This window comes from endosymbiont GvMRE of Glomus versiforme, from assembly GCF_003546845.1.
The window spans coordinates 57,672-115,342 of record NZ_NWVA01000002.1; the positions used below are offsets into that span (position 1 = coordinate 57,672).

A 57,671-nucleotide genomic window follows, 5' to 3' on the forward strand; every position below is an offset into this window, starting at 1 on the left:
TAGAAATCGCGATCAAAGAACTAGCTATTCAATAAAGATAACAAGCTGTCGAAAGGCGTAAGTTTTCTTAATACGACTATTAATGTGATTAACAAAGAGCAGGCTGAAATTAATACTTGATGAGATAAAGTCCACAGCATCGCGAATGGGTGAAAAATTTGTCTAGGGTGTGAAAGATCTGCCAGATTAGACCCTAGTATTGTGTGGGTTCCTGAAACTTTGCGTTGTATTCGTTGCCACAAGGAGAAAATAAAGAATTATGGGAAGTAGCATAAATTATAAAATTACTATCACATAACCGAGCATGCGTGAAGGAGTATAAGTTATGAAATTAAAAAAAGCATTTAAAGTAGCCAATGAAAAAGACCAAAAAGACCAAAAAAATACTTTTTTTACTATTATCCCAGCTACGGAAAAAGCCAAAGACTATATTCTTGAACTTAAAAAAGCGAATGAAGATTTACAAGACATAGTTATTCAACAAGAAAAAGAGATTGAAAATTTAAAAAAAAAACTAAGCAAATACGAAACAATTAAATAAGTGTTTAGCATCATTTTTTAAGTGAAAATAAGGGATTAATAACCTTAAATTGCTTAATAAATTATTAATAATTTAAATCACTTATGAATTACAATAATTCCTTTTTAGAAACTAAACTTAAAGCTTTAGCCCGTCAAACTGGCAATAATGTTGAAACCAAACAACTAATTAAGGATGAAACTAAAAGAGTAGTCATTGAAACTCTCGGTGGTGAAAAGAATTTTATTAATGGAGCCTATCAAGGAGGAGGATTAAGTCCCAAACAACTTTTAAGTTCCTTAGAAGAAATATTTGGTAGCAAAAATTTTAAGAGCGGAAAATATAAATTTAACCAAGAACTAATAGTTGCCACAGCCAAGGAAACCATTTACGAGCTTTTTGGCAAGGGAAACTTCAAGGATGGTAATTATACTGGCGGCTGAAATAAAGAAAACGATTTAAAAGCAATTACAGAAGCATTAACAACTTATAAAACCTGACCAGAAACAGAAAAAGAAACCCAAGACCAAACTAATAAAGCCATAGAAACTAAATTAGGCGGGACAGATAAATTTGAGAATGGCATTTACAAAGCCGAAGAAGTTATTTTACAAATAGCAGAAAAAGGCTTTGAAAACAAAGGAATATTATTGAAAAAACTCCGTAATATTATGGGAGAAAAGGAGTTTTTTGGAGAAGAGCCAAGTGACGAAATTCCTTCGGGTCGTGAAGGAATGCGTCGCGACCCCGAAGCAATTGCTCTACAACAAGCGGAACAACAAGCCCGAATTAAAGCCATTGAAGCTTGAAGGGATTTTTATGAAGACCACGGCATTGTTGACAGTAACGATAAATTGTTCTGGTCCAATACATATGGAAGCAGTGTAAAAACTGCCGAGGGAGTTTACAAAGACGCCATTTTAAAAGCGGCTGAAATGGTTGGAGAAGACAAACCCCTAAACGATTTAGAAAAAAACCGCATTAATAAAGCCACTACTCCGGAAAAAATTAAAGAAGTTTTGGCTGACATTCCCAAAGAACGAAGAGAAAAAGAATGAAATAACTTTTTTGAAAAGCATGATATTCTTAACAACATTGATGAAAAATGAAAAGATAATTGAAGAAAAAGCAGTTTAAGCATTGAAGTAGCCAAATTAATTTACAATAACGGCTGATACAATAACCCTGACGGCTTAATTGGTGATGATAAGAAAATAGAAACTTACACCACTGAAACAGTGGTTAAAAGCCAAGGGTATAAAAAAACTATCAACAAAATAGACCCTTTGAAACATCTAGCAAAAGAAGTTAAAAAAGCTCACGACTTAATCGTGAAAGAAATTGACCTTCAAACTGATTTAAATAACTTTCCCACCGATGATGAAATTAAAAAATCCTATGATGAGTTAGCAGTCCCCGACACTATCAATCATGAAGAATTAAGAGGATTAAGAGACAAAAAAATAGTCGAATTATTTAAGCAATATTTCCAAGAAAAACAGCCCGCAACCAATTTATCAGACCAAGAAATAGAACTGTGAAGAACTACCCCAACTGGCTTACCAAATACCGGCAAAGACCAACGCCAAGCCTTTGATAATGGTTGAATTAACCCCAAAGATATCCAAAACAGCAAAATCAACTATCAAAATATTGCTGATATTGAAGTCTTAAAAGTTAAAAAGCAAGATATCGACCAAGAAATAGCGAAAGTTGACAATCTAGTAAAACAAATTAATTCTTATAAGTATTTAAGAGAATTAGATGCTAATCAGGCAAATATAGATAAACAATTTTCCGAATTAAAAAGAGACTTGTTGCCTCCTAATAAAGATAATGAAGCCAAAATTGCAGAAAAAGAACAAAGGGATAAACTCCACTACTCTCTAACTGATCCCCAAGATGGAGGAATAGAAGAAAACGCTCTTAAAAGATTAGAAAAAAACTTAGAAGATAAATGAACTGTTCCCAATTATGAACCGATCACAGTAGATATGCTGAACAAGCTTATTGCTGCCGACAAAGATGTTCAAAGTCTTGGTCTTTTTAGAGATGGAGCGGGTTATGAAGATTTAGTTAAATCTGGTTGGTTGGATGCACAGAAAGGTTATGAATTACCCAAAAAGTTTACTGATCCAGAAAAAGACCTACATCGAGATCAAAAAGGTGCTTATTTGTTAGAGTTTTTCTACAATAAAGCTCGTGATGGTAATAATCGTGCTTTTGATCCTAATGATTTGGATAAAGAAAATAGTTTTTGCCGAATTGGATTAGGTGCAGGTAAACGCTACAAAAAAGGGAAAACAGTGATGGGCAAAGAAATAACGAAAGGAACTTGGGAAGATGTCAATGATATGCCGATGATTGGTGGAAACAAAGGAATGGCTGGTCACCTTGCGATTGGAACTGGAGTGGGAAAAACCACTAAATTAGTCAACTGTTTAGTAGAGGGAGGAAAGAAACACATCATTCTAGTTTGTCCTACAACTGGTTTAGTAGACAGTGCTTTTAAACATCATACTTCTTGATTACAAAGATGGGGTTGTGTTTATCACGGAGGAGCAAAGGGCAAAACTGCAATGGAATTTTGTCGAGAAGGCACTTTCACTAAAGCCACTGATGAAGAAATAACCCAAAATAAAGCCGAAAAGGTAAGAAAAGAAATTTATGTTAGTCATGGTTCTTACCCAGTTGCTAAAGATGATCTTGCTTATTGATACAATGCCAACACTAAACAAGCGAAGGGGAAGGAAGAAAACAAAAAAGGTCTTTCGGTAATGTATTTTGGAAAGTTGTTAGGATTTGCCGCTCGTAATCTTTTTGTGGAAAGTGGAGGAATAGACAGTTGAAGTGACCAAAACGAAAAACAAAAAGTTAAAGAAAAATTAATCCCCAAAGAAGATACTATTATTGTTTTTGACGAAGCCCACTTTAATGATGCGGGTTATCAAGCCTTACAATTCGAAATGATTAAAGCAGGTTATAACTGTTTAAGAATGTCAGCTACTTTCCCCAAAACTGAATTCTCGGCTACTTCTACTTATCATATGACTAGGATGTTTAGTGGTAAATTGGATCCTAAAATGCCAGCTGGACTAATGAAAATAGATAACACGGAACAAGCTGAAATAATAGAAGAAATGCGGAACCTATCTCCTGGCACGATTAAATTCCAAGATAAAGATGGTTTGCCTATCTTTGTTGAAGTTAATTTAGAAGAAAGAATTAGAGCTGGTAAAACTTGATATTTCAGCAAGAGTTTACAATTAAATCCTGAACAGTTAGATGCCTTAGGAATTAATGTTAAATATGTTAGTTATGGTGAACAATATGATGAAAATTGTGAGGATGTTTCTTTCGGACAACCTTATGGTTCACTAGGAATAACAGATGGTCGAAGAGAAATGGGTTATACTCCCGACATTGATACAGTCGTTTGTTCAGGAGCGACCGAAACTAAGAATTTGGGTGAATACTTTACTTATACTTCTCCAGTTTTGGGATTTACCCCTATTTCTAGTTTAGTTCAGCAAATGGGAAGGTGTGCTAGAATTAAACCAGGTTTGGCTATTACCCTAACCAAAGATTGTATGGAAATGGATATTTCAGATAATGTTTCAGCAGCGATGGTTAAGGCTTGTTTTGATGGCAATATCGAACAAATTAAGAAAAAAGCTTACGAACAAATTTATAGTGTAGATATTCTCCGAGGAGCATTAGCTTATCCATCTTCAAAAACTTTTGGTAAAGCACCTGAAGAATTGTTAATGGGATTAAGAATCACTGATCAACAGCGAGACAAAAAATTGCCGATTGATAAATTGGTATGAAGAACCGAAGGAGATGAAGCTGAAGCAACGGCTGTTCCTAGTTTTGTTAAATTGTTAGCCAAATTGCCTACTTGGTCTGGTCCCACACCCAAACCCGATATAGGATTGTGAGAAAGATACTTAGGAAAAGCTGAAAAAGTATCAATGAAACCAGAAGTAGCTTTAAAAACCCTAAAAGAAATGATCGCTAACTTTATTACTCAAGATGGTTTATTCCCACAAGGATTGGACATGAAAAAACAAGAAAAGATGATTGGGGCAGTATTTGGAGCGAAGTTAGATACAACAAGCGGTAAAGAAGAAGTGGTTCGTGAAACGAGAAAAGTCTTGAATGGACTGGTAAGGATAAAAAAGGATGAATTAGGAAGCAAGGATTATGATGGGGGTAAAAAATGTAGCAAAAACCCTAACACCATCAAGAAATTAGCAGGATTGTATAAATTAACTGATGCTAATATTGATTATAAAAAAATGAAAAACGATGAAGGTGAAGAAGTGTGAACTTTATTGATGACTGCTCAAGTTGGAGCATAAAAACATAGCAAAATTATATGAATAAACAAGAAAGAAAAAAATTAGGAATTGAACTCCAAGAAATAAAAGAAATAACTTATTGCCAAAATTGTAGCAATCCAGTATCGCCAGATAGAAAAATGTTTCAACTGATTACTGAGGAAACTGAAAATAATTGAGTTGAGGTTAAAGTTAAGGAAACTAAACTAGTCTGTCGAGATTGTGCTGCTGAAAATCAAGATCATACTGTTAGTGAAGAGGAACAAAAAAAAAGGATTGAATGAGCTAAAGCACATTTAGAAGAAATTGCTGACTTGCCGAATTTTAGAAACCAAATTGAAGAAGCAGAAAAAGAAAACACACTGGAGGCTTTTAAGAAACTAGAACAAAAATTAGCTCGAGAGTTATTTGAAGATCTAGTCCAATACAAAGGAGGAAATAGTGCCGCAACTGTTTATAGTATTGAATTAAATGAGATACTAAACGGAATAGAAGCTCCAGAAAAGAAATGAAAAAGAATTAGAAACAATACCAAAGATTTTTTAGAGTCTGATAAAGATGTTGTTCATTCAGAAACTTTAAGAAAACTTGCCGAGGAAGCCATTGCCGAAGACACCATGGATGGTTATTATAACCTATTGAAAAGTTTCCGCAAAAGTTATGATGAGCTGGTTCAACTTAAAGGCAATGAGGATAATGCTGATAAATTCCTAGAACAATTAACAAATGTGGTTCACGATAAGAATAAGTGGAAATAGAGTGAATTGATTAATAAAAGTATAATAAATATGGAAACACACTGCGACTATTCTAAATGATTTTATTTGTGTCTTGCTCTTGTCTTTGTTGTTTTAGCAGGATTAGTTATGATATTTAGATACTTTTTAGAAATCAAAAGAGATAGCATAAAATTAGGACAACATGACAAAGAGCAAACTGAACGCATAAAAGTACTAGAAAAGAAAAACGGACATGAAGAGGTGGAATTGTTAAAAGTAGAAGTGAATATTCTTAAAGGAATTATTAATGCTTTTTTTGCTAATCAACAAACCAAGCCAATTATTAATAATCCCGTTCAGAAAACGGCAGATATACCAACCCCGCCACCAATGCCTAATAAAGAAAAAGAATCTAACCGAGAAAAAAAACCAGTAATGCCAAAACAACCAGAGCAAAAAAAACCAGATTGAAGCGAAGTTCACAAATTAATAAGAAAAAGACGAAAAGATTTAGGTGAGGAAGATTAAAAATAGCCAAAAGCGAACCTTTTATTTTTTGCACAAAATAAGTGCTAAAAGAGTGTAAAAATTAGTTGTATGAAAAAGATTGATAATTTAACTCCTAAAATCATCATTCAGCAGAAGGGGAAAATTTCAGCTCTTGAAATTGCTAAATATTTGCTTTCTTTGGATCCAAAAAGAGAATATTTTACTGATGAAAAAATGATAAAAATAGAGGGAAATTCGGTTCCAATCTCCGGCAATCTTCGCTTAAATAAATTATTGCAAATTACCCAAATGCTTTATGCTGCTAAACACGGGCAATACTTATTTTCCGAAAAAATGTTAGCTTTTGAACACGGAGGAATAGTTTATGAAGTTTATCGTCAATTCCACTTTTTAGTTAATCCTAAAAATCAGGTCGCAATCAAATCCCTAACCATTTACTCGAAAGATTTTCTAACCAAAATTTTTAATTATTTTAGAACTTACAGTAATCAGCAATTAGAGAATTTCGTTCATGAAGATCCTGCTTGATTTACTATTTGAAATAAAGAAAATATTAAAGGAAATAATGAAATGCCTCAAAGTAAAGAAATGATTGAATATTATCAAAATTTTGCTTTACACGTAGCTGAAGCTGTAGAACGTAAGAACTAATGAACAAAGAGAGGAAACAACCAAAGCTAAATCAAATTATTTTTGTGGATCTTGATTATCAAGATAAATGAGACACATTAAAACGAGGAAGACCTTATGTGATAACTAAAATAAAAGAAGAGGAGAACTTTTATTTTCTTCGCCTGTTAATAATTACTTCTCAAAGCGAAGAAGAAGCCAAAGAGGAAAACAAAACTTTTATTTCTCAATATGAAATCTTCCTATTACCTGATTGTTTAGAAATCGAACCTTCTTTTGTCAGAATACATCGCTATGTAAACTTAAAAATAGCAAAAAGTAGATTAAGTAAATTTCTTTGTAAAAAATGCTCCCAAGGATGTTTTAGATGATTAAAAGAGAAAAATGAAAACGAATATGATTTTATCGTAAGAAAACATGAAGATTATCGCAACAATAAGTTAAACATCTCTATTTTGCTACCAGTCATCGAAATCGAAATGGATTAGAAAAAACAAGTTAGAAAATTAAGTTTAGAATTCTTTCCGACAAAAGGAAACTTATGTCTGAACTCAAAGACTTATAGAGACTTAAACCATACTTGAACTTATTATAAGGTAGCAAAGTTAAGTTATTTGGTCGGAGGTTGGTATAATTGTCTATAAAGGAAGCAAAATCAATGAATCCATTAAGCAAAGAACAATTAAAAGAATACTATCAAAAAAGAAAAGAAGAACTTAACCAACAAAGAACCGAAAGGAGAAGATTGGCTAGGTTGAGACAAAAAGAACAATCTCAGGTTGAGACACCAATCAAGGAGGTCGGGTTGAGACAATTAACAAAAAACAAGACAACCGAATTAAAAAATATTGGGTTGAGACAGGTTGAGACACAAAAAGAGGTTGAGACATTAAAAACCAGCAAGGAGGTTGAGACAATGTTCCAAGCCAAAAACATCAAAGCGTCTCAACCCGAAATCAAAGAAAAAATTTACGAAACAGAAAATAACCAAGAATACAACCAAGCCTTAGAAAAATTAAAAGAACAATGAGCTAAACAAGAAAAAGGAGAATGTGTAAGTTATAAAGTAGAACCGATAACTTCACTCCACTTTTGTAATGCTTGCGATTATCACCAACACAGAAATGAAACTAAACCTTGATCAAAAGTAAAAGTACCAGTGGAAACACCACAAATAGAAAGCAAACTGTGATCTGACTATTATGATTGTTTAAAGCCTTTTTGCAAGAACTGTCAAGAAAAAGGAATTAAAGAAAATGAATATGCTTTTTGTAGCCAAGAAAAAGCCCCAGTGACAGCCCATACTTTTAATGAAATTTATGCTTGTAATGTTTATCACTGAACAATTAACCAAAGAAACACTAACAAAAAAGTAGTTGTATGCCAAGAAACCCAGTAAAAATAGCTGAATTGCAAAAAAAAATTAATGAACAAAGCCAAGAATTAGCTAAATATAAGCAATTAATAGCAAATATTAACGGACTTATAAAGATTAACAACGGAAAAAATCCACACATTAGCGATTATGACTTAGAAAAAGAATATAAGGAAAAATATAGCGGTCTAACATTAGAGCAAGAAGTCGAGCAACTTGTTAAGAAATTAGATGCTCAAGGATTACAACTGATAATCCCCGAGGGTGGAGAATATAAGGCTATAATTCTACGCGAAACCAATAAATCAACCGAATATTTAGGCAATAATAGGGAACAAGTAAAGGAATTATTAAAAAGAGAGAAAGAAACAAGAAATAAATCTAATAATGTAATAGAAGAAGCCGAGAAAAAGTTAAACCAAGAAAAACCCAAAAGCCATATTGATGAATTAAAGCAAAAAACAAAAAGAGGGAAAATTCAAACCTTCTGATTTAAAAAAAGAAAGAAACATAGATGAAAACACAGATAAATCAAGAGAACAAGAAAAAAATTAAAAAGCCTTTAACTATTTTACCTACTCAACAAATTTTACAACAAGTTTGAGAATATTTAGTTACTAGACCTAATAAAAGAGGAGAAAGCAAACGAGATCAACATGAGAGCCTTTTCCTTTTATGTTGAAAAGCCGGATTAAGAATTAGCGAAGCCATTCATTTTGATTTAAACTTAGAACACCAAACACCTGAATATAAAAATCTTTACTTATTAAGAGGCAAAGGAAACAAAGAGAGATGGGTTTACATTAGTCCGGAAATAGCCAAAGAATTACGGAAAAGAAATTGAAAACCAAATCAGGCTAACCGATTAAGTTTTTTTGACTTTTTAAAGCAATTAAAACAGGAAAGTAAATTGCCAGAACAAATGGAATTAGCACCTCATACTTTAAGAAGATGCTTTGCTACCCACAATGTCATGAGCGGAATGCCTTTACCAGTTTTACAGAAGGTTTTAGGACATAGTAGTTTAGCAGTAACTAGTAAATACGTAAGAGCAGGAACTTTGGAGAATTTGTTGAAATACAAGCCGATTTAGTGCCACTCACGCTTCCGAGCGTGCGTGAAAGAGTGCAAAATTAAGAAAAAAGAAAAGCGAACAAGATCTTCACCTTATCTGACAAAAAGCCTCTTTTTTTCTATAAGTGATATCAATTAACAAAATGAGTACTACTCACACGAGACGAGCATGCGTGAGGAAGTGATAAAGAAAAAATAAAAGGATAGAAAAGAGATAACAGTTTCCAATCCAAAATTCTAATTAATGAATAGCAAGTTTACTTACCAAAAATACAAAAACTACAATTTTGGTAAAAAAAGCAAGCAGATCTACTCCAAAACTAATCATGTCTGTTCAGAACGAACTTATGTCGCCAATTGAAATGAATTAAATAAATTAGCTTGGCAATGTAATATTTGCCGAAAATTTAAGCCCCAAAGCCAAGATAAAACTGATCAAGAAATGCGGAGGTTTTTCCCTAATTTGTTTAAGTAATTAGCCAAGTATTGGACAAGTATAAGAATGATAAAATTTTTCTAAATTAACCCCATAATATACTTATGACAAAAGCTCAAAAATATTTAGACAAAAACTGTCCCAAAGCCAAAAGAAGTGAAATTAAAAGTATCAATTTAAGCAATAAAGACTTAAAAGGTCATTTAGATTTAAGTGATTTTACTAGTTTGATAATTTTAGATTGTTCTCATAACTCTTTAACCAGTATTGAACTGCGTAATTGTGTTAAATTAGAACAATTAGATTGTAGTGATAATCGTTTACGACAATTAGAACTGCGAGGATTAAATTCTTTGCAAGAAGTTAAATGTGATGATAATTATTTACCTCAGCCAAGAGTGGAAGAATTAATACAAAAATGCCACAAGTGACAAGAAGCTTACGAAGATTTAGTGAAAAAAGTAGAAGCAGTAAAAAGAATTACCGGAATTAAGCGTATTTCTGATATTGCTGAATTACAAGAATTAGAAGACATGTTAGAAGGTCAATCAGTCCGGGAAGCATTACAAAACGGGAAAATGAATGAAAGTAGAGTAAACCATTTACGCCAAGAAAATAGTAGTTTGCGAAAAAGAGTAACCGAACTAATAGTAGAAAAGGAAAGTTTAATCGAAAACCAACAATTTACTGAAAGTTCTCTCCCAAGAAGATTAGAGCAAAAAAGAAGTTTTGTTAGAAATCCAATATTAAGTAGAATGGAAGAAACCATAATTGATGATTATCTTAATTTAGATAGTGAAAATGAAGTTTCTTTATCTAACGCTGAAAGTAGCCAACAAGTTCAACAACAAGCCCAAATTTTAGTGTTACCGAAAGGAAAAAATTATTAAATAAAACATGACCAAAGCCCAAGAATACCTAGAAAAACAATATTCACTATTTATTAGAAAGCATATTAAAGAAATAGATATCAGTGCCAGAAATTTAACTGGTAAACTAGATTTAAAAGATTTTGAAAGTTTAGAAACTTTATATTGCTCCTATAACTCTTTAACCAAATTAGAGTCATTGGAAAAGACAAAATTAAAGAATTTATATTGTAATGATAATCGTATTACGGAATTAGATTTAGACTTTTTATTAAGTCTAGACGATTTAGATTGTAGCAATAATTACCTTAATTACCCTGATTTGAACCTAGTTAATAGAAAGTTAGTAAAACAATTACAAAAAGAAAATGAATTGTTAAAAGAGCAAATAAGTCAATTGTTATTAAATAATCCGTCAGGAGAAGTGAAAATCAAATATGACACAGCGAGACGGGAAGTAAAAATTATTCAACCTGAACCTGACGAAAAACAAATTGAGTTAGATTTAATTACTGATTATTTATCAGAAGAGGAATGTGTTTCACCTACTACTCAAACACAATTAACTAGATTAAAAGCTTTAAAAGAATTTAATTATCAAAGCAAAGAAAAAGAGATTAAACAAGCACGGCGTCAGTGCCAAATTTTAGTATTGCCCAAGAAGAATTATTAAAAAAAATACTACAATAACCATGGTGACTTAAATATCAGCAATTATACCACGAAATAACTAATTACCAACCACAGTGTCCTCCTATTAGGGAAATATGAAACAAAAACTAACTTAACAATGTCAGAGTCTAATCAAGAACAAGAAATTATCTTTAAAGAAGCCTTTCTAGTAAGCAATTTTCTCCTTTTATGAAATTTACCTGTCCGGAAAGATAAATTAACTGCTAAACAACAACAAGAAACACAAGAAAGATTATGAAACAAGAATACTTTAGATAGTTTAGTACTAGAAAAACTTGGAGAAGAATCCTGATTTAAATCAGAAAGTGAAAGAAAAGCATTAAAAGTAGAAGACTACCAAAGAATAAAAGAGTTAACCGAGGAAACCAAACAATTCATTAGAGAATTAGAGAAAGGAACTGAATGAGAAGGAACTATGGATAAAGAAGTAGAAAATAACAGAAATAAAACTATTCAACAATGGGTAGAAGAGAATAAATAATAATAACGTTAAAATTGATTGTAATGGAAAGAATAGTAAAAATTAAAGAAATTGTAGAAGAATATGTGATTCAAGATGGTAAAGAATACTTAATTAAGTTAAATTATGCTTCAAAAGAACACATCGCCTTTAATTCTTCTGAAAGAATGCCTCTAGCCGAAAATTTGACCTACGAGGAATTAGATAAGGCTAATCGAAAAAAGAAGCAAGAACTAATTGCTACTTTAGCCACAGAAAAATAACAAAGAATTAACTATGTGTGGCAAAATAAGGGATATAAATGGAAAAATATTTCCCCATGAGCATAATGTGATTTTGATTGAAGTTCCTGAGGCTCCTGATGAAAAAGATTTGAGAGTACTTCAAGAACAATTTCCAAAAGAAAAAGTTGTATGTATTTTAGACGATAAGTTGGCTTTGCCAATCAAATAATTTTCTAAAAAAACAAAAAATCTAATAATGCTACAAGAAATTTTAAAACAAGAACAGGAGGCTAAAGAATTTGCTCAATGAATAATCGCCAATAGTTCCCGAGTAATCAATGAAGAAATTAACCATAGCAAAAGAAGTCCCACTGTTACTGAATTATTAACTGATAAACCGCTCTTTTTTTTATTAGAAGCAATTAAAGTTTTAGATCAGAAATGGTGAATATCCTGACACATTTTTGATGATTTAAAAAACCAAATAAAAACTGATTATCAAAAATTGGATCCCCAAGTTCAAAAGTTATTTCAACTGAAATTAAAAAATTTTAGAATTAAGCAAGCCTTGGATTTAGCCGAGGAACTTAACTAATGAATAACTCTCTTTGTGCTTTAGGAAGAAAAAGCCATAGTTGGAAAACTTTAAGTTGAAATAATTCGTCTAACACTCTTAATTATTATGGAGTAACACAGTGCCAATTTTGCTTTTTAGAAAAAAACGAACCAGTTAAATACCAAGTTAAAGAAGCAATTTTTATTCAAGGACATACTTGCCAATTATGTAATAAAACTACTCCACAAAGTACTTGATTTTATTCTTTAGTAGAACAAAATAGTCAAGAAAAATGAATTGTTTGTGAAGTCTGTTCTAGGAAGTATTAGTAATATCCTTAATAGAGCCATAGCAGAAAACCGGTTCGACCAGAACCCTCCTTGGAGTAAGATGGTGAGAAATGAACTGCCTCTCCCTTTGAAAAAAGGAAAAGATTTGTAAAAAAATCGTTGTATCAGTAGTGTTTGGCGAGTGTTTGACTAGATTTATTTAGAAATTTGTTGTCTTAAAATGTAGTTATATGAGACCAAAATTAAACAAAGAACAATTTTTAGCCAAGATGGCAGAAGGACGTGAAGCACGAAAATATGCCCAAAAGATAATTAAAGAACACGGAGAAAAAACCAATGAATTTACTACCCAAGGGTTGTGGCAAGAAAGTATAGCTAATGATTTAAAAGAAAAAACTTTAACCTTTTTTAGCAGTACTTTAAAATATTTAAGCCAAGACAAAATGGTTAATTTTGCTGACTGATTGCTGGATAGGTTGGAGGACTTCGTGTTAGAGCGATATAATCAATCTGACGAAATCACCAAAGGAGCTTTTAAGAAAAAAGTCGAAGAAGTGCTACCGGATCATAGAATAATTGGAAAATTGAACTAATTTAATGATTGTGAAAAAAAACGATGTTGAATTATTAAATGAAATAGAAGATGCTTTAAGTAGTTATGTAATTGAATTTGAAGCAGACACACAAAAGCACTATGTCTTTGTTGATTTTCAAGGAAGAAAATTTTTTAAGGGTATGAGTTATGAAGAAGGCAACCCCCGAGAGGATAACAAAGTTCTATTATGATTAATTAAGAAAGTTAGGGAGCAAATAATTAGTTACTTAAAAAAAGACCAAAATTTAGATAAATGAATGACTCCGACAAAACTTTAATTTTTAAAGTTGACCAATATCAAGTAATAGAAGAAAACCGAGTTAGAATTATTAAGATTAATTTTTTAGAACCATATAAAATTAACCAAGAATATAGTGGAATTTATTTGCCATTTAATTTAATAGAGCAAAATAATCTGAATTCATCTAGTGATTGACTTACTGATGATAATGTTGCTTTTATTTTAAGAAATCAAAAATATGAAGCCAATGTAACCAAAGATAAGGAAGAAAATATTTATTTAGGCAATATCATTGGAGTAAGAACTGACTTAACCAATATTAACAACTTAAATGAACTAGCCAAAAAACAAAAACAAACTAATTCAAAGGAAATTAAACCATTGCAAGATTTTAGCCAACAAATAGAGGCAGGAACAAGCAAATATACTATTTTGCCTTTAGCTTTGGGTCAATATCCTAATAATCATTGAGGAATGTTAGTGTTAGAAAAAGAAATCCAAGGAACAAAAATTAATAAAGTTTATTGAACTTCGGCGAAGAATAACCTAAGCGAAGAGGTTTTGCAAGTTAAAGCATTAGTTGCTTTTTTGACTTCCGCTGAAATAGCTGATAATATAGACATTGTTACTTTAGATGGTGAGAAGCAAGCCAGAGAAGAAGATAGTGGAATTTATTTGTGTCTTTATATTAAAGAAATATTAGAGTACCAAACTAGAACTAAAAAAGCAATTGGTGAACCACTTTCTTTAACCCGTAATTATGAATTTTATGAAACTCCACCTTCTTCGGAAACCGAGGAAACAAAACCAAAAAAACAAACCAAAACTATAGGGGATTGAAACAAAAGTGGAGAAATCACGAATGAAGAATACTTATATTTATTAACAAGTTCAGATATTTGAATTACTGTTCAGTATACTTTGGAAGAATTAAAAAACAAGTTTAATGAAATAAAAAAAATAAAAAATTCAGAAAGTGAAGGAGAAAAAACACCACCATTATCACCATCACTGCCACCATCGCGACCATCAACACCTATTTTACCACTAAAAGCAGATTGAAACCAAATTCTCCAAGAAATCTACAACTTTTTTAATATTAACTGAACTAGGGATTTAACGGAAATTCAAAACAAAGCCCAGCAAATACTTGACACTTACGGAGACCCCTTAAAAGATTTAGAATTAGCAGGTGCCAACCAAACTGAACTAACTCCCCAAAAGATAGGACAAGACACCACTGCCAAAACAGAATTAAAAACCATTAAAGGATTAGGAGAAAGATTTAGCAAATACACAGTATTAAAAGCAGGTATGGACGGCAATTGCTATTTAAATAGTTTCTCCATTTTGCTATCAGGAGAGGACTATAAATGAGCGGTGCCTTTGCGGGTGAAACTCTGTTTAGAATTAATGACTAATGAAAAATTAAGTTTAGGATTTACCGACCAAGAAAAAGCCACCTGAATTACGGATAAAATGTTAAGAGATAAAGGTGTTGAGGATTATCCTAATGACCCCAATATTGTGTTTCCATTAGCCAAAGATAAGACTTATATGCCGTTAGATGATTTGTCTTATTTTGCTTATTTTCTCCATCGCCCAGTAGTTTTAATTTATCCTGCCCAAGGAGCAGCAGAAAACAACCCTGACGCTATTCAAAGTGGTGGTTTTTTATGAACTAAATATCCCTCAGTAGATTTAGAGGATTTGGATATTAGATTTGAAGAGCCATTTTTTATTTATCGCTTAAAAGATATTCAGCATTATGTTCCTTTGGTGCGACCACAAGACCATGAAGAAGGAATAATCAGTTTTCAATTAAAAGAATATGAGTTTGATGACGGTTCGCCAACTGAAAATCCTCCTTATGATAGCAGAAGCATAGATTTAACAGCCTACGGGGCATTTAACAAAAATGGTTTTTCTCCTAAAATAGATAATAAACTTGACCTCGTTAATGTTTCTATGATAACAGTTTGGTTAGATAAAAATAACGACTGAATAGCCAACAGATACCAAAACCTTAAAGATAAATTTATCCAAGGAGCAAGCAAAATAGGCAGGAATATTCAAATTAGCATTATCAAAGACAACTTTGCTATTAAAAATATAGGTGGTGATATTTGAGAGTTAAGTATTCGTGCAGACGCCTTTGAAGACATAGAAATTGAAAAAACCACTGAACCTAATTTGCTAGCGATAAAATTAACCTTCACCGAACCCTTAACAGTAGAAAACGATGTAGAAGAAAACTTGCTCTTTACTTTGGATACTAACCAAGAATTTAAAGCCGAGGGATTAGGAGCAGATATGTTGCTAACTGGCGACCCTACGCACAAAATTGCTGTTCCCGCCAAAGATGAAGCAGAAGCAAGAGATATTGCTTCAAATTTCACTAAAAAAGGAGACAAAATAATCACTTACACCATTGAAGGAACAGCCGAAGTATTAGAGAGTTATGATTTAATGGGTTCAAATGTAAATACTCTTAAATTAAATAAAGGAGCCACTATAACCCCTTCTCTAAAAGATAAAGCCTTTCCAAAACCAAATGATTTAGAAACTAAAAGAGAATTAATTATTAAAGAAATAAGCAGCAAAATGGATAAGTATGGAAAGCATATTTTATTTATTGACCCTCTTTTTAATAAGTTTGCGGGTGATTATAACGAAGAATATGCTACCGGAAAACCCGGTAAAGGTCATTGAGGAGGAGACCGAGGAGAAACTTGACAAGAATTTATTGGTCAAGCCAAAGACGAAACCGAATTAAAAATGACCGGGGACAGTATTTTTTATGCCTTGGGAGAATTCTTTATTAATTACTTTCTTGGTGATGAAGGATTTGGAGAAACTGACGCGGAAAGATTAAAGACTTATCTAGCAGACCATAAGGAAGACACTAAGGTTAATTCTTTATTTACGAGAAGTAACATTAAACCTAGAATAGATAATTTATTAAAAGCCAAAAAAGATGATATTTGAGAAGTTTTTTTTGAGGCAAGAAAAATAAGTGATAAAAATACGATACTTATTGATGTGGTATACAAAGACATAAATAAGAAGGAATTTTATAAACTTGATGACATTAGTGATACCGATACTTTTAATATTGAAAAGATGCCTTTTGAATTAGAGAATAAATTGGGAGACAAAACCCTAAAAAGAGTATATTTTGACAATTTAAACAGTTCAAAAGAAGAAGAGGTAAGAAATCAAGGCACTCCTCCTAATGATGACTTTAGAGTGTTTTGAAGTATTAAAGGCAGTGCTACTTATGACGAAGGTTTGTCTGCTCTCCATTTTATTAAGCCTGATAACTTAGAATATAAAGTATCTCTTGTTATGGAACCCAAAGAAGTTAACTTTACTGTTTTACAAAGACTAATACTGAAAACTAACTATGTATCTTACCAAGTTCAGCCTTTTGATATGTTTACTGACAAAACAAACTCTTTTAAGGTTAATATAAAAACTATCAGCTTTTTAATCAATAAATATAAGGAGAATGACACCTCTTTGGAAAAATGAATAGATAATTCAGCAAATAAAATGTTTAGTTTTAGATATAAGCAAACCCAAGCAGAATTAGCAGCCTTAAACGATGAAGAATTAGTATTCAGTGATGTCTTAAAAGTAGAAAACCTTGCTACTAATGAGGAGTTCACTCCTGCTAAAACTGTTTAATTATTTTGTCATTTAACAAAAAATTTAATATGAATAATAAAGGAATAATCAATTATATTAAAGCCCGTGAACAATGAAAAGACACTCTTTGGAACAAATCTAGTGCTTTATCTTCCATTTGAGGAGGTTTGTTTAGATTTGGAGTTTTTTTGGCTTACTGAGCCATAGATAAGATTTTCTTAAAAGAAGAAATTGAAGCCATGTATCAACGAAACCCTAATTTTAAGTATGTTTTTTGACTTTCTTTGGCATTTGGAATATGAGGAATAATTGATGCTTTATGAGGTGCTTATAATTACTTTCAAGCCAGTCAACAAGCTGAACAGTTAAAGAAACAAGTTGATAATTTAGAGAAGGAATTATAACAATTAATTAATGTCAGAGGAAAATTCAGACCAGAAAGAACCCGTCGATAATAAGCCTTGATGGCAAAGAAATAAGGATAGTATTGTAATTTGAACTAGCATTGGCTCTTTTGTCTTAACTTTTTTTCAATGTTTAATTATGTTGGTTAAGTACTTTAAGAAGTAGAAGCAAAAAATAATATTTTTTTAAAATATTAAAATGTTTATAATATGAATAACCAAGCAACCAAAACCAATTTAAGTATTGAAGAAATAATTACTAATTTTGAACACCAAAATGAAATAATTATTAAACTCTTAAAAGAATATCAAAACCATTTATTAATGAAAGAAAAAGGCGAAACAATTTCAAATCTTCCTAGTCTAGAAAACATTTTTCAACAAGAAAATCAAGCAGTTGATTATGTCAATAATGTTATCTTACCTAGAATAGAAGCTGGAAAAGTCGAAGGAGCAATCGGAGCATTAGGATTTTGAGACGTAGCAATCATTGATTTTATTAAACAGCAAGCAATCACTTTCATCGGAACTACTTTAAAAGAATTAGTTATTAAAGGTTTAGTTGACTTAGCCAAATGAATAATGGAAAAAGCCGAAACAACAATTATCAATCTTTACAAACACGCTTCCTGAGAAGAAAAAGTACTTTTTAAAAACAAGGTTCAAGAAGTATTTCCAAATTGTGAGTTGTTGAAGAAACTACAATAATAAGCGAGATAAATTAATATAAGTAACCATGACAAGCAACAATTCACAAGATTTAACTAAAATAATCCAAAGCCTTCAAGAAAGTAACTTAAAAAAAGACTATTTAATAGCAGGTGCAGCAATTTTTCAAGGTATTATTTTTCTAATTATAACTTTGATAACTCGTAAACGTTTAAAGCCTAGTTTAGCAGTTCAAAAAATAAGAAAACAAAAAGAAATGGGTAAAGACAAGATAGATTATGAAGCCAGAATGGCTAAAAAGAAATTAGAACTAGAAGCCATAGAAAGAGAAATTAAGCATGAAGGAGAATTAACCGGATTTAGAGCAGGTTTAACCAAAAGAGAAGAAAAAGAAACTGAAACTACTAACTTTTTAAGTGATTTACAAAGTAAAGGAAAAGAACAAATAGACAAAACTATTAAGAATGTTAAAGATGCTGCTAAAGATAAATTAGGTGGGCTGAAAGATAAACTTTTTGGTTCAGAAAAAGAATAAAAAAATTCCTTTAAAATAAGTTATGAAAAAAACCGAAAACCAAAAAAAACCATTAAATTTATCAAAAAATAAAAACCCAGAAGTAGTCCTAGAAGGATTAAGAACTTCCCGCCGCTGTTCCTTACCAACTGATTTTAATCGTCCTGCCTCCCCTTACTTTTCTCCTAGAACTCCCCAATTTGATTCTAATTCTCCCCTCACCCCTAACCATTTAACTTTTAATGCTTTTTCACCCACCCTAGATAATTTTGAAGAAACTGGTGAAATACTAAACAGATTATCAAAAAAAGGCAAAAGTTCCTCCGATAATTTAATGAAAAAACTTTTAGACCAAAAAGAGCGTGAAATTAAACGTTTAGAAGCCCAAAAAGAGCAATGATTAGCAGAAAAACAAGAATGAGAGCAAGAAACAGTTAAACACCAACAATTACAAGCAAATTTAGTTCAAAAGGATAAGAAAATAGCCGAATTAAACGCCGAATTAAAAGAAACGGGCGATGATTTGCTCCAATTAGACAAAAAAAATGATAAATTAAACAACTTTTTAACCCAAGAAAAGTTAAATATTCGCCAATTAGAAGAGCAATTAGCCCGAGAAGTAGACGAAAACCATCGCTTAAAAGCCAGCCAAGAAGAAATTAATAACTCTCTTTTAGCCAAAGTTAAAGAGCTAGCCGAAGTAAAAAAAATCGGTTTAGAAGAACAAGAACGCTGACAAGGAATTATCACTGAACAGCAAGAAAAATACGAACAAGAGAAAGAAGAAAGAGAAAAACAATTTGCTCAAACTGTTAATAATTTACGTAATTTTCAATTAAATACTGATACTTCACCCGCTCTGGGTCGCAGAAAATCCCAACACAAAAAAACTTTTAGCACTAGCAGTTTACCAGTTAGCCAAAATAATTCTCCCCGTGGCTCTTTCTATGAAAAGGAAAAGCCCACTAATCTTTTTATGGAAATTACCAAAGGGAACATTTTCAATAGAGAAATCACCAAATCACCCAGTAATTTAGCAAATGACAGTGATACGGATTATTCCGACAGCTCGGTTCCCGAGAAGAAAAAGAAACGTCATTCAGACTCTCCACTTTTTAATAATTCTCTCCCAAACAAAGACCACACCCAGTCTTTTGAGGATTTATTAAACATAGTAGACAACTTTACTACTGAAACTGTGGAAGAAAAGGAAAACAACCAAGAATTATTAATAAAATTAGAAGAATTAGAAAAAGAGCATGCTAATTTAAAAGAAAATCACCGCAAACTAATAGGCGACCACACTACAAATGAGCGTTTACTCCAAGAATTTAACCACCAATCAATCCTTTGAGAGGAAGAACGCAAAAAATATGAAAAATCATTACAAGAAACTAATCAAGAAAAGTTAACAGAGCAAAATAAACAACAACAGCTTATTGAAGAATTAGCAGAGGTGAAGTATAAATTAGCAGAGGCTAACAGTAAAGCAAAATTGGTTGAGAAAGAATTGAAGGATGAATTAACTCAAAAAGAAGCATCCGAAGAAGATTTAAATGAACTAGAAAGAGCGATTGATAAATCAGATAAAACCATTCAAAGAGGTCAGCAAATTTTTAGTGATTTTAAGGCTCAAATCCTTGATATTAATAATAAAATTATTAAGAAATAGCCTTATAAATATAATATAATGACCGGCGAAAGCGAAAAGATTAACAATTTAACTCAAAAAATAGCTCGGCAAGAAACAACCATTGCCAACTTAATTAAAGACACAGAAGACGCAGTTCAAATCTTAGTTGATTTAAAACAACAATTAGATGACCTTCAAAACGAAAAAGATGATATTCAAAATGAAAGAGATACTTTAAAGACTGATAAAGATAAATTACAAACCGAAAAAAACACTTTACAAGCTGAAAAGGATGCCTTGCAAGATGAAAAGAATACCTTAGAGAATGAAAAAACTACTCTCGATGAAGAAAATGCTAAAATTAATACTGCTATTCAAAAAGCTGATGAACAAGCAGACAAGGTAGAAGCCAGAATATTACAACTTACCCAAAAAATCCAATTGTTTAAAAATTAAGAAAGAAAATGGCAGACTTTTACGAACGAATCAAAGCTTTAGAAAAAAAGATAAAAAAACTAGACGATTTATTGATTATCACTGAACAAGGGATAAACAAACTATGAACAGAAAGGAAATTAGATAAAGACAAAATCAAAAACAAAGAACTGGAACTAGAAGAGTGATACCAAAAACTAGAAAACTGTCAGCAAGAAAAAACCAAAATGGAAAAAGAATTAAAAGCCCAAATATTAGAACTGAAAAAAAATGAGTTCTCCAAGGATAAAGTAGATCATTTGTTAAATGGAGAAAACAAAGAATTAGAGAAATTAGGAGAGCAATTATATGCTGAACGAACTCATTATTACCAAATCCAAAATGGATTAATTGGTAAACTATGTGAGTCATGTGATTGTGGAGAAAAAGACCAAAGAATTAGCAATCTTTTTATCACTATTTGAATTATGCTTGGGCTTTTCTTTGTTTTTCAAATTTGGTTTCTAGGATTTGTTGTTCCTAAATATATCAAAAAACGAAAGGAGATGCTTAAATAGTTATAACAATGACAACCCTCCAAGATTACTTAAACAACAAATATCAAACCACCCAAGAAAAAGAAGCAGTAAAGGAAATTATCCTTTCTGATATTAGCGAATTATTAGAAGGCGGAGAATTAGACTTAAAAGAGTTTACCAATTTAGAAAAAATGGAAGTAGACCAGTCTGCTTTAAACTCTCCTATTACTAAAATAAATAGTTTAACCAACTTAAAAGAATTAATTTTACCCAAAACCCAACCTGACAGCGATGAAGACAAGAAATTATTCACAGATTTAGGTATTGAAGACAAAACCATTCATATTAGCCAGCAAAGAACAGTTAAAGAAATAAAAAGGCTAACCAGTGAATTCTCTAATACCCAAAACAAAAAAATTAATCTTCATTTTGCCACCAATAAGTCTCCCCAAACCAAATTAGATAATAATAAGGAAGGAATAAGCGAAGAAAATAATGGTGAATGGGATATTTATCTCCAATTAGAAAGAAAAGATAAAAAAGGCAACTTTGCTCCTAATTTAGTATTGTGAACTTTTTGCCGAGAACTAACGGCTATTAAGCACGGAAACTATGATAAAGAACCTTTATTTTGACAACATTTTAACCAAGAATTAGAATGAATAAAAGATAATTTAAGCAAATTATACAAAAAGGAGTGAGAGTTATTGCTTAACCCTGCTACTTTTCCCCATGAACTATTAGAAACTAGTTTATTTGCTTGCTATTTTCCTAAACTGGAAGACGGAGTAGAATTAACCACTAGCCAATCCATTATTAAGCCTGAAATAATAGATAATACTTGACCAAAAATCAAACAAGAGATAATTAACCTAACCAGCCAAGAACTAAACAAAGCCACCACTGATGATGAAAAAGAAAGGTTATGAATCAAACTAATGCTGGAATATAATGAAAACAGTAAAGAGTGAACTATTAAGGTTAATTATCATAAACAAAGCCCGATTCAGTCTAAAATAAAAGAATTAACCACCACTACTCTTTTAGAGAATGAGATAGAATTATTAAAACAACAAAAAAGTCAGTTACCTACTCCGGAAAAAATGGCTCAATTAGAGCAAGAAAAAGAGCAATTAGAAAAACAACTGCAAGGAGGAACTAACTTGGTAGAAGAGAACAAAAAACTCAAAGAAGAAATCCAAGCTCTTTATAGAATTATAAAAGAAGCAGACGAAGCCGAACGGCAGAAAAAATTAGTTTTGAGTGAACTCATTCAAACTCCTAAACAAACCAACGAAGCCATTAAAAGATTACTTAAAAAAACTATTCAAGAATGACGTGAATACTTCGAAAGTGAAGACCCTGACATTGCCGAGAAAAAATTCATACTAGGATTAAGTTTCAAAGACCCTGAATTGCGTCGCAAAGGTAAGGAAATTTTAGGCTATATAATTGAGGCTCATGAGAACGGCAATTACCGAGAATTAGTAGAAAGATGACAGAAAGAAGGAAAAAATGGAGGAGAGTATGATGTTGAAATAGACTTTGATGAGAATTTACAAAAAATAAAAGACCTTTTGCAGGTTTTGGAATATCAAAACTCTGTAAAAAATAACTAGAAGAATATGAATAACCCTAAAACTAACCGAATTTTAAGCGAAATTATTAAAGCTAATTTAACTGAAGAACAAATTAAACAAAATCTTGGTAATTTAGTTACTCAACAAGAGCAAACTATCGAACCAATTCTCAAAGTAGAAGATAAGCAAAAAATAGAGGCTTATGACAAATTAGAGACAGCAGGCTTACCGGAAAAAGGCTTACCAACTGATTGAAAAAAACAATTAGGAAGAATAGAGCAACTAGAGATCAACCAAGCCGATTACAATCAAAAAAAAGAAGAACTTAAAGGATGAACAGATACTTTTGTTTCTAACTCTCCCCAAGAAATTGACGAAAAGATTGTCAAATTAGAACAAAGACCAGATATTTTACAAGCCACTTGAGACGATTATAAAGACCGCAAATCAGTGGGAGAATACAACGACCTTGAACAAGAATTAAAGACTTGAAAAGATACTTTTAAGAACCAAACTGCCGAAGAAGTAGAAGAAAAAAGGCTAGAGTTAGTAAAAAAGGAAGAAATATTAAAAGAGTGAGAACAAGAATTTCCTCAATTAACCGCTCTGCAAGTTAAGAAAAACATTGAAAAACTGGAACAAACACTAGATGAATGAATGGGAACTTGAAATCATCGTAAACTTTCAGAAGTAAAAGAAGAATGAGAATTATTAAAAAAGCGACCGGACATTCCAATTACTCAACAACAATGATGAAACGATTATACTCGTCGCCAATCTCTTACTCAAAGCCAAACAGAAAGAGAAGAATTAGAGGAAGAAAAGAAAAAAGTTGCCAAGCTTCAAACGGAAAACAAGAAATTAATTCAGGATATTGATGAAATTGTAGAAAATGGACGTACTATTCGTTATAAGTTAGCTGAACCAGTAGCAAATAAATCACAAGCCAAAGCAGCTATTGAGAATTTATTAGAAAAAGTAGAAAAAGAGTGAGAAGACTATTTGAAAAATGGAATCAGTGACGAAAACCCTCTGTTAAATTCAAGCTGTCGAGATGACAAAAGCAAAGACCAAGCCCGAAAAATTGTAGGATGAGTTAAAGATGCTCGAAAAAGCCATGATTATTTAAAACTATTAGAGGAGTGAAGCCAAGGAAAAAAATACAACAAACAACATGACTACGATGGTAGTTTATTCCTGCTTGATAATTATTTAAAGAAGCATAATGCCTAAAGACCAAAAAACATCATTCTTTGATGAAATGGTTGATTATTCTAAAGCAACCGAAGAAAAAGAAAAATTAAAAAAAGATCGACCTCTAACAGAAATAATCAAAACCCATCTGTCAGAGGAACAAATAAAGCAAAATTTAGGAGACATTCAACCGGAACAAATTGAAGACAAAGTAGAAGAAGTTCTCTCGGCAAAAGATAAACAGAAGCTACAAGACTATGATAAGTTAAAAAAAGATTGAGAAAAGCAATCTGCTCGCTTGGAACAATTAGAAATCAATCAGGTAGATTATAATCAAATCAAGCAAGAATTAGCAGAATGAAAAAGTTTTTTTAGTAACCAAGAACCTGATGAAGTTGAAGACGAAATAAAAAGTTTAACAGAAAAAGCAACTACTCTGCAGTCTCAACATAACCAGATCTGTAAAGAATTAAAAAATTGAGAAAATATTTTTGTCGACCAAAAACCAAAAGAAGTCAAGGAAAAACTAATTCAATTAGAACAAGAATTAACCACGTCTGACCAAGAATACGAGGATAACCGAAAGCAAATACAAAAGTTAACCAAAGAATTAGACGAATGACAAGAGAAAACAGAACAACAAAATCAAGACTATCAACAAACCCAAAAGAAACTAAAACAATGAACTGAAATATGAGGAGAACAAAACCCACAAACTCTTAAAAAAGAGTGAGAGTTATTAAAAAAACGACCAGAAATACCAATTACTGAAAAACAGTGATGAGATGACTATGTCCGCCGAAAAAGTTTAACAGAAAGCGAAGAAACAAAAAAAGAACTAGAAGATTATAAAAATGAACTTCAAAACCAATTGCAACTTACTGATTTAGGTGGTTGAAAAACTGAATTAGCCAAGTTAAAAGGTGAAAATCAAGGTTGAGAAAATAAAATAAGACTAGTTTTGGAATTAGAGCAAGACGAACCCTTACCTAGTGACTGACATAATCAATTAATCCAAAAACAACAAATAACTTCAATTCAAGACTTACTAGGAGAAAAACAAAGAGATTTAAAGAAATGAACTGACCAATTTCCTAATAAAACTCCTCTTGAAGTAGAAAAAGAAAAACAAATTGCCAAAAAACCAGAAAAATTATTAGCCGAGTGAACTAGCCAATTTGAGAATAAAACAGCTAAAGAAGTTGAAAAGGAAATCAAAAATAAAGAAGCTGAAATAACTATTTTGAAAATGCAAATTGAAGAACTAGGAGGAACAGTAGGAGCCAATCCAAGTGAAAAACTAATTGAAAGTAAATTAAAAGAAGTAATTGTAGCAGAAGACTGAAATTTAGGTTATCTGATTCAAGTATTAACAAAGTTTAAAGAATGAAGAGAAATGGGAACTTCAGAGCAAAGAAGAGCAATTATGAGATATTGAGTAGTAATAAATAAGAATTTAGAGTATTTGGAGCAAAGAAGTAAGAAAATTATGAACAAGTTTTAATTTTTTTATTTTGCGTGTATCCGAGCAGATAATAAGTACCCTCACTAAAATTTTAAATAAAATGCAAAGAGTGATCAAGTGCGATAAATGCCAAAAAGACTTTATTCAAAAATGAATTAATCGAAAAAAGCAGTGAAGCCAAATTAATGAAATTTCTTACTGAACTGATGGTAAAAAATGAAAAAGTTATAAATTTTTTTGTCGTTCCTGTTTAAACGACTGATTTGAACTAGAAAGAGAAGAATTTGACAAACTAATAGTTGATGAAAAAAAGAGAAGAATTTATGCTTCTTATCGCGGGCATGGTGCTTTTGATAAAAGTGATGCTTCTAACTAAATAACTACTTTTCACACTTCAATATCATTCAAAAATTATTAAAAACTATAATGTATGAATGAAGTCATAAACAAAGAATTAGTATTGCTAACCATTGAAAGCAATAATGAACAAGTGGGACAATTGCTTATAGCGACTAATAAAGCAAAAGATTTAAAAGAAAGCAAAAGGCAATTATCACTAGTGTTAAGTTTATCAAGTTATTTTAGAAAACTAACTAGCCAAGAAATTGATGCTGATTTATCTTTAATAATTAAGACAATAAGGAAAATTAATTGTGTTTCTCCGGTGAGTTTTATGCCTGCTTTGGCACCTAAGGAAAATTTAGAGGAACATAAGCAAAAATTTATGCTTTTATTTAGTGAAGTTTCCGCAGAGAGATTAGTTGAATTACAAGAAATAGAAAGAAACGCTTATTTAAGAAAATGCTGTAAAAGTTGTCAAAAAGATTTTCAAACAATAAGAGAAAAAGCAAGCCAAGAAGCAACTGATAGATTTTTCTTTTGTAATAATTATGATTGTATTAATTTTGGTTTAGATAAAGGAGAAGGGGAATAATATGAGTGAAAATAACCATAATAGATACTGTCAGAAATGTAATAAGTGGCTAGATAATGAAAGTGATTACACCATAGTGGAAGCTTGTCAAATGTGCGGGAAATTGTGACCAAAAGGGGAGAATAATTGTGATCATGATTGGTCAACTTGAAGCCACAGCGAATATCCTAGAAGCCAAATTAAATGCAATACTTGCCAAGAAATTATTAATCGAGATAATATTAGTGGAAAATGCTCTGAATGCTCTTATCCAAGAGGAAATTATTATAGTTTAAGCAAAGAAGGAATAACAAAAGAAGTTTGTCAAGATTGCTGAAATGAAAACCAAGAGAATTATAAGAAAGAATACGAAACAATTTATAAAACTAGCGGAACATGGGTAGAAGATGATGGAGGTTCTCCTACTTCTTGTGAATCAACAATTAGTTTAAAGAACAAGTGTTCTAGGTGCGAAACTTCATTTATGCTCGATGGAAGCGAAGTAGAAGCATGAAGACACCAACGCCACTGTTGGAAAAAAGATAGATGTCAATGCGTAACCCATGAGGAATTAGGAGAAAATCTTTTAATCAAAGATTGCCCTAATCGATATGGCAACGACTATCTAGATCACCGAGCAAGCGAAGAAGATAAAAGAAAACTTCAAGAAAACGATCCTCAATGAGATTTAAAGAATAATAAACATATTACCAATGATAATAACAGAGAGAGAGAGAGAGAGAGAGAGAGAGAGAGAGAGAGAGAGAGAGAGAGAGAGAGCAAAATTCAGAATCCAGTCCTGAATTGGAACAAATTCGGCAATTCTTTCAAGCTAATAATATAAAACAAGTTGAATTACAAGGGGAAGACTTATTAATAACTTATAACGATGGAAAAAAAGAAACTTATTCTTTAAGTAATAACCAAGAATTAAAACCAATTAAGAACTATTTACAAAGTCAAGGCAAAAAGTCAATTAGTTTAGAAGAATTAACTGAATTAAGTAAAAGTCAGGAAAACAAAAAGAACTATTGACCTTGAATAATCGGTGGCGGAGTTATTTTAGCAGGAATTATTGGTCTAGTGATTTGATTAGTGATGAGGAAAAAGAAAGGTGGAGAGGAGTAGGATGAATAAGAACATTTTGCTAACTCTCCAACTAAACGACTTTAAAAAAGAAGACGAGATAAGCAATTTTTTTAAGGAAAATATGACCTTTATTTTTTCTAATCTACTTCATTCTAAGACAAAATGAAGAGATTATTGATCTAGTCATGATGAAAGATCTAGTGAAATTGATTGCCTAGCTTTCTATAAGCCAAAAAAAGGCGAACAAGGAAGAACAATACTTTTAGAGTATAAGCGTGATGATGAAAAAAATCCAGTGGAGCAATTATTGCGTTACCTTCGTATTTTGAAAGGTGTTCCAGGCAATTTTCAAGCAATAGAGAAAAATTTAATAAACTGCTTAGGAAAAAGAAATTATTTAGAGATTAATAATCAACGACAAAGAGATAAATTTTGAGAAGAAACAATTCTTATTGTCATAGCTCCATCCGAAAAATTTGACAAGCAAAAACCAGATATTATTGGCTCGATTGAAAGCTATAGAGCAACTAAGGGAAAAGAAGAAATTATTTTAGTAGAAATTAGAAAGTATCTAGACAAAGAAAGCAAAAACGAGTTTGCTTTATTATCTTTAGTAAACTGGCATAATTATAGAGCGAATAAAGAAAGATGAAAAAAAATACTAGGCATGAAAGAAGAAAGCATAATTATCCAAATCCCTAAAAAAGAGAAGCAATCAGAAAATAATCAAAAGACACCTACTCGCATACCCGAGCATGCGTGAGAAAGTGAAGAAAAGGAAAATAATGAATCAAGTTTAGAACAGTTTTTAGAAGTAAAAGGGATAGATGAAGAAACGAAAAAGAAAATAAAAGAAATTGACAAATCTATTAGACGAATTTTCGGAAAAGAAAAAAAAGGCAAAATGACCCACGGAGATGCTTATTTTGTTTATTGTGACAATAGTAATAGAAAGCAAGCAAAAGGACAAATTTTAGGCATTAGAAAACCAACTAAAAAAGAATGCAAAATATATCTAGCAGATAACCAACTAACAAAGGAATTTAGAAAAAAGCCTGATGAAAAAGCTCAATTAGCCGAAAATCTTACTCGTATAGTAGACATTCGGAACGAGAAAGAATACAGCAAACTAATCACTATTTTAAATAATTATTTAGAAGCCATAAAGGAAAGTTAGCAACTTAACTTATTTAAAATATCTTTATAATTAATACATGGAAAAAATAGAAAAGTGCGATAGATGTCGTAGGGATTTCGCTCGTAAGTTCGTCGCTCCCCAAAATAAGTGAAGCCAAATTAACGAGGTGAGTTTTTGAACTGATAATCAAGAGAAAACTTGGAAAGGTCACCGCTTGCTTTGTCGTGCTTGCTTAAAAGACTGACGACAAAACTACCCTGATGATTATTTAGAATTAGTTAGTTCGACTAAAAAAGCTCGTTTTCGTTCTTATCTTTATAGTGGTTTGTTTGACAAGAAAGATTTGGTGGAGAAGAGAAAAATCCAACAAAAAGACGCAAAAAATTAGAGCATGTTTAACCTCTTTTTTAGTGCTTTTTAGTTAAATAAAAGTGTTTAAACTTATCTCTCTCTCTCTCTCTCTTGCTAAAAATGTATTTGATATGAATGAAACGGAACAAATAGTTGAAGAAAAAATTCTTACTGAAGAAGAATGAGAAAAAGGTCAAGAATGAGGAGGTGCTGCATGCGATGAATGTGGGCATAAATTCGAAATAGGCGAACTTCATTTTTTACTCTCTGGGCTTAAATCTAGTAATGTGTTTTTTGCCTATTGTGTTTCTTGTTACCAAAAACGACAATGATAAGGAAACATTAACTCAAAGCCCAACTATTCCAACCACCAAAAAAAAACATTCTTTTAAAATAAAAATCTAAATAGAATGAACCAATTTGAAAAAGCAATTAAACCCAGCAAAGAATTGTTAACCGAAATATCTAAAAATGAGTGCTGTGGTAAACCATTAAAAGTAACCAAAACCTGTGAAGAAGAGGATAGTTTTTGTTTAATTTACACTTGTTCGACTTGTAATTATTATCTCCAATCCCTAGAAATGAAAGAATTAGATGGTAAAAAACATCCTTATTTAAAAGCCGAGGTTAGAAAAAACTACAAAATAACAATGAACAAAAAAAGATATGAGAACTGATGAATTAATTCTTATCGAATAAAAAAAGAAGTTGAAAACATCAAGGAGGAAAAATTAGAACTAACCTCGGAAAACTTTCAATTGTTAAAAGCGATTATAGGCAAAGTTAGACAAATAACCACTGAAACTTGGGGAGAAAAAACTAGTTTAAGTGAAAATGTAGAAGCGATATTCCAAAAGAAAATGCGAAAAAGAGAATTAGAACAGCAAAATAAGGCTTCGCATGAAAAAACTAACTGATAATCTAACCATTGAAAAACAACGTGAAATTATTAAAAAGAAGTTCCAAGACTTAAAAGATGAATGATTAACTACCGAACAAAAAAACCGAGTTCATTGCGGAGAATTGGAAGAAAAATGATGAGTAGAACGAAGATGATGGAGCAATGGTTTTACTTTCATTTGAGAAGAAGAAATGAATGGCTTTTCCAGTCTTTACCAAAAACCCAAATTTAGTTCCGAAGATACAATAAAACAAGAAAAAAAGAAAATATGAGGTATGTGAGTTTTTATTCGATTATTTGAAACTCACGAAAAATTAGAAGCACTATTAGAAGCAATCGCTCACGAATTCGCTCATATCAGGCTAATATTTAAGGATTTAGAAAAGTTTAGCGGTTTAGAGTATGGACATGGCGAAAAACATAAGAAAGAAAAAAATCTTCTCTTGGATTATTTGCTATTACAATGCCAATAATTAATGTCAGTAAATATAAGAAAATTTTAGCAAGATTATTTTCCCTTTTTTAAGTAATCATTAATAATTTCATCAATTTTATTTCTTTCAATTTCTATTTTTTCTTCTCATTGTTTTTGTTCTTCTAGTTCAATTTCTATTTCTTTAACAATTTTTTCTTGCTTTGATAAAGGAATGTTTGGAACTTTTATATAATTTCACTTGTCAATTCCAAGTGCTTTGATAGTGGTAATTGTATACTCTCGATTTGCTTGGGCTTGAAAAATGAAACTGTAAAAGTAATAATAATAAAATTGATGGTTGATTTCTTGTTTTGGACTAAGTCTAAGAAAATTTCCGTTTAATATTAAATTTTCTTTATTAATTTCTAAATTATCAGTATTTATCAAGGCTGTTTTTCCAACTGTTCCAATAATTGAAATACACAGTTCACCAGAGATAATCTTATATTTTTTAAGTTTATTATACAGTTCTGCGGACAATCAAGGGATACTGTTCTTATCTATTTCTCAAAAATTTATTTCTTTTGGTCTTAAGTAAAAGTAATCTGTTTCAACATCAGAAAATGTTTCTCCTTTTGGGATTATTCCTCCACCTGACAATTTAAAGATATGGTTAACAAGAGTTCAAATTTTTTTATCTTTTAGTTTTTCTTCGATAATTCATGTTTTTTTATGATGAAAATGAGAGCTTGACCTAATTAAGTTACTTTTAGAAATGTCACAAAAATTCACTTCAAAAAATTTTTCTTTTTTCAAATTTTCAAACTTTTCCAAATTAAAATCAAATTCTCTAGCAAAAGTTTGATTAATTATTTCCTGCGGCTCTTTAATGCTGCTTTTTAAAGTTTTAATTTTCTTTTCAATTGGTTCAATTTCAGCCACAAGTTGGTCTTGAATAAAACTCGGAACATTAGGAGTTTGTATTTTAAGCAAGTCTTTTTGGTTAACTCTCTTATGCGAATTTCCGTTTTTTAACTTGACTAAATTAGACAAAAATTTTTCGGTAGTGAAAAGGTAATAAATAAAATGCGGATTATTATTTGGTGTTATTTCGTATTCTAACAATTCACTGGAGCCGACATATTTATTATGTTCGGTATTCAAAAAAATACCTCCCAGTCAAGGTCGCATTTTAGGAATGATGATGTCTCCCTTAAACAAGATGTTTTTATCTGAACCAATCTCGATGACTTCTTCGCAGTTTATCAAATTATTAAATCTTCTTTCAATATTGTCAATATCCACTAAAATTTCTGGCTCTTTTAATTCTCCTTTTGCTATTTTTTTTGTTTCAACAGGATTTAAAATACTTTTCAGATTAATGCTATTTTTCACTGAAAATATTTTTGCCTCTTGGATATCAAAAAAATATCTATAACCGAAATCTGGTCGGAGAAATTCTTGCTTGCCGATATTTTTAAAGTCGGTTATAAATCATTTCTTTTCCAGTAGCATATTTTTAAAAATTACCTCACTCTAATTTCCTCAAGTGGTCAAGAGCAGTTTCCATAATACCATCTTCATCAGCCAATAAAATTTCGCCTTGGTTATTAGTTCGAAAAAGTTCGTTTGATGTTGTCTTTTCACCTCTTTTAGTTCTCTTATAGCCAATGTTTTCTACCTCGGCTAGAAACATTTGGTAGTTTACCTTTTTAGCAACTTCACTAAATACTCATCAAGTATTTACAAAACCAAAAGTATCTTTGGTGTCGTTATCGTATTTGTTAAGTTCAACAAGCTCTTTTTGGTATTTTTTAATAAACTCTCCAACTGAAAGTTTTTTATCATCTTCTTCTATACAATCTTTAAGCATCCTAACCAAAATGTTCTTTTCTTTTATAGGATTTAATTCTCTAATTGAAGAAAATTGTTTTTTGTTTTTGCCGTGAATGTAAACCATTAGCAGGTTTTCACACTTTGTTTTAAGATCGCTTCATTCTTTGGAGTATTTGCTTCAAAACTTGTCCCATTCTTGTATTTTTTCTTTGGATTTTTTTTGAGCAAATAAAAGACTGGTTTTAGTAGAAGTAAAAGGTTGGAAAGTTAATTGTGGCAAACTAATGATTGCTTTTATATCAAAATATTTGTAAATAAATAATCTTATGTGTTTATTTTCGGCAGTATCAAAAACACTTTCAGGCAAAACTACACCAAGGCGACCATTAGGCTTTAATAATTGATATCATCTTTCAATAAATAAGTTCTCTGAATTTTTTTTATTTCCAAAAATAAATTCTTCTTTTAAGTGTTCTTTTGTTTCGTTAGACAAACTTATGCTAAAAGGAGGATTGCTGACAACTACATCAAAAGACCCATTTATTTCCTTGTTAAAATAGGTTTTTTCTTGTTTATGTCTTTTTAAAAGATTAGCTTCTTCCTTGCCATAATAACTAAAAGGCAAAAGTCCATCTTTAACAAAAATATTAGCCGAGCCATCTCCGTGTAAAATCATGTTTACTTTGGTAGCAGTTCCTAAATTAAAATTAATTTCTATACCATAAATAAATTCCTTTGCCCACTTGTTTTCTTTGTTGTCAGGAAACCATTCTGAATGCTTATTTTTTATATCTTCAGCATCTGAAAGTTTATCTTTAAATTTTACTTTTAGATTTTTAGTGATAAATTTCATGTATTCGATAAGGAAAGTTCCACTGCCAGCAGCAGGGTCTATTAAATAAGGAAGTTGTTGTTTATCGTTTACTTTCTTAATTGCTAATTTGTCTAGTTGTAATCCTCAAAGCAAGAACTTAACTATGTTTGTATGGGTAAAAAATTGTCCTTTGGTTTGTTTAAATCTTTCCCTAACTATTTCTTCAAAAAAATCACCTAGTATGTCTTTGCCTTCAGAATTTTTTCTCCATGAAAAAAAAGAGAATCTTTCCAATTCCGAGACAGCATATTTAAGTTTGGCAAGAGAAAATTTATTTTCATCTACTACAAAACTCTTTTTAAGTTTCTTTTGGTCAGTGATATTTAGTCTTTGTTTTAATGCTCTTTTGTATAGATTATTAATTCTCTCAAAAAGTTGTTCATTGTTTTCGTCTCTCTCTCTCTCTCTCTCTCTCTCTCTCTCTCTCGAATTGTCGCTTTTGAAAGAAAAAGTCTGAAACTCGTATGGTTCTCCACTTTCTCTTTCGCCTTCATCTTGAATTTTGGCTAAAATTATGTTTACTAGTGAAGAAAAAATATCGTTGTCATCTGTTCCGCCTCCACCCCAAAGAACATTATGAAGATTTTTCCTTACTTCATTTAACTGGCTGGGAATGATTCTTTTCTCTAAATCTTTTTCGCCACCTTTAACATATGGTTCTTTTTGAGCTTCTCCATATGCCTTGGGTAGTTTATTAGCAAAGCTTCTTGTTTCTTTTCACGAATCAAATGAAGCAAATTTTTCATAATCAATCAATATACACTCGTCTTTTATTGTATCTTCAATTGTTTCAATAGAATACAAAACTAGGTATTTAACTTTCTTACCTTGACCTTTTTCTTGTGAAGCAAGACTAAAAAGTTGGTTTTTAATGGTTTCTTCTTTATCTTTTCCGTATTCTTCTGGACTTTTTAATTCCATATACAAAAAAACATCTCCATTGTCGCGTTTAACGATTATGTCTATTCTTGGTTTGGCTGTTTTTGGTGTTCCTACATGATATTTCTTTTCTATCTCGATATTTTCTAGCTTATAGCCTAGTTCATTAACAAGTTTAGCAAGAATATAAGCCCTGACCATTTCTTCACCGCCAAACTTGTCTATCTCTCGATGGCTTTGGATTTTTTCTGAATATTTGACTTTTTTTCTTTCAAAGTCATAAATCACAACTGCTTTTTCTCTTTGCTGGCTATTGTCTAAATATTTTTTTAAATTTCTTGTTAATTCTATGTTCATTGCTATTCCTTTTTGCTGAAAATATCAGCAGTTGTCTTCTCATATTCTTTCATAGCTTTTTTGGCTAATTCATTATAAAGTCGGCTTAACAATAAAGAGTTAACTCGTTGATTTTCTTGGGGTTGTAATTCTCCTACATCTAAACCTTTTAACCAATTGAACAGAGCAATTTTCTTTTCATGAGGGGTCTTTGAACTTTTTAGAATTTTGGTTATTTTTTCTGCGTGCTTAAATTCACTTTCTTCTATTCATTCAGGGAAAGTTTCGCCACATTTAGGACATTGCTTTAATTTTTTTTTCACGACTTTTATTTCTGCTTTTATACTTAATTTTTACCTACTAATCAGATGAAATTAGTTAAAAACTAATTTAAAGTTTTTTATTTTTATAAAATAAAAATAATATATGGAATATCTTGCTAAAATCCTAGACAAAAAAAGGACAGAAAATTTTAATTTGTGAAAATATGAATTCTTAAACATTAAGACTGACCAAACAGATTACTTTTACTATGATAAGCAAATAAGTTATAAGCCTAATGCTAATGGCAGATTAGAACTAACAAGAGATAAGCTTTTTAAATCATTTAAGTGAGAATTAATTGACACTGATAGAAAGGGTAGAGGAGAACAATCTTTAACTGATTTTGAAAGGCAGTCAATCAGTAACATTGAAAAAATAGCAAATGACCATCGAAAGAAACAAATTAAATTATCGCTTGACCCTCAACACTTAAAGAGTTTGCGACAAATAGGAATTTCTTACAAAAATCTAGCCACTATTTATCAAAGAAGTGAAAGAACGATTTATCGTTGATTTAATCCTAGTTTAGAACCTTTAAAAAAGCGAGGCAAGAAGCCTAAAATAACTGAAGAAGTAGTTTCTTTGCTTCGTGCTTATATTGACAATGACGACAACCCTAAAACCCAACAAGAGATGGCTGATTATCTTTCCCAACAAATCGGACAAAGAATAAGTCGACAAACTATTGGTCGATGACTAACTAAACTCGGCATAACTCGAAAAAAACTAACCTATTATTATACAGAGTTAGATGAAAAGAAAGCCGAAGCATTTAATGAAGAGATTAAACTTCTGCTACCACAATTTCCTTTTATTGCTTTGGATGAATGTAGTTTTTACCCCAACCTTTGACCAAGGTTCGGATATTCTTTAAAAGGAACTAGAGCAGTTTCTAAACGACCGAGTCATAAGGGAAAACATTACACACTTTTACTTGCTATCAGTAACTTAAAAGAAAAAGGCGTGGTTCATTGAAAATTATTTAAGGAAAGTGTTAATTGAGAAATTTTCTACAACTTTTTGGAGAAGATTAACCCTATCGGAGATAAAAAGAACTATCTTTTAATGGATAATTCCAGTATTCATACTGCTCCCGATAAAAGAGAAGAAGCAAAAGTGCCTAATGTTAGAGAGCAAATGGCAAAGAAAAATATTGAGATAAGGTTTGTTACTACTTATGCTCCAATGCTTAATCCCACTGAACTTTGTTTTAACCTTTTAAGACAACAAACCGAAAAGCAACGACCAAAAAGTTATGAAGAGTTAAAAAATGCTATTGAGAAAGCAATTGAATTATTGAATACCAAAGACTTATCCAAATGCTTCTGGCATTGTGCTAACTACTTTGATGATGACAAAAAAACTAAATTCAAGTTATAACTCTCTTTCTAAATCTTCCACTTGTTTTCTTAGCTGTTCGGCTTGTTGGTTGGCTTGAAAGTAATTATAGGCTCCTCACAAAGCATCAATTATCCCTCATATTCCAAATGCCAAAGAAAGTCAAAAGAGGTATTTAGAGTTAGGGCTTCGCTGATACATGGCTTCAATTTCTTCTTTTAAGAAAATCTTCTCTACTGCCCAGTAAGCTAGGAAAGTACCAAATCTAAACAAACCTCCTCAAATGGAAGATAAAGCACTAGACTTGTTTCTCAAAGTATCTCTTTAGGCTTCGCGGACTTTTATGTAATGGATTATTTGGTGATTATTCATATGAAAGATTTTAAAAATAAGTTATAAATTACTGACATTAATTATTAGCATTGTAATATCAGTTCGGAAACTTTGAAAAGGAAATTATGAGACGAACATTTAAAAAAAAGCAGCGGAGAAGCAAGCACAATTGAGGAGTTTAAAGTAGCAATTGGCGAAAATGGTTATGGTTATACAATTTTTAGTAATGATAATAGTATTAAGATTCAAAGTTCTTCTGCTCGTACTAATCCTCTTTTTAATGAATTTAACCAAAGAAAGATACCAACTTTTGACGAATGGCATGAGAAATTAGGACATTTAACTCTTCAACAACATAATTGCAACATTCAAGTGCTGATTGGAAGAAGAATAGCATTAGAAGAGAAATTAGCCATAGAAAGAAGAAAATTTTACAATAAACCCGATTGTATAAATAAAAAAAACGCCCAAGATATTGAATGAGAAATTAAACTTACCCAGTCGGAAATTGATTATCACATTAACCAAGTAGGTTCTAATTGCGACCATATTAACAAGCCGGTAACTAAATATTGTCAAACTTGTCATTCTAACCAAAAAACTTTTCTTGATGATAATAATCGTTGCTTGAAATGTGGTAATATTTTTGATGCGGGTTTGGGTCCTAATGGTTTCCGAGACTATGAATGAATGGAAAAAAGAGTTGTTGAAATTGGTGATTTAATATTCAAGTTAGAGAATGAAGCAGTTAGTCTTTTGTCATACTGTAATTGTAGAAAATATGATTGTCATAAGTGTCAAGAAGTCCGTAATCTCAAAGAGCAAATTTTGATACTTGATAATGAAAGAAGAGAATTAAAAGAAAAAATTAACCGAACCGACCTTATTCCGCAAGACAAAAAAGAAAGAGACCGAAAAGAATTTGTTGAAGAACTAAACAAAGCACTTTCCGAACGAGACGGACAAGAAACATGAGAACAAGAAGAAACAAGCCAAGAACCAGGCGGAGATTATTCACTAACTAGTTTTCGTGAAAGAAAATATAAATATGGCGAGGTTTGTTTTGATTGTGGTGCTAAAAGTGAATTAATAATTACTAAATATATAGAATGTGGCATATGTAAAGAAAGAACCGAAGGAGATAACAATTGAAGATGTGAAAAATGTAATGACAAAAAATACAAACATTTCTGTAAAAAACTAAAAAACAAGCCGGAAAACGAAGAAAACAAAAACAATTCTTCTCCAAATACCATTAATATTAACATAAACAATAATAGCAACGCAGTAAATAGCGACAATAATGAAAACAAAAAATTAGCACAAATTATCCAAGAGATTGAAGTCTTAAAGCAAAAAATCGCACAATTAGAAAAAACCGGAAAAAACCCTCAAAAAGTTGAAGAACTAAAACACCAAGTACAAAATTTGGAAAGTCAAAAAGCCCAACTTAATCAACAAACTTCAAAACCGGTTGAAAAAAATATGGAGAATGAGAAAAAAGAAACTACTCCAAATCCTGCTCCGGCTAAACCAGAAAGCCATAAAACTATCTTGTTGATTGGCGGTGGTCTTTTAATTGCTAGTGCTTTGGTGATTGGATATTTTATAGGAAAAAATAAAAAAAACTAATTAAGTAAAAAAAGAACCATGTAAAAATAAAAGAGTTCAAGGTTTTCGTTTGCTTTTTCTCTAAAAAAATTAAATATGTCTTATTATTCATGCCAAGAAATCGAGAAAAAATGACAAGAGTATTGAGCCAAAAATAAAATCTTTTTTACTGATTTAGCAGATAAAAATAGACCAAAAAAGTATATTTTAGCCATGTTTCCTTACCCTTCGGGCAGTGGTTTACATGTTGGTCATATCCGCAATTATACTATCACTGATGCTTTGGCTCGTTTTTATCATTTAAAAGGCTATAATGTTCTCATGCCAATTGGTTGAGATGCTTTTGGTTTACCAGCCGAGCAATATGCCATTCAAACTAATAATCATCCAGCAACTTTTACTAATACTAATATTCAAAACTTTAAGGAACAATTATTAAGAATGGGCTTTTCTTATGATTGAAGCAAGGAAATAAATACCAGCGAACCCGCTTATTACCATTGAACTCAATGGATTTTTTGTCAAATTTACCGCCAAGGACTAGCCGAATATAAAGAAATACCGGTTTATTGGTGTGAAAAATTAGGCACAGTGTTAGCCAATGAGGAAATAAAAACTATTGACAATAAAAAAGTTTCAGAACGCGGAAATTTCCCAGTGGTAGAAAAAAATATCCCCCAATGAGTTTTAAAAATTACTCAATACGCTCCGCAATTATTAGAGGATTTGGCAGGATTAGACTGACCAAAAGGCATTAAAAGTTTACAAAAAAACTGGATTGGCCTCAATCAAGGAACTTTTATTAATTTTCCAGTAGTAGAAAAAAATTTGACTATTACTGTTTTCACTAAAAGCCCCCAAACTCTTTATGGAGTAACTGCCCTGGCTTTATCGGTTAATCACCCTCTTATTACTCAAATTACTTCTCCTGATAGGCAAACTAAAATAAACGAATTTTGTACCACTTGAAAAGATAAAGAAAGCCAAGAAGTACACGGAGAATTTACGGGAAACTATGCCCAACACCCTTTAACCGAGGAAAAATTACCGATTTGAATAACTAATTTTGTTATAAGTGAATACGGAACAGGAGCAGTAATGATTAATGCTTTTTCTCCCGAAATATTTGCTTACCAAGAAATACCTAATTTAGTTAGTGAAAAAGAATTAAAACAGAATAAACAAATTGATTATGCTTTTGCAGTAAAATACAATTTACCAATAAAAAAAATTTTTCAAATAGACAAACAAGAAGAGAAAATAAGAGGTTATTTCATTAATTCGCCTTTAATTAATAATTTAGATAACAAAGAAAAAGCGATTGAGATTATAAACGAAAATTTGAAAAAAATGCAAAAAGGTCGCAAAGGCGAATTTTATCATTTAAGAGATTGAATTTTTTCGCGGCAAAGATATTGAGGTGAACCTATTCCGGTTATTCATTGAGAAAATAACCAAAAAGAACTTTTATCTGAAAAAGACTTACCGCTAATCCTCCCTCCCTTAACTGATTTTACTCCTAATCTTCAGTATTATTCTCCACTCCAAAAAGTGGAAAATTGAGCAAATGTTGAAAATAAAGACAACTTAAAAGGAAAAAGAGATGTTAATGTTATGCCTCAGTGAGCAGGTTCTTGTTGATATTATATTGCTTTTTTGTTAAAAAAAAACGATAGTTATTTAGCCCTTAATAGCGAAGAAGCCAAGAAAATTATAAAAAATTGGCTACCAGTGGATATTTATATTGGCGGGCAAGAGCACGCTAATTTACATTTACTATACGCTCGTTTTTGACATAAAGTTTTATACAAAATTGGCATAGTTTCCCAGCCTGAACCCTTTCAAAAATTAATTTGTCAAGGAATGATTTTAGGTGAGGACGGCGAAAAAATGTCTAAATCACGAGGGAACATTATCAACCCGGACCCACTAATTAAAGAATATGGTGTTGACGCTTTAAGATTAGCCATGATTTTCCTTGCTCCTCCCGAACAAACTACTAATTTTAAACTAGAAACCGTTAAAGCCATGAATAAATGATTAAAGCGAGTTTACCAACTTTTTACTTCTCATAAAGAAAAATTTACTGAAAATTCTGACCCGGAATGAGATAACTTTTACCATGAAATATTAACTGAAACAACTAAATATTACCAAAAAAACAAACTTAATTTAATTATTCCCCAACTAATGATTTTTATTAATAAATGTTACCAAAGCAAAAATATACCTCGGCAATATGCTCTGAATTTTCTCCAACTGTTAAATCCCTTGGCACCACATATAACCGAGGAAATTTGAAGTTATTTTCAAAAAACTTCTCTTGCTTATCAACCTTGACCAGAAATTAGCCAAATCAATGAAAATAAATTCCCAAAGCAAATTAACTTAATAGTCCAAATTAATGGTAAAACCAAAACTATTTTACCAATCGATTTTAACCAAGAAAAAGAAAGAATAATTAAAGAAATTGAAAAGAATGAAAAAATAAGCAAGCAATTAAAAAATAAAGCAATCATTAAAATAATATATATTAATAATAAAATAATTAACTTTGTATGTCAATAAGAAAAGAGTCATTTTTTAAGTAGCAAACTATTTTTGAAATTATAAAAATTAATTATATAGAGGTAAATGATAGATATGAATGTAAGAACGGTGTTATTATTAGGCAAAACAGGTGGCGGGAAATCCACACTAGCCAATGTATTAATGAACAGAAACAATAATTTTGAAGAGGTCTTTTCCGAGAGCGCTGGAATGACCAGCGAAACTCGTCAGAATCAGGTTGAAGAGTTTGAAGTTAATCTTACTGAAAATGGCAATCAAAGAATTAGATTTATAATTGTTGACACAGTAGGTCTTTGTGATACAAGAATGACCGAGCAGGGAGTTCTTCATAAAATAGCTGAAATGTCTAATCAGGTTGGAAATGGCTTAAACCAAATTCTTTTCGTGACGGGTGGCAGATTTACCAGAGAAGAAATCAAGTCTTATAACTTATTAAGTCAAATTCTCTTTGATTATCAGGTAGCGAATTATACTACTATCGTTCACACTCATTTTCCAGAATTCGAGGATGAAGAAGCATGCGAAAGAGATCGTCAAACTTTAAGAAATGAAAACCGAGAACTTTTTGAAATAATAAGAAATGCCCGAGTTATGTATGTTGATAATCCGCCAGTGAATCTGAGTGGTAGTGGAACAAGATTGAGAAGACAAATTGAACTTAATAAAGAAATATGCGAAGAATCTCGACGCAGATTATTAGCCCATTTAATAAATAATTGTCGAGAAGTTTATCTACCTAATAACCTTGCTACTTTAAATGAGCGAGTAGCAAATTACCAAACCGAGGAAGAAAAAATGCAAGCCCAAGTAGCAGAACTTCAACAAAGAATTGCTAATCAAGCAGCTAGTCATCAAGCTCAAATTAACGCTATTCAAGCCAGACATCAACAGGATTTAAAAGACCTAGAAGATAAAATGAAAAAAGATTTAGCAAATGAATTGGCAGAAAAAGAAAAAAGAATAAAAGAAATTAATGATGAAGCCCAGAAAAAAATGGATAAATTACAAGATAAACTTGATGAAGCAAATAAACAAAGTGCTAATTCAGCGGCTAGTGCAGCTGAGGCGGCTCGTTGAGAAATAGTAAGGAGTAATGCATCAACTAGTTCGGCATTAGAAAAATTAGAACAAGAAAAAGAAGATAGTGAAAAAGAACAAAAAAAAATATTGGAGTTAGAAAAAGATAATCTAAATTTGAGAATATTCGCTTACGGTCAATCAGTAGAACATTACACAGAAAAGCGAGTAGAAAAAGAATTAAGAGATGAATATGAAAAAAAGTTAGACAAAAAAGACCAAAAAATTGAAGAACTGGAACAAAGACCACAAGTGGTACAACAAGGCTTGTTAAATGTTAATTTACAAAATCCTAATTTTTACACTAAAATTGGTTAGCAAATAGGAATGGTAGGAAAAGAAAAGTTAGAGACTTGTCTTCAAATTTTAAGTAAGTTTAATGTTTCTTTAAAAGATTTAAAAAAAGTTAATTCTATTGAAGCAGAGATTAACTCCGAGTTAAGTAATGAAGAAAAGATTAAAGTAATGGAAGAAAATGCAGAAATTATTAGTCAAATCTCAAATAAAAGTAGACAAATAGTCGACGAATTCGTAGATAAGTGAGTTAGAAAAGAAGTTGTCCCTGATGTTGAAGATTTAGAAACTCTCGAAAAATTCATGAGTGATATTAACGAAAGCATAGAAAGCATGACTTTTTCTATTTGCAGGATTATTATTAAAGATGGAAGTAGAGAAAAGCAAAATCAAATTCAAGTCCTTAAAGATAAAAATAAAGAACTAAGAAATAAAATCATTGCTTTTCTATTTCAACACGAAAAAGAACGCATTCAATCCAACCAAAATAACCCAGTTCAACCAATCTCTCCAAGAAGCCAAAATCAACCATCCAACAATAAAAAAGATTATCCTTGGGGAATTATTATTAGTATGGGAGTAGTAATAATAATCTTATTAGGAATAGTTATTTTTTTGTTAACAAAAAATAAGAAAAAAAAATAAAATGTGCGTATAAATATATATATAAGGTAAAAAAAGTATGAATATTAAGAATATATTATTAATAGGTAGAACTGGTGGTGGTAAATCAACATTGGCTAATACCTTAATAAATCAAAACAACAATTTCGAAGAAGTATTTAAAGAGTCTGCTGGCAGCGTTAGTGAGACTAAAAATGTCCAGATTAAAGAATTTATAGTTAATCTTACCGAGGATGGTAGCGAAAAAGTTCGTTATTTAGTAATTGATACCGCTGGCTTTGGAGATACTAAACTGACTGATAAGGAAGTATTACAACTAATGTCAGAAATGGTTAAAATCATTGGTGATGATGGGTTAATTCAAATCTTTTTTGTTACTAATAGCCGCTTTACCAAAGAGGAAGTTGATGTTTACCAATTATTAGAATCAGTTATTTTTGATAATCAGGTTAGCAAGTATACTACGATTGTCAAAACCAAATTTCCGGAATTCGAGAATGAAGCCAAATGCGAAGAAGACAGACAAAAGTTTCAGGCTGAAAATCCTGAATTGGCTAGAATATTCAATGTTAACAAAATAATTTATGTTAATAATCCACCGTTAGTCGGTCGTCCAGCAGTAGTGGAATTAAATAAGGAAATTAGAGAAGAGTCAAGGAAAAGATTATTGGCTAACTTAGGGAAATATCAGAGCATTTATCAACCAGGTAATTTAAGCACTCTTAATCAGAGAATTAACAGTTATAAAACTCAAAAAGAAAACTGGCAAAACCAAATTAATAATCTCAATAGTCAAATCAGTTCTGCACAATCTAATTATTGAAGTCAAGTTAATTCTTTGGAAAGTAGACATCAACAAGAAATGCAAGCATTAGAGCAAAGGAGGCAAAACGAGTTAAATCAAATCAGGGAGAAATCTCGTTATGGGTATATTGATAACAGAAGAGAATATTGGAATATTATGTATACTTGAAATAAAGATGCATCAATTTTAAGTGCAATTAATCCAGTATGTATGGATGATTGGATAACTTTAAGAAGTGATTTTGATTCTTCTTTACAGGGTCTAGATATTCCTTTTCGTTATTATAGTTATCCAGAAGCAAGCAATAAACTAGTTTCAGTGTTAATTAATTTAGCAAGAAACGCCTGACATATAGACATCATGAATAATAGATTTTTTTTTTATGGTGTTCCTCGTGCAGAAAAAAAATCATTGGAGTGAAGATATAGAGATTCGGAATCAAAGATAAAAGATTTTTTTAATTATAATCTTGAAAAATCTGATGTCGAATCTGGTTTACACATTTGAGTTTACAAAAATAGCGACTATAATGCTGACACAAAATTTAGGATTGGCACAAAGTATCATTCTAAAATTGAAGATGTTAACCTTGAAAAAGCTTTAAGAGAAGCATCTGAAGCCCAAGAATACGAAATAAATAGCCAAATCGAAAGAATCAAGCAAGAAAATCGTGACCGAGAAAATCGTCTCTGGCAAGAAGTAGAAAACCAAAGACGCTTAAACGGACAAAGAATTACCCAAGAGAGACAAAATATTCAAGCTAATTTAGATTCAGTGCGACAAAATAGTCAAGCAAGAATTTCCTATGCTCAGCAGCAGATAAATGATGCTGAAAGAAACCTTGAACAGCAAATTCAGCAGCAGACCAATTTACCAAGTATTGCTTCTTTGGCAGGAATGATAGCAAAAATGTTTATTGGTAATTAAGTAAGAGAAAAATCAGTTGAATTTTCCTTAATAATTCCAATTTTCTTAAAAAAAATAAGCAAGTATTTTCAGGGCAAACAAATAAAAAAAGTGTTTTACCTCAAAAATAAATTAATTAACTTTGTGCTTATTTAATTTTAATTTGGAAATTAAATAACAAAATATCTCAATATTTTTTAAATCAGTTTTAAGAGGCAATTAGGCACCAAGGGAAGAAGTAATTAACCTTTCTTGTTCCTTAACTTTGTTTGCTCCAAAATCAAAAACAATTTTCTCGTATAAGGCGATTGGTTTGATTTCTTGACCCTGTTTTTTTAATTTGACAATTCCTAAATCAACTAGACTTTGGACATCTCTTTCTACTTCTTTTTGATCTCGATGAAGTAATTGAGAAAGTTTTTGCAAGTTAGCAGGCTGTTTGTCTTTTAAGCAAGCAAACAATTCCAAACGATTTTCATTAACTACTTGATAAAAAACCCTAATATCATTAGTAACAATCAAGTTTCTGGGCTCTACTTGCTTCTCTTTGGTTCGGATAGCATGCTTTACATCTTTCCTTAGTTTTCCCAAACTTTCTTGAGGATCATAACGAAATATAAATTGTCCCATAATAGGTATTTTTAGATTTTATTTTAATATTTCTTTAATTTCTTGGGCAAAAGGTCCAAATCTTTCTTTCACTTTTTGGAAAAAGAGATCTAAGGACTTATCCAAAGAATCTCAAGAAAAGATCACTCTTTCTTGCTGATCAATGTGATAATGCGAACCAAAAGGATAATGAGTATCAAATAAAACTCTCCGCTGACGATCACTTTCTAAATAAGCAATTCAACTAAACTTTGCCGGAAGTTTTGGCTTATCTGGCAAAAGATAAAGTTTCATCGGACAACTACTGCTTGTCCTGCTAAATTATAGAAAATTCTTTTTTTGTTAATTAATCACTGGACAGAGTCCTTTTTATTCATGTTTAGATTTTAAGTGAACTAACTAAGGAAAGAAGTAAAAATACATTAATAAAGAAAATTAAATATGAATTACGCTAGCGAAGTTAAAAATTTTACTAAAAGATTTGGTCATAAAACAGTAGTTAATAATGCTTCTTTCCGAGTAAAAAAAGGCAGCATTCATGGATTTATTGGACCTAATGGAGCCGGAAAAAGCACTACTTTAAACGCCATTATGTATTTAGTTATTGCTAGTGGTGGAGAATTATTTATTGAAGGAAAAAGAGTGTTAAGTCCACAAGGATTAAAAGAAATCGGCGACCCAAGTTTTAATTCCAATGTGGGTTATGTTCCGGCTGAACCACTTTTTCCCCGCAATATGAAAGTAAAAAGTTTTTTGGAATTTGTGGGGCTTTTACGGAACATACCTGTTTCCCAAGTAACGCAAAAATTAAATATTTCCTCTTTAAACAGGTTAAGCAACCAAAAATGTGCTAGTCTTTCCACAGGGCAAAAAAAACTGCTTCAATTATTTGCTATTGATTTATACCAACCAAAAATTTTAATTCTGGATGAGCCTTTTAATGGTTTAGACCCCACTAAAAGAACTTTACTGGCTAATAAAATTAAAGAAGTTAGAAATCAAGGAGGAACCATTTTAATGTCTACTCATATTCTGTCTGATTTACAAGAATTAGCCGATGAAGTTACTATGATTAAGAGTGGTGAAATTGTTCATACTGGACCAAAACCAGATAATATTCAAAAACTTTATGAAGAGCATTTTATTCAGTCCCAGGGAAAAACCACTGATGATTTATTTGCTTAAAAATATAATTAATTTATGAACCAGTTAAAATTGTATAAATTCTACTTGAAAAGATTGCTAAAAAGCTGATTTTTCTGGCTTTCTCTTGCTTTAATTTTATTTTGGATATTTGTCTGACCTTATATTATGTATAATATTGGTGGCACACGCAGCATAAGCGTTGACTCTTCTTATAAACCACAACTTACTAAATGAAAAGAAATGTTTCCTAATTACCGAGATTTTTTGCGGGAGTTTTCTGGAGTGAATGGGGAAAGAAACCGGGCTCCGCTTTTCTTTCCTGATGTTGCCAAAAATTTTTTTACTTTTAATTCTAATAGTGCTTGAAAAGATATTTTTGCTACGCTTTGAAAATTATTTATGTGAGGCTCCATGGGCTTTTGTGTAATTTTCCTTCTGCTTTTTCCAAGTGCTTATTCTTTAATTAGCCAACCCGGAAAAAACGGTGAGGACAAAACGGTTTTAAATGTTGCTTCGCCAATTAAAAGGGACGATTTGGTAATTAGTAAAATTTTATCTTTCTTTACTTATTTTGTTTTGGTTACTCTTTTAACTTTTGTTATTCCTTATTCTATTTATTACTTATTGATAGCACCTAAAATTTATTGACCGGCTTTTATAACTTTCGTTTTCTTGGCTAGTTTAGTTTTTCCGTTGCTTTATTTTCTGTTGTTTGGAGCAATTTTAATTTATTTAAATTCTTTATCACCAATATTAAGTGGAATTTTTGCTTTTATTCTATTTTTCTCACCGTTTATTTGATTAGTTATTAAAGAAAAAACAAGTAATCCATTCGGAGGAAACGCCAAGTGAGTAGAAAATTTGAGTAAGATAGGCAGTAACCTTTTGGTAATTATCCCCTTGGCTCTGCTAATTGGTGGTTTATTCTTGTTTCTTTATCGCAAGAGATTTCTGGAAAAAGATTTTAATTAAAAATTTTTCTTATGTTTCGTTTTGAAAAGCCCATATTTCTTAAACTTTATCACTATTATATAAAAAAATTATTCTTTGCTTGGTTGCTTTTAATGGCTCTGGTTCTTTTTATTGCTCTTGTAAATAGTGATATTTTAAAAATTTTTAAAACAAAAGAGACTGAAAGCATTTGGGATAGAAGTTGATGGATTTCTTTGACAAAAACGGGTTTGTTATTTTTAATGAGTAGCAATCTTATTTATGCTCTGGTTAATAAAGGACAAAAAAGAGAGGACGCTTCGGTTTTAACTTTTACTTCGCCCATTAACCGGCAAAATATCTTTTTAGCCAAAATTGCTAGTTTCTTTACTTATTATTGAGTAAGCAATCTTTTATTTAGTTTACTAATTGTTTTTCTTCCAACCGAAAGTTCTGGGAGTGCTCAACTTATTTTTCTCCTTTTTGATAGTTTTTTCTTAACCTTAATTACTTTCTTGCTTTTTTCAACTCCGTTTTTTTATCTTTATTTTCCTGCCCGGAATCCAAAATTAAAATTCTTGGCTTTCTTTCTCTATTTTGCTTTTCCTTTGCTTGTTTTTATTGCTACTTTTATGGTCAATAGAGATTTACTTCCCAAAATTTTTGGTAGTCCATGAATTCCTGCTTTATATTCCTTATTTATAGGAGTTAGTTTTTTATACTTTTATTGGGACAGTTTTAGCCAACATGATTATACTTAAAAAATACTTTATAGATGATGGTAGAAAAACTAAATCTCGAAATGTTAAAATTAATCAAAGAACAAAAGAAAGAAATTGATTTTTTGGCTAAAAGATTAAGAAGTATTAATAATTATTTATCAAGGACTGAATTAGAAAACTGCATTTTAGTTGCTTGCTTGCGTATTATTACTGACAAGCACAACATTTCTCGTCAAGAAAAGAGAGAAATTATTCTCCGAGCAATTGAAGAAATTTTTCCTGATATTTTTTAATGAAAAAAATAATGCAAGACTTGCCAAAAACTAAATCAAAAAAAGCCTATTTAGAGACTTAAAAACAACAAATAAGCAAAGTAAAAATAGAGGTTTTTCTATCAAGGATTATAATGAATTAAATCAATTGGCTATTGTTGTTTTAACCTAATGACCCAGAAACAGAAATTATTACAATCATAAAAAAAAGCATTAAAATATTTATATATGTTTCAAAATGAATCTCGTTTATTAGTAGTTGACAATTCAGGAGCTAAAGAATTGTTAGTCATTCGTTGTTTAGGCGGCTCTAATCGTAAATTTAGTAGAATAGGGGATCGAGTAATTGCCACTGTGAAAAAAGCCAAGCCTCATGGGAATACAGAAAAAGGAGAAATCGTCATGGCTCTAATTATTGCCAGCAAAAAAGGACTTTGTCGCCCCAATAGTAGTTTTATTAATTTTAGCAAAAACTGTGCTATTTTAATAAGAAAAGAAGAAAGAAGAAAAAAAGATAAAGGGCAGCCTTTTAGGCCGATTGGGACTGTAATTTCAGTACCAGTTTTGCGTGAATTTAAGGAGTGAGGCTACGGTGAAAAATTCTTTGAAAAAGTAAATGATTTGGTGTGAATTTAGTATGAATAAAATAAAATTAAAATCAGGCGATTTAGTAAAAGTAATTACTGGAAAATTTTGTGGTCTAGTGGATAATATTCACCACATAGAGCCTAAAAAAGAAAGAGTTTACTTAGCCAAAGCAACGAGAAAAGTCTATAATAAGTCTCCTGACGTCAAGAAAAAAAGCCAGTTAAAAGATATTTTGGTTTCTCTCCATATTTCTAATGTGACAGCGTGGGAAAATAAAAAAATTACTAAGAAGGTAAAGAAGTAAAAACAAAAACCGATCTGATTAGACGAAAAACTCTCCAAAAGGAAAAACCAAGTAGCAAAAATTTTTTTTCTTTTTAGAACTAAAATTCACTATATAGAAAAAAACTAAATAAAATTTATGCCAACATCACACCAAAAACATGTAGATAAAGGACAAGACTATCGTTCAGATTGCCCAGTATGTCGCTAAAAGAGGTACAAAGTAAAAATGTGAGGAGTACCAATATTTCTTATTGTTTTTGTTTCTCTATGTTGTTTCCTCCGTTCAGTTATTTGATGAAAAACTAAGCCGTTTTTAGCACTTTTAATGACTATTTGATTTGTTGTTTTGCCTTCAATGATTTTTCTTTTAATGCTTAACTCTGATATTATTCCTTCTCATTGGTGAGGAAAAGGGAAATGGTTATTTTATCTTTTATTTTTTTGTATAGAAATTTTTCTGCTGATTATTTTTCTTTTGATAGAAATTATTGTAAGAAAAAAATCCAAAAAGAAATGTGTTAAAAAAACCAAATTAAATCAAAAAAATAAATAAAATGAATTTAAATATTGAAAAAACCATTCAGATTGGTGAAGAAATTCAACAAAAAATCCTTGCTACCCAAACCAAAGAAGAGTTACAAAAAATTAAAAAAGAATGTTTAGGCAAAGGAGGCATAATTTCCCAAATTTTCCGCCAAACAATTAATTTAAACAACCAAAAAGAAAAAAAAGACAAGATTAAACTCATTAATGAATGAAGAAAAAAATTATTAACTATCGCAGAAAAAAAAGAGCAAGAATTGACTGAAAAAGAAATAAATCAACAATTGCTAAAGGAAAAAATTGATATTACCTTAGAAGGAAAAAATTTGCCTTGGGCTTGCCTTCACCCCCTAACCCAACTTATTAAAAGAATTTATGATATTTTTTTACGTCTTGGCTACCAAATTGTAGAAAGTCCAGAAGTTGAGACCGAGGAAAATAATTTTACTAAACTAAATATGCCCTTTGGTCATCCTGCTCGCGACATGCAAGATACTTTTTATTTGTCTGATGGTTTACTTTTACGCACTCATACCACTAATACCCAAAGCCGAATACTCTCTAAAAATCCTAACACAGAATTAAAAATTATTAGTGCCGGTAAAGTTTACCGACGGGACGATGACGATGCCACTCATACACACCAGTTTACCCAAGTAGATTGTTTTGTTACTGGAAAAGACATTTCTTTTAGCCATTTAAAAGGAACTTTGGAATTGCTAATGAAAGAATTATTTGGCGAACAGCAAATTATTCGTTTCCGTCCTTCTTATTTTCCTTTCACTGAACCAAGTGTAGAAGTTGACGCTGCTTGTCTTCAATGCCAACAAAAAGGCTGTGAAGTATGTAAAAGAAGTGGCTGAGTGGAAATTGCCGGAGCTGGTTTAATTCACCCCCAAGTCTTACAAAATTGTGGATTTGACATCAAAATCTATTCCGGTTTTGCTTTTGCTTTTGGTCTCGAACGCTTACTAATGATTAAATACGGAATTGAAAATATTCGTAATTTTTATTTAAATGATGTTAGATTTTTACAACAGTTTGTTTAAAAACTAATTTTATTATCGAAAGGGATCTTCTTCTTTTTTTTTGCGATATCAACGAAAAAGAAGAATCAATAAAAAACCAACAACAGCAAAAATTACTAATGTTTTTTGGGAAATCCAGTCTTGACCTTCATCAACGCTTTCACTTACGGAGTCATTTTCTTCTTCTTCCAAAGTAAGCAATTCAAGTTCGGTTTGCTTTTCATTAATTAAGGAAAATTTTTCTGTTTCTTTTCCTTGTTGAATTAGCCGAAAATTTTGTTCAACCTTTTTTTGGATTTGGGCTTCTTGTTCAGTTAATTTTCTTATTTTAGTTATTCCTTGCAATTCTCTTTGTAATTGTTGAAGTCAATGTTTTTTATCTTCTACAGAAGTGGCTTTATTAAAAGCCCTTTGGAAGCCTCTGACTTGATACAAATTGCTCATTGGTTCTACTATTTTTTGAAGAGTTTTTTGGAGTTCAATTTGTTCACTATTTAAGAAAGGTTGACCAATTTTATTTAATAAATATCTAACTTCTTCTAATTGTTGTTTTTGGATAAAATAATCTTGCTCTTTTGCTTCTTGTAGTTCTTGGCAATAACGAAGATATTTATTAATCTGGTGAGTAATTAATCAATTTTTTTTCTTTTCTTTTCGGGACTTGATTTGTGTTTCTAATAATTTTTTTTCATCTTTTATGCTTTTAATTTGGCCTCTTTCCCTTTTGCCAAAATTAGGAAATCATTTCTGGTGAGAAAGACAATTAATTTTTTCAACCAAGAGGGTTAATTCTTGTCCAAATTGAAAAATTTTGGTAATGCTCTCCATTTTTTCTAGTTTTGTCTCTCAATTTTGGTACTGTTGATGAAGTTCTTGGAGTTTGATTTTAGTTTTTTTAAAAGTTTCATTGAGGTTTTTTTTAGTTTGCTCTCGGGCTTCGGTTAAGGAAGAAATTTTGTTTTCTCGTATCTGATTAATTTTATTGGTTATTCTTTCTATATAATACTCTAAGTTTGAAAAATCTTTTCAATCTCTTTTATCAATTTCTCGAACGTAGTCTGAATAAGCACCTAGTTCATTAATATTTATCACCGGCGATTTTTTTAGTTCTTGGTCAATGAAGTCTTTAAAATAGTCTTTGGCTTGATTTAAAAATCTTTTTTCTTGAACACTTAAAATGTTGTCTACTAAACTGCCAGAATCTCGCGAGTCTTTAATATCTTTTTTATGTCCTTCTAGCAAAAGGGGGGTCCAGGTTTTTTGAAAAATTTCAATTATTCCGTCGGCTAAAATACGATTTTTATCTTTATATTCTTGGTATTGAGGGTCTCTTCACTGCTCTATAGAATAGCCCAAATTAATTGCATTTTCTGCTTCACTTTTTTTGATTTGCGCCTCGTATCATGGTTTATATTGACTATTCTCTTTTAAATCATTGGGAAAATAACCTAAATTGTTTGGTAATCCGTCCTGTAAACTCTGCTCTTGAAGATATTTTTCTAAACCAAGATAATTAATTGTGCCATTTTCTTGTAATCAAGGATAATTTTCATTTCAGTTTAAATTAGCAAAAAAACCTTGCTGGTTAACATTATGCTTAGAAAGTAATTGTTGAAGTTTAGAGTCATTTTCATAAATGGAAACCAATTTTTCTTTTAAATACTCTCTGAACGAGTTTTGGTATTTTTCTACTTTTTCAATTATTTCCTTAAATTCTTGGTCAATATTTGCTAATTCTTCTTTAAATTGGTCAATTTTGCCTTGATTTTGGTAATCTGTCATAGTAGAAAATACTTTCCTTTCCAGCAAAGAAATTTTGGCTTCTAATTGATTCTCATTGGCAAATTCGGCTAGTTTGCGAGAAAGAAAATTTTTTTGGTCCATTAGTTCTTGGCTTGCTTGGTCACTAAGTTTATCGTTAAGTTGTTGGAGAAACGAAAAGTATTTTTCTAAACTTTTTTGGCACCAATTTACCCTTTCTTTATATTCATTTTGGTATTTTTTCAGAAATTTTTGACTTTGCTTTTGAACAGCAATTCGGGCTTGTTCCTGGGGAGAAACAGCAAAGCCAGTTTTAATTTTGGTAAAACCATGATAATTATTATCTATTTTTAGTATGCCCTCTTCCTCATCTCGTTGTAAAATATCTTTCAAGTTGGTTAAGTTAAATTGAATTATATCTCCGTAGTTTATTTTTTCTGAGGCAATGATTCTAATTTTTTTGTAATCTTTTAAGCCAATTTTGGCTAAGTCTTCTTGGCACTTAATTAGATAATAGTTGCCTTTCTTTTCGAGATTTTTCACCAAAATTTCTATTAGACCAGGCTGAAAAGGGGTACTTTTTTCTAAATCTTGAAAATCATTTATCAATAGAATTTTGGCTTCGTTAGTTGCAGAAAGAAGGTCATATTTTTTGATTCCACTGATTACAAAAAAATACTTATTTTTGTTTTCTTCAATTATTCCTTTATATTGGTTATCAATATCAGAAAATTGAATTTTCGTAACCTTTTCTCCATTTCAAGCATGAGGGAAAGATAATTCTATTTCTCAATTATTGTTGGCTTCTTCAATTTTGCTAACTGCAAAAAGAAAATCAGTTTTGGCAGAGAAAATAACTAAATGAGAGGAATTAATAATTACCAACTCATTATTATTTGGCTTAAATTCAATTTCATTATTTTGAATATTTTTGATAATAAGTCATTTATTATCTTTCTCACTTAAAAGTTTATAGTAGCCTTTAAGGGTGATTTTATGAATTGTTTGAGAGTTATAAGAACACTCAGAAACTGATAATTCCAACCCTTGATTAGTCGAGTTTTGAGTTAATAATTTAAATTTTATTGTTGTCATTTGCTTTTATTCTTTGGATTTGAGAAATCTCTCTCTCTCTCTCTCTCTCTCTCTCTCTCTCTTGTTATATGGCGGAGTGAGAGGGATTCGAACCCTCGTGCACTTTTAGTGCAGCGTCGTTAGCAGTGAGCTACCTTAGACCGCTCGGTCATCACTCCATAATTAATTTTTTTAATGAATTAACCAAATAATTTAGTCTCCTGAATGTATATTTCATCAATTCGTTCTCAATCAAGACAATAATAAACCAGAGCATTTAAATACTCTTTTTTATAATTAGTTCCGTATTTTTCAGGATTATATTTTCTTAAATAAGCATGCTCTCACATATCAATAGCAATTAAAGGTCGCAAATTAGCCATTCAAGGACTATCTTGATTAGGAGTTTTAATAATTTTCATTTTGTTGTTTTCATCTAAAACCAGCCAAGTTCAATAACTGCCATAAACAATACCATTAATGGTTGGGTCAAGGGCTTGTTTAATTAATTGTTCTTTTAAATCACTCTGAGGGTCTAAACTATCAAAACCACTATCACGAAGTGCTTCTAAAAAAGCTTTGCTAGTATTTATTTTATCTTTTGCTAAATGTCAAAAAAAATAGTTATGATTAATTAAACCACCACCATGAAAACGAATGGCTTCTTTAATTTGTGGAGTAAAAGATAATTGGTCAAGATTTTGCAAAAGACTTCTTAATTCAGGATAGTTATTTTTTATATATTCTCTTTTGTCTTTTTCCAGTTTAGCAAGAGTTAAATTTAAATTAGTTTCATATCCTTTATGATTTCCATTATAATGGTCATTCATAATTTCTTCAGGAATATGGGGCTCTAAGTCTTTGAGTTCATAATCCAAATCTATTCTCTGGTAAATAGTTTCAATTTCTGGTGCTTTTTTTTCCATAATTATTATAATTTTTACTAAATTACTATATTAATAAGGTAGCTTTTTTAGGTAAGTTTTTTTTCGCAACTCATTTCTTAAACAGACAAAAGTTTATATTCTCAACTAAATAAATTAGAAATAATTGAACTAGAAAAGAAATTAAAAGCTTTTATTACTGATTATTTGGCAATAGTTATTGGAGCATTTTTTTGCTTGCGAAATTCTTCTGGAAAATAAAATTTTGTGAAAATTGTGAATAGATATTGACATTAATTTTTAGCATTGTAATTATTCTTGCTCAAAAAAGTAACATCCTTAGTAGATTAATATCTGATGTGAAAAAGAATTTATAGAGAAAAAATTCAAGAACAAACTTTTTGAAAAATCAACCAGATTTCTAAAATTAGTATATAATGAGTAAGAAGTTAGAAGTTATTTTAACAGAGGATATTAAAAACTTAGGGAAAAAATGGGAAGTTAAAAAAGTCAGATTTGGCTATTATTACCATTATCTAAAAGACGAATTAAAAGAAAAAATTTGGCTTTATAATCCCCAAAATCGTCAAATAATGGAAAAAAGAAAACAACAAGAACACTCTGTTTCCTTACTCCGAGAAGAAAAAGCCAAGGAACTTTACGAAAAAATTAACAATTCAACTCTTTCTTTTTCTTTAAAAAAAGACAAAAATGACAAAGTATTTGGTTCCATTCGGGCTGAGGATATTTTAAAAGAGATGAAAAATCAAGGTTTTCACTTAGAAAAGAAGCATCTTTTGGACTTTACTCCTTTAACTAATTTAGGTGATAATTTATTGAAAATCAAATTGAGTGAAAAATTGATAGCCCAAGTAAAAATTATTATAATAGCAGGCGAGTAAAAAGTTATGAATGATATAGAAATAGTTTACGATAAAGAAGTTGAAGTAGTGTGTGAATCAAAAGTTTACAGTTCCACTGCTTCCAACCAAAAAATATACTACTTTTTATTTTTAAATAAAGAGGGAGAAAAAGAGTTAGAGGAAAAAGACATTGCAGTCTTTATTTGAGAAGAAACTTTTATGAAACTTAAACCTGATTATCAGAGTTTGATTGAAGAATTGGTACAAAATAAAAGAACTGCTCGTTTTACTATGAGAGGAACTTACCAACAAGGAAGAGGAGGATATAATACGCCTTCATTCTATGTTAGAAAAATTGAAAATATTGAAGTAATTGATGAAGGGTTTGACGATGGAGAGCAAGTAATTTTTTAGGAAGGGGGAATAAAAAACTAATTAATGACTTCTCAGTTATCACTCTTAAAAGAATTGCATCAAAAATTCGATAAACCACTTACTTTATTAGAATTTGAGGAATTAGTAAGCGAATCAAAAAATTATCCTTTTGAAAGCGAGAAATTTTCAAAAGAAGAAGAGCAAGAAGAGTGGAGTTTAGGAGTTACAGTATTTTTTAAAAAACTTAATGTATACGAAATTTGTATTTCTTTCTGAGATGAACAAAAATTATCACCAACGGAGAAACAATTAGAATATTTAGAAAAATATCAAGCCGACTTTTCCACCGAATTACTGCCTCTTTTTGACGATTTAAAAAAGGGTTCTTCTATTGCTGAAAAATATGAGGAATGAAAACAAAGAGCCATTAAACATAAGCAAATTCTCGATAAACTGCTCCAAAACGAAAAAGATTGTAAAGCAGAGTTCCAAACTATTTATCAACAGGCTAGTAATTCCCAAACTTCTTTGCCTGAACTGAAAAATTTGTATAACCAAATAGGTCAGATTGTCGACAAATATCCCAATTTTAGACCAAGTGAAAAAACCAAGGAGTTATTTTTAGAGATTTTAGGTGAATTTTCTGCTCGAATAGGAGATTTTCGAAAGAATTGACGAGAAAAGGAAAACATTAATCCTACCAATGAAGAACTAGACATTTTAGAGTTTTTGTTGAAAGAATTTTTCTCTTTTTTCTATGAGGAAATTACTGACGAAGAAGAAAAAAAACAAATGAAAAGAGAGTTCGACCAAGAAGTAAATATCATTCACCAAGAAAAAAGAAAAAGAGGTCAAAGCATTTCCAAAGACACTTCTGATGACAGTTCTAACATTAACAAAAAATCCCAAGAAAGTCAAAAATTAAACCAGCAAATAAGTGAATTAGAAAGCAAAGTAAAGCAATTAGAGCAAGAAAAACAGCCAGGTTCCAGTAGTGAATTAGAGAATAAAATTAAAGATTTACAGAGTCAAATAAAAATATTGCAAAATGAATTAGAAAAAACTCAAAAAGGTTCTGATAATAGCAGTAAAATTAGCCAAAATCTTTTTGGGGGAAAATCTTCTGCTCCTGCTGAAAATACTAAAAATGGTAAACAAAAAAATGAATTTCCTTGAAAGATTGTGCTTCCTTTGGTAGGAATAATAGCCTTATTGATAGGAATAATTATTTTTGCGTTTTGACGCAAAAAGAATAAAAATGAATAATTCAACACAAAAAAAATTTGAGTTTGTTTTTCAAGGGAAAAAAATAACTTTTGAAATCGACCAATTAGCCACCAAAAGTGAAAAATCTATTCTTTGTCGCTACGAGAATACTGTGGTTTTGACAGTTTTGTGTCTTAAACAATCTGTTGAAGCTAGTAAACTAAATTTTGTTCCTTTAACTGTCTTTTTTGAAGAGAAATTTTATTCAGTAGGCAAAATCCCTGCTGTTTTTAATAAAAGAGAGGGTAAACCAGATTATAACTCCGTTACTATTGCCCGACTAATTGACCGTTCCATCCGAAGTTTTTTTCCGCTAGGTGGCCAATATGAAATTCAAATTACTAATAGTGTTTTGGCTTTTGACCCTGCTGCTGACCCACGATTAGTAGCTTGTTGAAACTCAATTTTAGTTTGTTATTTATCTTCTCATTTGTCCTCTTTTAACCAACCCTTAGCAACAGTAGTGATAAGCAAAAACCAAGAAGAGTTTATTTGTAATCCTAGTATTGCCCAACTAGATGAATCTCCTTTTGAATTAATTATTACAACCACTAAGGAAAATATTGTAATGCTCGAATTAGGAGCCGAAGAAATTGCTGAAAAAGAGCTTGAAAAAGCAGTTATTTTCGCCCAAAAACAAAATCAACAACTTTTGCAATTTTTTCAACAAATCGCGAGTTCTTTAAACATCTCAAAAAATTCTTTTTTAACACCAAAAAAATCAATTGACAAAAACTGGCAAGAAAAAATAAAAGAAAAGTTAGAAAAAATCTTAACTACTAAGGATAATTGACTTAGCAAAGAAAAAAAACTCGAAGAAACTCTTGCAAGAGTAAAAAAAGAAAATATCGAGCAAGACGCTAATGTTCGAGAAGAAGAAATTGAGCAAATTTGGGACCTAACTCTCCAAAATTGAATGCAAGAAAATTTTTGCCACACTCAGCAGCGAATTGATGGGCGTAAAAAAGAAGAAATTCGCCCGCTAAATATACAAATTAACTATCTTCCTAATGTTCACAGTAGTGCTTTATTTCAAAGAGGGGAAACTCAGGTTCTTTCAGTAGTGACATTGGGAAAAACTAGTGAGCGACAGTTAATTGATAATATTTTTG

At 31.0% G+C, this 57,671-nt stretch carries 63 protein-coding genes, 1 tRNA gene and 2 pseudogenes (2 of these 66 cut by a window edge); 57 read left to right on the forward strand and 9 right to left on the reverse strand.

Annotated features, from left to right (window positions below):
* The 39 genes from GvMRE_RS13505 to GvMRE_RS04060 form a co-directional block, all read left to right on the forward strand.
* Nucleotides 1–35, forward strand: partial view of a hypothetical protein gene (locus GvMRE_RS13505; protein ID WP_172575246.1) — the end only. It extends 154 nt beyond the left edge of the window; 35 of the gene's 189 nt are visible here — the last part of the coding sequence; its start codon lies off the left edge, out of view; the stop codon is at nucleotides 33–35.
* 290 nt (nucleotides 36–325) lie between these two features.
* Nucleotides 326–541, forward strand: a complete 216-nt coding sequence (locus GvMRE_RS03880; protein WP_147409964.1) for a hypothetical protein — start codon at nucleotides 326–328, stop codon at nucleotides 539–541.
* A gap of 83 nt (nucleotides 542–624) precedes the next feature.
* Entirely contained in the window at nucleotides 625–4,884 is a 4,260-nt protein-coding gene (locus GvMRE_RS03885; protein WP_147409965.1) for a DEAD/DEAH box helicase family protein, read from the forward strand.
* A 17-nt stretch (nucleotides 4,885–4,901) separates the two neighbouring features.
* The gene (locus tag GvMRE_RS03890) at nucleotides 4,902–5,621 is read left to right on the forward strand and encodes a hypothetical protein (protein ID WP_147409966.1); all 720 of its coding nucleotides are present in this window, start codon (nucleotides 4,902–4,904) and stop codon (nucleotides 5,619–5,621) included.
* 30 nt (nucleotides 5,622–5,651) lie between these two features.
* Nucleotides 5,652–6,110 (forward strand): hypothetical protein, encoded by a 459-nt coding sequence (locus GvMRE_RS03895; protein ID WP_147409967.1) that lies wholly within the window; start codon nucleotides 5,652–5,654, stop codon nucleotides 6,108–6,110.
* Between the two features lie 69 nt (nucleotides 6,111–6,179).
* On the forward strand, nucleotides 6,180–6,743 hold the full coding sequence (locus GvMRE_RS03900) for a type II toxin-antitoxin system antitoxin SocA domain-containing protein (RefSeq protein WP_147409968.1): 564 nt from the start codon (nucleotides 6,180–6,182) through the stop codon (nucleotides 6,741–6,743).
* Nucleotides 6,743–7,210, forward strand: a complete 468-nt coding sequence (locus GvMRE_RS03905; RefSeq protein ID WP_147409969.1) for a hypothetical protein — start codon at nucleotides 6,743–6,745, stop codon at nucleotides 7,208–7,210. Before GvMRE_RS03900 ends, GvMRE_RS03905 begins: the two co-directional genes overlap by 1 nt.
* 170 nt (nucleotides 7,211–7,380) lie before the next feature.
* Complete coding sequence (locus GvMRE_RS03910) at nucleotides 7,381–8,121, forward strand: hypothetical protein (RefSeq protein WP_147409970.1); 741 nt, start codon at nucleotides 7,381–7,383, stop codon at nucleotides 8,119–8,121.
* A complete protein-coding gene (locus GvMRE_RS03915) occupies nucleotides 8,103–8,627 on the forward strand; it encodes a hypothetical protein (protein WP_147409971.1) in 525 nt (174 codons plus the stop codon). The genes GvMRE_RS03910 and GvMRE_RS03915 overlap by 19 nt, the downstream gene beginning before the upstream one ends.
* A complete protein-coding gene (locus GvMRE_RS03920; protein WP_147409972.1) occupies nucleotides 8,612–9,190 on the forward strand; it encodes a tyrosine-type recombinase/integrase in 579 nt (192 codons plus the stop codon). The genes GvMRE_RS03915 and GvMRE_RS03920 overlap by 16 nt, the downstream gene beginning before the upstream one ends.
* Before the next feature lie 225 nt (nucleotides 9,191–9,415).
* Nucleotides 9,416–9,646, forward strand: a complete 231-nt coding sequence (locus GvMRE_RS03925) for a hypothetical protein (protein WP_147409973.1) — start codon at nucleotides 9,416–9,418, stop codon at nucleotides 9,644–9,646.
* Between the two features lie 65 nt (nucleotides 9,647–9,711).
* On the forward strand, nucleotides 9,712–10,497 hold the full coding sequence (locus tag GvMRE_RS03930; RefSeq protein WP_147409974.1) for a leucine-rich repeat domain-containing protein: 786 nt from the start codon (nucleotides 9,712–9,714) through the stop codon (nucleotides 10,495–10,497).
* Nucleotides 10,498–10,504: 7 nt separating this feature from the next.
* The gene (locus GvMRE_RS03935; protein WP_147409975.1) at nucleotides 10,505–11,149 is read left to right on the forward strand and encodes a leucine-rich repeat domain-containing protein; all 645 of its coding nucleotides are present in this window, start codon (nucleotides 10,505–10,507) and stop codon (nucleotides 11,147–11,149) included.
* Between the two features lie 117 nt (nucleotides 11,150–11,266).
* Nucleotides 11,267–11,650: a hypothetical protein gene (locus tag GvMRE_RS03940; RefSeq protein ID WP_147409976.1), complete on the forward strand. Its 384-nt coding sequence runs from the start codon at nucleotides 11,267–11,269 to the stop codon at nucleotides 11,648–11,650.
* A gap of 23 nt (nucleotides 11,651–11,673) precedes the next feature.
* Nucleotides 11,674–11,892: a hypothetical protein gene (locus tag GvMRE_RS03945; protein WP_147409977.1), complete on the forward strand. Its 219-nt coding sequence runs from the start codon at nucleotides 11,674–11,676 to the stop codon at nucleotides 11,890–11,892.
* 13 nt (nucleotides 11,893–11,905) lie between these two features.
* A complete protein-coding gene (locus GvMRE_RS13510) occupies nucleotides 11,906–12,082 on the forward strand; it encodes a hypothetical protein (protein ID WP_172575247.1) in 177 nt (58 codons plus the stop codon).
* A gap of 27 nt (nucleotides 12,083–12,109) precedes the next feature.
* A complete protein-coding gene (locus tag GvMRE_RS03950; RefSeq protein WP_147409978.1) occupies nucleotides 12,110–12,448 on the forward strand; it encodes a protein prenyltransferase subunit alpha family protein in 339 nt (112 codons plus the stop codon).
* A complete protein-coding gene (locus GvMRE_RS03955) occupies nucleotides 12,448–12,738 on the forward strand; it encodes a hypothetical protein (protein ID WP_147409979.1) in 291 nt (96 codons plus the stop codon). Before GvMRE_RS03950 ends, GvMRE_RS03955 begins: the two co-directional genes overlap by 1 nt.
* Before the next feature lie 191 nt (nucleotides 12,739–12,929).
* Nucleotides 12,930–13,292: a hypothetical protein gene (locus GvMRE_RS03960; protein WP_147409980.1), complete on the forward strand. Its 363-nt coding sequence runs from the start codon at nucleotides 12,930–12,932 to the stop codon at nucleotides 13,290–13,292.
* 4 nt (nucleotides 13,293–13,296) lie between these two features.
* Nucleotides 13,297–13,572 (forward strand): hypothetical protein, encoded by a 276-nt coding sequence (locus tag GvMRE_RS03965; protein ID WP_147409981.1) that lies wholly within the window; start codon nucleotides 13,297–13,299, stop codon nucleotides 13,570–13,572.
* A complete protein-coding gene (locus GvMRE_RS03970) occupies nucleotides 13,548–17,225 on the forward strand; it encodes an OTU domain-containing protein (protein WP_147409982.1) in 3,678 nt (1,225 codons plus the stop codon). The genes GvMRE_RS03965 and GvMRE_RS03970 overlap by 25 nt, the downstream gene beginning before the upstream one ends.
* 29 nt (nucleotides 17,226–17,254) lie before the next feature.
* Nucleotides 17,255–17,590: a LapA family protein gene (locus tag GvMRE_RS03975; RefSeq protein WP_147409983.1), complete on the forward strand. Its 336-nt coding sequence runs from the start codon at nucleotides 17,255–17,257 to the stop codon at nucleotides 17,588–17,590.
* A 210-nt stretch (nucleotides 17,591–17,800) separates the two neighbouring features.
* Complete coding sequence (locus GvMRE_RS03980; RefSeq protein WP_147409984.1) at nucleotides 17,801–18,298, forward strand: hypothetical protein; 498 nt, start codon at nucleotides 17,801–17,803, stop codon at nucleotides 18,296–18,298.
* Nucleotides 18,299–18,326: 28 nt separating this feature from the next.
* Complete coding sequence (locus tag GvMRE_RS03985; protein ID WP_147409985.1) at nucleotides 18,327–18,794, forward strand: hypothetical protein; 468 nt, start codon at nucleotides 18,327–18,329, stop codon at nucleotides 18,792–18,794.
* A gap of 22 nt (nucleotides 18,795–18,816) precedes the next feature.
* Nucleotides 18,817–20,445, forward strand: coding sequence for a hypothetical protein (locus GvMRE_RS03990; RefSeq protein WP_147409986.1), 1,629 nt, complete (start codon nucleotides 18,817–18,819; stop codon nucleotides 20,443–20,445).
* A gap of 18 nt (nucleotides 20,446–20,463) precedes the next feature.
* Nucleotides 20,464–20,862, forward strand: a complete 399-nt coding sequence (locus tag GvMRE_RS03995; RefSeq protein WP_147409987.1) for a hypothetical protein — start codon at nucleotides 20,464–20,466, stop codon at nucleotides 20,860–20,862.
* A gap of 8 nt (nucleotides 20,863–20,870) precedes the next feature.
* Nucleotides 20,871–21,398 (forward strand): hypothetical protein, encoded by a 528-nt coding sequence (locus tag GvMRE_RS04000; RefSeq protein WP_147409988.1) that lies wholly within the window; start codon nucleotides 20,871–20,873, stop codon nucleotides 21,396–21,398.
* Nucleotides 21,399–21,406: 8 nt separating this feature from the next.
* Nucleotides 21,407–22,978: a hypothetical protein gene (locus GvMRE_RS04005; protein ID WP_147409989.1), complete on the forward strand. Its 1,572-nt coding sequence runs from the start codon at nucleotides 21,407–21,409 to the stop codon at nucleotides 22,976–22,978.
* A gap of 6 nt (nucleotides 22,979–22,984) precedes the next feature.
* Nucleotides 22,985–24,172: a hypothetical protein gene (locus GvMRE_RS04010; RefSeq protein WP_147409990.1), complete on the forward strand. Its 1,188-nt coding sequence runs from the start codon at nucleotides 22,985–22,987 to the stop codon at nucleotides 24,170–24,172.
* Nucleotides 24,165–25,637, forward strand: coding sequence for a coiled-coil domain-containing protein (locus GvMRE_RS04015; protein ID WP_147409991.1), 1,473 nt, complete (start codon nucleotides 24,165–24,167; stop codon nucleotides 25,635–25,637). Before GvMRE_RS04010 ends, GvMRE_RS04015 begins: the two co-directional genes overlap by 8 nt.
* A gap of 61 nt (nucleotides 25,638–25,698) precedes the next feature.
* Nucleotides 25,699–25,974 carry a hypothetical protein gene (locus GvMRE_RS04020; protein ID WP_147409992.1) on the forward strand — a complete coding sequence of 92 codons (276 nt, stop codon included), beginning with the start codon at nucleotides 25,699–25,701 and terminating at the stop codon, nucleotides 25,972–25,974.
* A gap of 54 nt (nucleotides 25,975–26,028) precedes the next feature.
* Nucleotides 26,029–26,532, forward strand: a complete 504-nt coding sequence (locus GvMRE_RS04025; protein ID WP_147409993.1) for a hypothetical protein — start codon at nucleotides 26,029–26,031, stop codon at nucleotides 26,530–26,532.
* 1 nt (nucleotide 26,533) lies between these two features.
* On the forward strand, nucleotides 26,534–27,355 hold the full coding sequence (locus GvMRE_RS13515; protein ID WP_172575248.1) for a hypothetical protein: 822 nt from the start codon (nucleotides 26,534–26,536) through the stop codon (nucleotides 27,353–27,355).
* Nucleotides 27,316–27,639 carry a hypothetical protein gene (locus tag GvMRE_RS04035; RefSeq protein ID WP_147409995.1) on the forward strand — a complete coding sequence of 108 codons (324 nt, stop codon included), beginning with the start codon at nucleotides 27,316–27,318 and terminating at the stop codon, nucleotides 27,637–27,639. Before GvMRE_RS13515 ends, GvMRE_RS04035 begins: the two co-directional genes overlap by 40 nt.
* A gap of 1 nt (nucleotide 27,640) precedes the next feature.
* Nucleotides 27,641–28,777: a hypothetical protein gene (locus tag GvMRE_RS04040; RefSeq protein WP_147409996.1), complete on the forward strand. Its 1,137-nt coding sequence runs from the start codon at nucleotides 27,641–27,643 to the stop codon at nucleotides 28,775–28,777.
* 37 nt (nucleotides 28,778–28,814) lie between these two features.
* Nucleotides 28,815–29,126, forward strand: coding sequence for a hypothetical protein (locus GvMRE_RS04045; RefSeq protein WP_147409997.1), 312 nt, complete (start codon nucleotides 28,815–28,817; stop codon nucleotides 29,124–29,126).
* Nucleotides 29,127–29,220: 94 nt separating this feature from the next.
* Nucleotides 29,221–29,424, forward strand: a complete 204-nt coding sequence (locus GvMRE_RS04050) for a hypothetical protein (protein WP_147409998.1) — start codon at nucleotides 29,221–29,223, stop codon at nucleotides 29,422–29,424.
* Nucleotides 29,425–29,499: 75 nt separating this feature from the next.
* Nucleotides 29,500–30,009: a hypothetical protein gene (locus tag GvMRE_RS04055; protein WP_147409999.1), complete on the forward strand. Its 510-nt coding sequence runs from the start codon at nucleotides 29,500–29,502 to the stop codon at nucleotides 30,007–30,009.
* On the forward strand, nucleotides 29,990–30,463 hold the full coding sequence (locus tag GvMRE_RS04060; RefSeq protein WP_147410000.1) for a hypothetical protein: 474 nt from the start codon (nucleotides 29,990–29,992) through the stop codon (nucleotides 30,461–30,463). Before GvMRE_RS04055 ends, GvMRE_RS04060 begins: the two co-directional genes overlap by 20 nt.
* Before the next feature lie 35 nt (nucleotides 30,464–30,498).
* Here the strand turns inward: GvMRE_RS04060 and GvMRE_RS04065 are convergent, their stop codons facing one another.
* The 3 genes from GvMRE_RS04065 to GvMRE_RS04075 are packed head-to-tail and all read right to left on the reverse strand — an operon-like array spanning nucleotide 30,499 to nucleotide 34,653.
* Nucleotides 30,499–31,920, reverse strand: a complete 1,422-nt coding sequence (locus tag GvMRE_RS04065) for a restriction endonuclease subunit S domain-containing protein (protein ID WP_147410001.1) — start codon at nucleotides 31,918–31,920, stop codon at nucleotides 30,499–30,501.
* A gap of 4 nt (nucleotides 31,921–31,924) precedes the next feature.
* A complete protein-coding gene (locus tag GvMRE_RS04070) occupies nucleotides 31,925–34,351 on the reverse strand; it encodes a type I restriction-modification system subunit M (protein WP_147410002.1) in 2,427 nt (808 codons plus the stop codon).
* A gap of 2 nt (nucleotides 34,352–34,353) precedes the next feature.
* Nucleotides 34,354–34,653, reverse strand: a complete 300-nt coding sequence (locus GvMRE_RS04075) for a hypothetical protein (protein ID WP_147410003.1) — start codon at nucleotides 34,651–34,653, stop codon at nucleotides 34,354–34,356.
* A 103-nt stretch (nucleotides 34,654–34,756) separates the two neighbouring features.
* Between GvMRE_RS04075 and GvMRE_RS04080 the strand changes: the two genes are divergently transcribed.
* Nucleotides 34,757–36,034 carry an IS630 family transposase gene (locus tag GvMRE_RS04080; RefSeq protein WP_147410004.1) on the forward strand — a complete coding sequence of 426 codons (1,278 nt, stop codon included), beginning with the start codon at nucleotides 34,757–34,759 and terminating at the stop codon, nucleotides 36,032–36,034.
* Here the strand turns inward: GvMRE_RS04080 and GvMRE_RS04085 are convergent.
* The gene (locus GvMRE_RS04085; protein ID WP_147410005.1) at nucleotides 36,029–36,307 is read right to left on the reverse strand and encodes a hypothetical protein; all 279 of its coding nucleotides are present in this window, start codon (nucleotides 36,305–36,307) and stop codon (nucleotides 36,029–36,031) included. The genes GvMRE_RS04080 and GvMRE_RS04085 overlap by 6 nt on opposite strands.
* Before the next feature lie 129 nt (nucleotides 36,308–36,436).
* On the opposite strand from GvMRE_RS04085, the gene GvMRE_RS04090 reads away from it, so the two are divergent.
* From GvMRE_RS04090 to GvMRE_RS04110, 6 genes and pseudogenes are all read left to right on the forward strand, one after another.
* Nucleotides 36,437–37,957: a hypothetical protein gene (locus GvMRE_RS04090; RefSeq protein ID WP_147410006.1), complete on the forward strand. Its 1,521-nt coding sequence runs from the start codon at nucleotides 36,437–36,439 to the stop codon at nucleotides 37,955–37,957.
* A gap of 192 nt (nucleotides 37,958–38,149) precedes the next feature.
* Nucleotides 38,150–39,025 (forward strand): annotated as a pseudogene (locus GvMRE_RS14500) (class I tRNA ligase family protein); the annotation flags it as partial.
* 771 nt (nucleotides 39,026–39,796) lie between these two features.
* Nucleotides 39,797–39,911 (forward strand): annotated as a pseudogene (locus tag GvMRE_RS14505) (class I tRNA ligase family protein); the annotation flags it as partial.
* A gap of 668 nt (nucleotides 39,912–40,579) precedes the next feature.
* Complete coding sequence (locus GvMRE_RS04100) at nucleotides 40,580–41,902, forward strand: GTPase (RefSeq protein ID WP_172575249.1); 1,323 nt, start codon at nucleotides 40,580–40,582, stop codon at nucleotides 41,900–41,902.
* Between the two features lie 9 nt (nucleotides 41,903–41,911).
* Complete coding sequence (locus GvMRE_RS04105) at nucleotides 41,912–42,523, forward strand: hypothetical protein (RefSeq protein ID WP_147410009.1); 612 nt, start codon at nucleotides 41,912–41,914, stop codon at nucleotides 42,521–42,523.
* A gap of 37 nt (nucleotides 42,524–42,560) precedes the next feature.
* The gene (locus GvMRE_RS04110; protein WP_147410010.1) at nucleotides 42,561–44,234 is read left to right on the forward strand and encodes a GTPase; all 1,674 of its coding nucleotides are present in this window, start codon (nucleotides 42,561–42,563) and stop codon (nucleotides 44,232–44,234) included.
* 198 nt (nucleotides 44,235–44,432) lie between these two features.
* Here GvMRE_RS04110 and GvMRE_RS04115 read toward each other — a convergent pair whose 3' ends face one another.
* Both GvMRE_RS04115 and GvMRE_RS04120 read right to left on the reverse strand, forming a co-directional pair.
* The gene (locus tag GvMRE_RS04115) at nucleotides 44,433–44,843 is read right to left on the reverse strand and encodes an HVO_A0114 family putative DNA-binding protein (RefSeq protein WP_147410011.1); all 411 of its coding nucleotides are present in this window, start codon (nucleotides 44,841–44,843) and stop codon (nucleotides 44,433–44,435) included.
* Nucleotides 44,844–44,861: 18 nt separating this feature from the next.
* Nucleotides 44,862–45,101, reverse strand: coding sequence for a hypothetical protein (locus GvMRE_RS04120; protein ID WP_147409443.1), 240 nt, complete (start codon nucleotides 45,099–45,101; stop codon nucleotides 44,862–44,864).
* 162 nt (nucleotides 45,102–45,263) lie between these two features.
* Here GvMRE_RS04120 and GvMRE_RS04125 point away from each other — a divergent pair, with 162 nt between their 5' ends.
* The 7 genes from GvMRE_RS04125 to pheS all read left to right on the forward strand — a co-directional run bounded on the left by GvMRE_RS04125 (nucleotide 45,264) and on the right by pheS (nucleotide 50,357).
* On the forward strand, nucleotides 45,264–46,007 hold the full coding sequence (locus GvMRE_RS04125) for an ABC transporter ATP-binding protein (protein WP_147410012.1): 744 nt from the start codon (nucleotides 45,264–45,266) through the stop codon (nucleotides 46,005–46,007).
* A 126-nt stretch (nucleotides 46,008–46,133) separates the two neighbouring features.
* Nucleotides 46,134–46,940, forward strand: coding sequence for an ABC transporter permease (locus tag GvMRE_RS04130; RefSeq protein WP_172575250.1), 807 nt, complete (start codon nucleotides 46,134–46,136; stop codon nucleotides 46,938–46,940).
* An 11-nt stretch (nucleotides 46,941–46,951) separates the two neighbouring features.
* Nucleotides 46,952–47,659, forward strand: a complete 708-nt coding sequence (locus tag GvMRE_RS04135; protein WP_147410014.1) for a hypothetical protein — start codon at nucleotides 46,952–46,954, stop codon at nucleotides 47,657–47,659.
* 41 nt (nucleotides 47,660–47,700) lie between these two features.
* The gene (locus tag GvMRE_RS04140) at nucleotides 47,701–47,913 is read left to right on the forward strand and encodes a hypothetical protein (protein ID WP_147410015.1); all 213 of its coding nucleotides are present in this window, start codon (nucleotides 47,701–47,703) and stop codon (nucleotides 47,911–47,913) included.
* Between the two features lie 207 nt (nucleotides 47,914–48,120).
* Complete coding sequence (locus tag GvMRE_RS04145) at nucleotides 48,121–48,528, forward strand: uL14 family ribosomal protein (RefSeq protein WP_147410016.1); 408 nt, start codon at nucleotides 48,121–48,123, stop codon at nucleotides 48,526–48,528.
* A gap of 1 nt (nucleotide 48,529) precedes the next feature.
* Nucleotides 48,530–48,784, forward strand: a complete 255-nt coding sequence (locus GvMRE_RS04150; RefSeq protein ID WP_147410017.1) for a KOW domain-containing RNA-binding protein — start codon at nucleotides 48,530–48,532, stop codon at nucleotides 48,782–48,784.
* Nucleotides 48,785–49,319: 535 nt separating this feature from the next.
* On the forward strand, nucleotides 49,320–50,357 hold the full coding sequence (pheS, locus tag GvMRE_RS04155; RefSeq protein ID WP_147410018.1) for a phenylalanine--tRNA ligase subunit alpha: 1,038 nt from the start codon (nucleotides 49,320–49,322) through the stop codon (nucleotides 50,355–50,357).
* 12 nt (nucleotides 50,358–50,369) lie between these two features.
* On the opposite strand, the gene GvMRE_RS04160 is transcribed toward pheS, so the two are convergent.
* From GvMRE_RS04160 to GvMRE_RS04170, 3 genes are all read right to left on the reverse strand, one after another.
* Nucleotides 50,370–53,192 (reverse strand): hypothetical protein, encoded by a 2,823-nt coding sequence (locus GvMRE_RS04160; protein WP_147410019.1) that lies wholly within the window; start codon nucleotides 53,190–53,192, stop codon nucleotides 50,370–50,372.
* A 69-nt stretch (nucleotides 53,193–53,261) separates the two neighbouring features.
* A tRNA-Ser gene (locus GvMRE_RS04165) sits at nucleotides 53,262–53,350 on the reverse strand.
* A gap of 21 nt (nucleotides 53,351–53,371) precedes the next feature.
* Nucleotides 53,372–54,097 (reverse strand): superoxide dismutase, encoded by a 726-nt coding sequence (locus GvMRE_RS04170; protein WP_147410020.1) that lies wholly within the window; start codon nucleotides 54,095–54,097, stop codon nucleotides 53,372–53,374.
* A 395-nt stretch (nucleotides 54,098–54,492) separates the two neighbouring features.
* Between GvMRE_RS04170 and rplI the strand changes: the two genes are divergently transcribed.
* The 4 genes in view from rplI to GvMRE_RS04190 are tightly spaced (at most 24 nt apart) and all read left to right on the forward strand, a layout consistent with a single transcriptional unit that may run on beyond the window.
* Nucleotides 54,493–54,957 carry a 50S ribosomal protein L9 gene (gene rplI / locus GvMRE_RS04175; protein ID WP_147410021.1) on the forward strand — a complete coding sequence of 155 codons (465 nt, stop codon included), beginning with the start codon at nucleotides 54,493–54,495 and terminating at the stop codon, nucleotides 54,955–54,957.
* Between the two features lie 6 nt (nucleotides 54,958–54,963).
* Nucleotides 54,964–55,332: a hypothetical protein gene (locus tag GvMRE_RS04180; RefSeq protein ID WP_147410022.1), complete on the forward strand. Its 369-nt coding sequence runs from the start codon at nucleotides 54,964–54,966 to the stop codon at nucleotides 55,330–55,332.
* A 24-nt stretch (nucleotides 55,333–55,356) separates the two neighbouring features.
* The gene (locus GvMRE_RS04185; protein ID WP_147410023.1) at nucleotides 55,357–56,559 is read left to right on the forward strand and encodes a V-type ATP synthase subunit I domain-containing protein; all 1,203 of its coding nucleotides are present in this window, start codon (nucleotides 55,357–55,359) and stop codon (nucleotides 56,557–56,559) included.
* Nucleotides 56,552–57,671: the 5' portion of a polyribonucleotide nucleotidyltransferase gene (locus tag GvMRE_RS04190; protein ID WP_147410024.1), read on the forward strand. The gene runs 740 nt beyond the window's last position; the window shows 1,120 of its 1,860 coding nt (coding positions 1–1,120); it begins with the start codon at nucleotides 56,552–56,554; the stop codon falls past the right edge of the window. Before GvMRE_RS04185 ends, GvMRE_RS04190 begins: the two co-directional genes overlap by 8 nt.